We start from the raw sequence: 57,671 nt of genomic DNA, 5'->3' as shown, positions 1-57,671 counted from the left end.
GAGGACTGTGCCATGCACCGGGTTCTTTTTACTGCATCGACATACTCCCATATTGTAAACTTCCACCGTCCTTATTTGCAGGAGTTCAAACGCCGGGGATGGGGCGTGGATGTTGGATGCGGCGGCCGCCCAATGGAAATCCCGGAAGCAGATCGGGTCATACATATCCCGTTTGAGAAAAAGATGACCTCCTCCCAGAATGTGCGGGCTACCCGTTTGCTCCGCGGCCTTATCCGGGCGAACCGGTATACGCTAGTCAGTTGCCATACCGCTCTGGCCTCCTTTTTTACGCGTGCGGCAATTCTGGGGCTTCGCCGACGGCCAGCTGTGGCCTGTACGGTTCATGGATACCTCTTTGGTGAGCATAGCACTCCGAAGGAGGAACTTCTGCTGGGGACGGCAGAGAGACTCACTGCCCCGGTGACCGACCTTTTGATGACAATGAATCACTGGGATACCGCTTATGCCAAAGCCCACCGTTACGGTAGACGGATCATCGAAATTCCAGGAATGGGGGTAGATCCCAGCCATCTTCCGCAGGTATCTCTCCAGGAGGCCGCTTTCTTCCGAACACAGCTTGGATTCCGCCAGGATCAATTTCTCCTTCTCTTCGGCGCGGAGTTTTCTCCACGAAAAAACCAAGCGGAGTTACTCCGGGCCCTCAGCTTTCTGCCCGAGCAGGTTGGGCTATTGTTGCCCGGCGATGGAGCCCTCCGGGATACGTGCATTCAACTGGCCAGGACATTGGGTGTAGAACAGCGGGTCGCCTTTCCAGGTCATGTGGACGATATGCCCCTGTGGTACGCTATGGCAGACTGCGTTGTGTCCCCCAGCCAGAGCGAGGGACTACCATTCCATTTGATGGAGGCGATGTATTATGGTCTCCCCATCGTCGCCAGCGATATTAAGGGCCATGCCGATTTGCTGGGCAGTAGTCATGCCGGTCTTCTCTTTTCACCTCACAGGATGGCAGAGGGGTGCGCTGCACAGGTGCAGCGCCTGCTGGCCGAGCCGGGCCTGGCCCGCCGCCTCGGCCAGGCAGGGCAAGAGGCCATCACCCCCTACACTTTGCCTCAGGTGCTACCCCAGATTATGGAGCTCTATCATCAGGTAGTTCCCCTGGATGAGCCGGAGAAGGTATATTCACTGGAACAGATCTCATAATGTAAAATTACTTATTTTGAGAGCATGTACTGGAAGCCGCATATGGTCGGCTCCAGTACATGCTCTTTTTCTACCTTTTCAACCGATTCGGCTAATAACATCGGCCTTACGAAAATTTTTTAGGTGTAACCCCTCAAGATGGAGTTCTTTTACCAAGGGACCACATGAAAAAGACTGTCCGCAGAACCTTCCGCTCCGCAGACAGTCTTTTTCTCTTTTAGGACTCTGCCCACGCAATAAGGGCTGTTTCATCCTCTGTTAGAGTGATCGTTCCCATATTTACCGTATTCCAATCCTGAAGCATTTGAGCCAAGTGAAGTATTCCCTCCCGGTATTCCTGGGTATCCTCCTGATACGTTCGCAACATTTGAAATGCGGAATGCCAGGTTTCCGGGTTGGCCGCCACGTAGGAGACATATTTTTGGAGCATCTGCATCCCGCTCACAGGCTGTTCCATGGTGAAGTAGTAGTCCGCTAAGTAGAGGGGGATGATGTTGGAGTCTACTTGGGATAGCCGTGCGGCGTAAGTCTCCGCCTGCTGGAGGATATCCTCGTTAAAACTATCCAGAGATTGGGCGCTGTAGACGTATGAGAGCATGTAATCCGCCCACTCAAACCGATCTAGCCGGATAGCCTTCTCTAGACTGTCAAATGTAGGCGATCTATTCACAAGCGCCTGGGCGCGCATGTTGCCCCCCAAAAGAACCGCAAAGGCTGCCAGTAGAGCCGCCAATAGCACACTGAACCACTTGCTAACCACCTCACGTGTTGGGTGCAGGCGTAGGGACGCACCACAGCACAAGCTAATGAGGGACAATACCCCTAATGCAATAGGGAGGTAGGCGTGAGCTGAGAATATGACCTCTACAGAGGCGTGGCCTGCCATGAACACCAAGGCTGCCCCCAAGGCCGCTGTCATTGGATGGGACTCGTCCTTGGGGCGCCGCCAGCTTGATAACACCGCCAATCCTGATGTCACTAAAACCGCCAAAAAAAGGAGCAATCCAAGAACTCCTGTCTCTACTAAAGATTGGACATAGTGGTTATGGGCATATTTTGTCTCATAAAAGAAGGACTGCACACTGGCAATACCATTCTCAAAGGCACCCATACCCAAGCCGACCACCGGGCTCCGTCGGAAAAGCTTCATGCCATCCTCAAAGAATACCAACCGCTGAATGGCATTCTGGTTGGCAAAGAGCCCCTGGAGGCGATTCGCTATAAAATCAGGCAGAAGCTTGTACTCCAAGGGCAACTTCCCATTGCCTCCCGTCCCCTCATATGTGACCTCCTCCAAATAGAGCGGTCCGCCTGAGAGGTTAAAATAAACCACCATGCTATCCGCTGTGCTACAGTAAACGATGCCTCCGCTGCTGAACCTTGGTAAAGTATTGTGCTGGTGTGCATCATAGTATCCTGTCGGTTCTGGCTCTCAATGGTGACCTGTGGGTTGCCATTACTGCGAATAGAAAGTGTATAGGTTCCGGCATCAGGATAGGCCGACCGCCGCAGGGTTTCCCCCTCCTGAATCGTTGCCGGTCCAGTCAGCTGAAGTGCCAACAGGACAAATACCGCCATCAATGCAACTAAAGCGCCAATCAATAGCGGAATCATTTTCCCATGTTGTCCCAATAGCTGTCCCACATGCTGTCCTAATAGCTGATCCAGCAGACAAAGCAAACCTGAGCCAGCAACAGCGCAGAGCAATGGAATGGGCTGTATCCCCGTCCATTCGGTCAGGGATGAGTAAGAAACGAGGAAGGCCGCGATCATGGACACTATCAGCGTCTCTACCATTAATACAAGCAACTTCCCCCGACGTTCTCCCCGTTCCAAGAGCAAATATACCAAGAAGGCCAACATAATCATACCGCTGGCACCCATGCTGAAGGCTAAGATAAAGCCCATCGCGTTAAGGAACAGGCAAACCAAATGGAATCGTCGCGATCCGACTCTTTCGCTGGATACTGCTAGTCCGAGCGAAAGAATTACTCCTAGTCCAACACACCCTGCAAAGATGTTCGGGTTTCCCAATAAAGAGTTCATACGGATACCGACCTCCACCGGAATGAGGTTGGCATAGTCGTCCGAAAATAGTTCTAGAAGCCCAAGCACCGGAGTACTTAACAGGCGGGTGGAGAGCAAATCGATGCTAACAAGAGCCACTAGGGCTATACCACCCTCCAGCATAGTAGCTACACCACGCCCCAGAGATTGTCCACTGCCATTTGAGAATGAGAGAATTAGGACAGCACCGCAGAATGAAATCAAGACTTTAAGAAATTCAGAAAGAGCAAATTTACCTGACGTAGCGTAAAGTGTGGAGATTCCATTCATCAAAACCCAGGCGAATAGTATCAAAAATGGGATTGTTATACGACTGCAAAACTGCGAGAAGCGAAAAAAGATTGCAAAAATTGCCGCCACTATCCCTGTTATAGCCACCACTTTGATCGTAGATGGCGCAGTAAAACATAGGCTTAGAAAAAATAAGAGGGCACACATTGCCCCTATCCCCAATCGCTTATAGTCAATCCGTACACTCTGTATCACAGCTACCGATTCCTGTGCAGACACCTCATCCAACTCTGGAAGGATTGGTGTGGATGTCGGTAGGGGCTTTTGCCCCTGCTTCTTATATTTTTTCGACATGGCTTGCCTCCGGTACCATCATTTTCCCGCATTAGCCATCCCAAAGGTCAGGAAGCATCTGCAGATAATATTTGGTGTTATATTTTGTGTAATATTATACCACATTTTAGCGGCTAAGTCCACGCAGAAATCTATACTATTCGACGGAATTAACGTTTTCCTTTTTCATTCCATCTATATCCCAAAGCAAGACTTCAATTGACAGAATTTGTAGTCTAGTATAAAATTATACTATCTTCTGTATATATAAGTTCCGTTCTATTCACCTTAACACCAGCCAAGACACCAACTAGAGCCCCCCGAATATAATCACAAGACCCAATTTGGTGAACCCATTCGTAATGGTGCAACCCCAAGTACGTCCTAGTATCATTGGTTGGATCCTGGTCAACATCCTACAGGGAATGCTCCTATTAAGGCCCTATTGAGCACTGGGTAGATAGGCTAAGATTAGTCCTATCCCTTACTCTAATTAAGAGTATTGCGAATCACAAGCAACTATCTTAAACAAAACATAATATAGATGATGATAATTGCTATGAGTTATCACTATTCCCCTCAATATACCGCGCTCTATCTGCGTCGAGAGAGTTTTGCCCGCTATTCGAGCTGCAATTTGGGGCTTCCGTCCGAATGGAAGCCAAGACTTTTCTCTGGCGCTCTGGTTTTGGCTGGATAACCCCAATGCGCGACTGCTGGATGGTATGGATGCACTCTCGCTGGATTTAATGGATGACCGACTGGTGTTCTGGCTCAAAGGCTACACAGACCTGATCTGTTACGCTGACCGATATCCTATCCTCCGCCATGAATGGAACCATGTAGCCATCACCTACAACAACCAAGGACAGATATTCTTCTATATCAACGGAATGCAGACCCAAGTATATTCTGTCTTTCAAAAAACACCAGCAAAGCTATGGGGAGATATCCTGTTCTGCCCTGGGATGGAGGGCTACTTAAGGGGAGTGCAGTTCTTTGACAAGCAGCTTTCCGAAGTGGAGGTAGATCAGGTTAAGCGAGGCATCGTTGGCGCGCCCACACCCATCCGCTGGTTTGACTTTGAGACTTCCGCTCCAGGAAAATCATTCAACATGACATAATACCATATACAACGCCGCTACCATCTCCAGATCCGCCCCAGGATAGATATCCACCGTTGCCTGCCTTACTCGGACACCTATCTTTGCACCCGAGTCCTCCTCCATTTTCGCTGGGATGAGCTGCGCAAATTCTGCCTTTGCCTCCGGGAGCCTGTTTTCTCCTGCCATCTTCAGCACTTCTCGTTCCCACCGATAATAGGTCTACCGCTCTATCCCCTGCTCCTCACACTACATTGTGACCGACATCCCACTGCTCCGGCACTCCCGTACTCGTTTTGCCCATCCCACCAGCGCCGCCTGCCGTTTCATTTCCCACGCACCCATCCAGATGGCTTCCTTACGACAAAATAGTCTTGAGAAATCCTGAGTTTTCTCAGGATTTCTCAAGACTATTTTATCCTATCTGTATACCCGGCCGCTTGTTTTACGCTTACAATAAGAGATTCTTGGTAATGTTTAGAGCAAGAACAAGGGGGCGGATATTGGGACGAGTTGCACTAAAGATGTTGCGCAAGAAAATTTCTGTGTTTGCATAAAAACACCTTTTATAAATATTTCCATAATATTACAAGATTGGGTGGGTAGACGGCAAGGGACAAAACTTCCTTGGTTTCCCATACCGAGGTACTATGATTCCTATTTACGCAAGTAAAAGCGGACCTGCCATTGGCAAGCCCGCTTGTCCCTGCTCAGGAATCATAGGGCTTCTGGCTCAACTCCTGTTGCACTCAGTTCGACAATCCACTATGCCTGCAACAGTTGCTTGAGGATTACGCATTGATCGCAGCCGTCGTATCCGTCATCCAGCGCCTTTTGATATAGCTCCATGGCCTTGTCAGTCATGGGTAATTGGGCGCCGTAATCGTGGGCAAAGTGCTGGGCCAGGGTCAGGTCCTTGCACATCATCTTCATACCGGTGGGGTTTTCAAAGTTTAGGGGCTGGATGTGGCCTTTGTAGGTTACCTCCAGCACCTTGCTGTAGCCGTAGGAGGTCATGAGGCAGTCGTACAGTTTGTCCTCGTCCAGCCCTGCCCGCTTGGCCAGGGCCGCCGCCTCGCAGATGACGGCGTGATTCACCCAGGTAAGGATCTGGTTGATGAGCTTGAACTGCTGGGCGGATCCGTTGGGCCCCACGTGGACGATGTTGCGGCCCATAACCTGGTACACCGGCAGGATCTCCTCCATTTGGGCCTGGTCACCTCCCACCATGATGGTGAGGGTGCCGTCTCTGGCCCCCTGAGGTCCGCCGCTCACCGGGGAATCAAAATACCACACCCCCCGCTCCAGTAGGTCGTCCCCCAGCTGCCTGGCGGCGGTGACGTCGATGGTGCTGCAATCCACCACCCAGCGGACCCGGGTGTTTCCGGTAAGGGCGCCCCCCTCACCCAGCATCATCTCCCGCACCACCCCGTCGGTGGGTAGGCAGAGTACCAGCACCTCACACTGCTCCCCCACCGCCTTCAGGCTTTTAGCGGGCAGGCCTCCGGCCTGGAGCAGAGGTGCCTCCTTCTCCCGTGTGCGGTTGAAGCCCATCACCTCAAAGCCGGCTTTCCGCAGGTTGAGTGCCATGCTCAGGCCCATGGAGCCCAGGCCGATGAATCCGATCCTCTTCATCCCTTTCCCTCCTCCAGCACGCCGTTGGCGTCGCGGTAGCGGTTGATCTCCTTGATCTCATACACCATGTCCAGCACCGGATCCCTGGCATACAGGCAGCGGCGGTAGCCGTTCTCCTGGTCCTCGTCCTCATAGCCGAAGAACAGGTTGTGACCCAGGGCCCGGAAGTGCTCCTGCCAGTGGTCAAAGTCGTGGACCTTGAAGCAGATGTGGTTGATGCCTCTGCCTCCGGCCTGGATGTAGTCCCAGTGGTAGCCCCCCTCGGTCACCGGCTCCAGAAATTCCAGCTTGCAGGAGTGGTCGGCCAGGGTGACCATGGCGCACTTGCACTGCTGGGGGTGGTACACGCCCCTGGTCCAGGCGTGCTGGAGGTAGGGCGACATGCGCACCACGCTTTTGACGCCGTATTGTTCCTCCACATGGCGCACCGCCTCCTCCAGGTCGGGCACGATGAAGCCCACGTGATCAATGCCGTATTCATTCAGCGGTTTCATGTTCCATTCCTCCTGTCTCTCCGGGGATAAGGATGCCGCCCCGGTCGGCGGAGCTGACCATGGCCGCGTAGCGGGCCAGATAGCCTATCAGCCTGGGAGGCTGATAACGCCACGCCGCCCGGCGGCGGGCCATCTCCTCCTCGCTGACATGGAGCTCCAGGGTCTTCTGTTCCACGTCGATGGTGATCTCGTCTCCGTCCTCCACCAGCGCCAGAGGTCCGCCGGCGGCGGCCTCCGGGGAGATGTGCCCTACAAAGCAGCCGTTGTTGGTGCCCGAGAAGCGTCCGTCGGTGATGACGGCGGTGGACCGGGCCAAGCCCTGGCCGTAGAGGGTCTTCATGGGCTTGTACAGCTCCTTCATGCCCGGTCCTCCCCTGGGGCCCTCGTAGCGGATGACCACCACATGGCCGGGGTGGACCCTCCGGGCCTCAATGGCCTCCACGCAGGCGTCCTCCGAGTCAAAGCAGATGGCCTTGCCGGTAAAGCGGCGCACGTCCGGATGGATGGCGGCAGGCTTGGATACGCCGGTGTCCGGGGCCAGATTGCCCCGGAGGATGGCCAGCCCGCCCAGGGTGCTGTGGGGCCGGTCCAGAGGACGGATCAGCTCATCGTTGGGCAGATAGGGACTGCGATAGGCGTCCACCTCCTCCCCGATGGTGCGCCCGGTAACGGTGAGGGCCTCCCGGTGGAGTTTTTCTCCCAACTGCCGCAGCACCTGGGTCACCCCGCCGGCATAGTAGAAGTCCACCGCGTCGTACCGGTGGGTGGCGGGGTTAATCTTCACCAGCAGGGGGATGGTCTCGCTGAACCGGTCAAAGGCGTCCAGCACGTCCTTTGTGTCAAAGCCCAGCTCGTGGGCTAGGGCGCAGCTGTGGATGACGGTGTTGCTGGAGCCCCCCACCGCCATCATCAGCATGATGGCGTTCTCCAGAGCCTCCCAGGTCATGATCTTCCGGGGTGTGATGCCCCGGTGCACCATGTCCACGATCTGCTGGCCGCTGCGCAGGGCGCAGCGCAGCCGCTCATTGAACACGGCAGGGATCGCCGCTCCGCCCGGCAAGGTCATGCCCAGAGCCTCGGCCAGGCAGCACATGCTGTTGGCGGTGCCCATGAACTGGCAGGAGCCGCAGGTGGGGGCGCACACATGGCCCAACCGCCGCACCCCCGCCTCGTCCATCTCCCCCACCTGGAGCCGTCCCATGGCCTCGCTGACGCTGGTGGTGTCCGAGGTCTCCTGATCGGCGTAGCCGGGGCCGGAGAACATGCTACCACCGGGCACGAAGATGCAGGGCAGGTCCAGCCGGGCGGCGGCCATCAGCATGCCGGGCACGATCTTGTCACAGCTGCCCAGCAGCACCAGGCCGTCCAGCCGGTGGGCCCGGGCAATGATCTCAATGCTGTCGGCGATGCTGTCCCGGGAAGGCAGCACATAGTTGTTGCCGCTGTGGCCGCCCGCCAGTCCGTCGCAACAGGCGATGGTGCCAAACTCCGCCGGCGTGCCTCCCGCCCGGTAGATGCCGTACTTTACCTGCCGGGCCACCTGGTCCAGAACGGTATGGCCGGGCACCATATCGGACATGGCGTTGGCGATGCCGATGATGGGCCGGTCCATGTCGTCATCGCTGTAGCCGCACCCCTTCCAGATCACCTGGTTGGAGATCCGGTCCAGGCTGGTCAGCGGGGGTATGGTGTCTTTCATCGTGATCCCCTCCTTAAACTTAAATGGGCATATTCGCCCATTCATGCAAACACAAATGGGCAGAACTGAATATTTACATCCGGTGTTTTTCTCCGCCGGCCGCAAGACAGGCGGGTTTTCGGGCATGCTGGGAGTTGGCACTGAATTTGCAGTGATACAATAAGAACCTGACAGACGCCACAGAAACAAGGAGGAAGCGCGGTATGGATAAATCCCAATTTGACCGGCTGGTGGAGAGCGGCGTGCTGGACCAGATCCTGGACACCTCCTACGACGGCTTCACATATACCGATGAGACGGGAACCATCGCCTATGTGAATCGGGCCTACTGCGAGATGACCGGATTCTCTGAAGAGAGTATTTTGGGCCGAAACATTTTTGAATTGATCCAAATTGGCCGTCCTCTTGCCCGGATGTCCATCAAAGTGTTCGAGACAAGGCAACCCATCACAGAGCTGGTGCGCTACCAGGCGGACACCAATCAGGAGATCATGGTCACGGTCCTCCCCTTCTACGAAAAGGGGACGGACACCTTCCGGGGCATCGTGGCCAACCTGCGGGACATGACCGACCTGACCGGGTTGCGGCGGGAACTGGAGCTGAGCTACCTGCGCTACGACGAGGTGGTCAAGCAGCACGAGGAGGCCAGCCAGAAGCTCCACCAGCGTCTGGAGGAGCTGCAGGTGATGTTGAAAGATTGCGACATTGTGGGGGAAAGCCGACAGATGCGGGGGCTGGCGGAGCTGGCCTACCGCATCGGCAGCGTCCAGTCCACCGTCCTCATCACCGGTGAGTCGGGGGTGGGCAAGGACGTGTTCTGCCGCATGGTTCACAAGTTCTCCGGCCCGGACAAACCCTTTATAAAGATCTCCTGCGGAGCCACCCCGGACAATCTGCTGGAGTCGGAACTCTTCGGCTACGAGGCGGGAGCCTTCACCGGAGCCAACAAGCACGGCAAGCCGGGCATCTTTGAGCTGGGCGACGGGGGCACCGTGTTCCTGGACGAGATCGGAGAGCTTCCCCTTCAGCTCCAGGTAAAGCTGCTTACCGTGCTCCAGGACCGGACCTTCTTCCGGCTGGGGGGCGTCAAGGCGCTGCCCATGAACGCCCGCATCATCGCCGCCACCAACCGGGATCTGAAGGAGGAGGTGGCCGCTGGCCGCTTCCGTCAGGACCTGTACTACCGGCTCAACGTGATCCCGGTGCACATCCCGCCCCTGCGGGAGCGGAAGGAGGACATCATTCCCCTGGCGGCCCACGCTTTGGAGCGGCTGGCTCACACCAACGGGGGGCGCAAGGTGCTGGACGTACGGGTACAGCGCATCTTTACCAACTACGCCTGGCCGGGCAATGTACGGGAGCTGAACAACGTGGTGGAGCGGATGTATGTCTTTTGTCCCGGAGACGTGCTCACCGTGGACTATCTGCCCCGGGAGCTGGCCGGAGCGTCCGAGCCGACGGTGAACCTGGACAGCGCCCACACCCTGAAGGAGACCATGGAGCGGCTGGAGGCCAGTGTGCTGCTCAGCCATCTGGACGAGGAGCGCACCCTCAGCGAGATCGCCGCCGGGCTGGGCATCAGCGTGTCCACCCTCATCCGCAAGCTGAGCCGGTACCATCTCCCCCGCCGCTACCGCAGGAGCGACCGGGAGGACGGAACCTGAGCGGGGACCTGCCGCCTGCCTTGGCGGCAGGTCCTTTTTTGTCTCTATCAGCCGCCGGTGAGGGCGCAGCCGATGGGATAGCCGATGAATCCGATGACAATGGAGGTAATGACGATCATCAGGATGCCGAACAGGTAGATCTTGTTGCGGCTGCTGTACTCATGGCCGTGGAGCATGGCAATGGTGGCAAAGGAAGGGGGCAGCAGGTAGGCGCAGGAGCCGCACATGGTGGTCACCAGGGCGATACCCACCGGGCTGATGGCCCCGCCGCTGCTCATGGCCAGAGCCACGCCCACGCCGGTCATCACCGTGATGGTGGACACATTGGAGGCAAAGTTGGTCATGATGATGGATACGGCGGCGATGAGGAAGACTACCACGATGGGGGCCACGCTCTGGGTCAGGGGGGTGATGTTCTGCTGGATGGCCGCCACGATACCGGTAGACTCGGCGCTCATGGCGCTGCCCAGATAGACGCCGATGCTGATGAAGAGCAGGATACCCCAGTTGATGCTCTGGTTGACCACGGTCTTCACGTCCAGCAGGGGCTTGCCGTTGATCTGGACCACCGCCATCACCACTACGGAGAGAATGGCCCAGAAGGTGATGCCCAGGCTGTTAAAGGTAGCGATCCAGGCCGCGTCGCTGATCATGGTCAGGATGCCGGGCAGGATCCACATAATGACGGTGACAAAGAAGATGACGGCGGTGGTGCCCTCCCGCAGGCTCATGGGGCCCTGCTTCTTGAGCACGTTCTCCACCTTAAAATCCTTAAATTTGGACATATCGGGATGAGAGAGCAGCCGCACCACAATGCACAGCAGCACAAACAGGATCAGGCCGGTGGGTACGCCGAAGGCCAGATAGCTGAACAGGCTCAGGGTGTTGCCGGTGGCTCCTTCATAGATGCCGATGCCCAGAATGGCCAGGGAGTGGGAGATGGGGGTCATGGCCCCGCCGACGTTGACGCCGAACACCGTGAGGATATTGGCCACATGGGGGTAGGAGTCCTTGCCTGTGTAGCCAAGTTCCTTGTAGATGCGGGAGACAAAGGCCAGCATGAAGGCGGTGGCGGGCACTTGATCCATGAAGCAGCCCAGCAGCATACCCAGCACGCCCAGAGAGATGGTAAAGATCCAGGGGCTTTTACTGACCAGTTTCATACTCATGAACTTGGCCACCAGCCGGTCGGTGAAGCCCGACTCGTTGAGGGCGTGGGTCATGATGAAACTCATGAGCACAAAATAGATGATCCAGTTGCCGATGGAGCCGGAAATGGCCTCATTGATGGTGCATACGCCGCTCTGGCCCAGCAACACCACGGCCAGCATGGCGGGCCACACCGTGTCCACCAGGGAGAGCAATAGGATCACGCCGATAAATACGCCAATGACCCGCATGCCGATTTCGGTCAGGGGGGCCACCGGCGGGGCGAACCAGAAGGCGGCGATGACTGCCGCGCATACCAGGATCTTGATCAATACCGACGGCTGCATGTAAAATCGTTGCTTTTCCATCTGTAGATCCTCCTCTTCAACGTTTGCAGTGAGACCGGTCTGCATATCCCTGTTCACCGGGAACTGCCATTGTCTTATTGCAAACGTGATGCCAGTTTTCCGACAATGGGCTGTAACCCCTGATATCCGGCTCAAAAAAGATTTTCCACCCCTGTGCCCCAGGGTGCTGTATCTCTATTTTAGGTTCAAAATGCGTATTTTCGGGCATTTTATTGAGCAGAATGGGCAGAACCGCCTGTTCCTTGGGACTTAACACTTTCTCCCCAGACCAACCGTTACCACTCCGGATATTTGCGCATAAATGCGCATTTGATCCTTCCCTGCGTTGAGATAAAAAGACTTTCCCATGCTGGGAAGATCCTTGCTGTGATGCGATTTGTCCGATCAGCTCTCCGTGGCGAAGAGGGTTATGAGCAACTGAGCCTATTGTTTAACGAGGCGGAGGCATGGCGGCCCACGGAGAAAAGGGCACAGGCAACAACCACTGTGGCTCTGCCCATACCCGGCAGAAACGTTCCTCTCGGCTGGAGGAGGTCTTGCCGGAAGATGTGCCGGTGGAGGTGGTGGAGCACCGTTTGCCGGCGGAGGAATTGGTATGTCCTACCTGTGGAACGGAAATGAGCGAGATTGGTAAGGAAGTGCGGCGCAGTCTGGTAATGACCCCGGCACAAATAAAGATCCGGGAAGATTGGTACTATACATACGCCTGCAAGCGCTGTAAGGAAGAAGAGATAAAGATGCCGGTAGTGAAAACTGAGAAGGCAACTCCCGTTATCTCCGGCAGTCACGCCTCAGCGGAGGCCATTGCCCATATTATGGTGCAGAAGTTTGTAATGGGCTCCCCTTTGTACCGACAGGAGCAGGAATGGAACCGACAGGGGGTAAAACTCTCTCGACAGACCATGTCTAATTGGATCCTGCGGGCAGCGGAGGACTGACTGCTACCGGTGTATGAGGAGTTGCACCGGAAACTGGTGTAGCGGGATGTACTCCATGCGGATGAGACGGCGCTGCAGGTTCTGCGGGAACCGGGGAAATCCGCTCGGAGTAAGAGTTATATGTGGCTGTACAGAACAGGCTGGGATGCGGAACACCCGATTGTGCTGTATGAGTACAGCCCCAACCGGAAACCGAGGAATGCGGAGACGTTTTTGGAAGGGTTTACCGGGCGGCTCCATGCGGACGGTTACACCGGTTACCACAGCCTGCCGGAGCGGATCCGGGTGGTGGGATGCTGGGCGCATGCGAGGCGAAAATTTGACGAGGCGGTGAAGTCTCTGCCCAAACAGGAGCAAGCGGAGAGTACGGCGCTGGAGGGCCAGCGGTACTGCAATGCCCTGTTCGCCCTGGAGAAAGAATTTTCCAATTTAACTGTGGAAGAGCGGTACCAGCAACGGCATGAACGGGCCAAGCCCCTTCTTGAAGCATTGTTGGCATGGGCGGAAACGAAGAAGGCAGCGCCAAAGTCTGCTCTCGGCAAAGCACTGCACTATCTGCGGGAGCAGTGGCCATACCTGAGGCGGTATCTGGAGGAAGGGAGGCTGGAAATCTCCAATAACCGGGCTGAGCGCAGCATAAAGCCTTTCGTAATGGACCGGAAGAACTTCCAGTTTGCCAATACGCCCAACGGGGCACAGGGCAGCGCTGTGATCTTCAGTATGATTGAGACGGCAAAGGAGAGCAGGCTGGACCCGTACCGTTATCTGGTGTGGGTGCTGCAGAGCTTGCCGACAATGGCGGCCTCCGGACCCGGATGGGCGGAGCAACTGCTGCCGGAGAAAGCGCCGGAGGTGTGCCGGATATCTTGATCTGCCATTTGTTCATACTGAGGATGAGGGGCGCTATGTTCTTCTGTGACCGCTGCGGCCAGCACCTGGGTTGGAAAGGTTGCAAAAAAGCAAGAAAAATCTATCCTGGACAGCGTGACATAGTATGCATCTAAATCCTTTTGAAACACAGAGGCGAGGGTTTCCCTCGCCTCTGTGTTTTTATTTCATTTTTATGCTTACGCTAGACCTGCTTTGGCTGAATAGTTACTATACACTACAGTAAAAGCAAGTGACTGATATTTTGAATCGGTCACTTGCTTTTTTACTGCATTACTTGTTCTCGCGATAAGCAGAATTTTTCATGGGCAGATAGGGATAGATTTCTGGGATGATCGTGTATAACATTTCACTAGTAGAGCAGGGGGCTCCGTCCCTGTGTCCTTCACCGATCAATGTTAATAATTTTGGATACTGCTATAATATCAGGCCAACGCCAAATTTGCCTGTTCCCAATCCGACGGAGGCTCAGGCAAAGCTGCCACAGTTTTAGCCAAATGTTCTTCAATAATTAGCTGGATTGGAGGTTTGACCTCGTCCTTCTTCAGAATCAGTTCGGCGATGGTAAACACAAACGCGAGCAGCATGATTCCCAAGCCAACGCCTGGAATCACGGACGCAATCTGTGCAGAAGCTGTGATAATTCCAATGCGAATCCCCATATCCGCCAACTCCAGCACAAAAGATACAGCCAGCAATATGGTATTGATAACCGAAACCGCACGCAAAGCTTCGGAGTAATCGTACTTAAACAACTCTGCCAGAGACAGGGTTGACATAATAAACGCATACCCCAACAGCAACACATTCATCACCCGAAACGAAATCTCAAGACAAACGAAAACCTTGGAACAGAAGGAGAGCTTTACCTTCACACCCGACGGATCATGGATATCCAGGGAATACTGCTTTGACGCGGAATTCAGCCATTGGGACAGATCATAGGGGTTGGCAGGGTCTTGGGGGATCACGTTCTTGATGGCCTCAAGGTCTGTGCCTCCGTATTTCAGACGGTAGGCCGCCTGGGTCCGTATGTCAGGGGGGGTGCTGGGGTCAACCAGTTGGGAGACCGATCTCCAGGTGACCGCCTCCCGCGCCACACCTACAATGCAAAAGATACAGGAAAGAATGCCTTCAGCTTTCTCAGCATCCGTCAGGCTGTCCCACTGTGTAAAGACTGAACTGAAAGAGGCACCAATCATCGCGTACATGGCACAGAATGTAATCTTGCCGAACACATTTGTTGCCGCACCGTATTTGACAATAGAGCTTACCAGGTCCGCTGTGAGCATGGAGAAGTTCAGATACTCCTCCAACTGGCAAAGCTGATCGACAATAAAGATATCCCGGTCAATCTCAAGGATCTTTTGCAGCTCTTTGAACACATCTTCCGGGATATCGGAGGGCTGGCCGCCAGTGATTTTGTCATACAGGTCACCGAACACGATCTCCATAATTTTAAAAAAATTTGCCTCGCTATCCGGCCCCTGAAAGCTGTTGCCCACCTCAGACAGCGACATATTGAACAGTTGGGCATAAAGAGCCGCGCCATAAGGCATTTCTACATCTTTGCCATCGTCGTCCTTAACCGGATCACCGTGCTGTGACTGCCTTAAAACATGCTTCCGGCTGTCCAGGATCGACAGCATTTTTGCAAGGTGAGTGCCGCGGTTGCTGCCGCCGATGGTTTGTAGCTGAAGCATGACCAGTCGGTCCAGCGCGGCGTAATAGAGATCTTCCGCCCATTGCTCGGACTGTTCCCCATAATAATCCTTGAGACGAGGAACCAGGCTCATATAGACATAGCGGTCGATAATACTCATGGCCACCTGATAGCCCTTTTCATGCTGCATCGCGCCCGGATGATTATTGGCCATATAGTATTGACAGCGTTCTACCGGCTTGGTCACCTTCGCAAACCCTTTTTGGATATATTTGTTGCTGGAACTGGCGTAGGAACTGGACAAGATAATATCTGAAAACATCTTGAGGAATTCTACTACATATTTCCTGCCCTTCTCATCTACTTCTGCTTCAATCTCCGTAATAATGGCAGGACTGACCTGGATGATCTGAGTTTTGGCATAGTCTTTGGTATATCCGTAGAGGTCAGCGTAGGTCAGCTGTTTGTCGCTGCTCTCCACACCGGCAGTATAGTAGGCGGCCAGCCAGCTTAACAGTTCGGTGGACTTTTGATGCACGTGCTGCTGACCATCCACCGTCAGATATTGGCCTGGGTTGTCTGGATCCTCAATCTGCATCTGTGGAGGGGCAGACAGGGTAAATAAATCGTCCACGGAAAGAGGGGCCGTATCAAACCCGTTCGCAAGACAGTTTTCCTTCAGGCGGGCAACAGCCAGCTTGTCCACACAAAAACGCCGGTCCCGATTTTGTAGTGCTTGGGGGAGCCTGATATGGCCTGTGGCGGAGTATTTGACGATCTGCGACACTTTTTCATATACAAAGGCAGGGCGCAGGGAATCCTCCCATACGGTTAGAGAATCGGCGTAGCAGCCGCTTTCAAAAGAGGAAAGGCCTTTCGCGGAGAGCTTCCATTTCCCCGCAAGTATTTCGCAGGAAAAGATATCCTGAGCCAGTTTTGCCTCGTCGGTAGAGGGGATGGCAACAATCTGGGTCTGCCCATAATCTACACTGCCGTAGTAGTGATCACCGCCATTCTTCTTCAGGCTGTCAACCGTAATAGTAATGGTGTGCTCCCCCAAGTCGAACTTGCTGTTGTATTTCATCCGCAGTTTGCCCTTCAGGGTAGGAGAAACCTGCTGCATCTCCCACAGGTCCAAGTTGGCCTGGCACTGTTCCACCTTGATCTCGCCCTCTGTGACCGTGGTATTGCAGGTGTTATAGGTGGCGTCAAACACCATGTCCAACTGGGAAATTGGGAACCCGGCTGTCATATCCTTGTAGCCGCTGGAGTCAATCACAATATGGAGCAGGCCTTGCTCGGTGACATCCACCGACATAATGCGCTGGTTGATCTTCTCCCTGTCCGTTTTGGGTACGCAAATGATTTCCTTACCATTATAGATTACTCCACAGTAGTAATGGGACCTTTGGCTGGTATCGAAACAAATGCCAAAGCAGACCTCCACCACAGCATCGGCGGACTTTCCCTGCTGACGGTAGCTGATGGTGTAATGCTGCTCGGTGGAGGCGTTATGTATTTCCCGTACTCCGTCTTTTTGGAGAACTACTTGGGCCATCAGCCCATGATGGTACAGATAGAGAGCTCCACGCTCCTTTTCTGCCTCCCAATAGAACATATTTTTGGAAAAATAGCTCTGTACCGGAGTGCCGTCCAGATAGAGCAGCCCTCCGTAGAGGGAAAATTCCCGGTTGGCCGTGTGAATTTTAAAGCAGTTCATCGAAATCGTCTTTAAACTTTTCATATGCACACTCCTCAAAATAAGCTGTTAATCCGTTTGGAAGCAACTCGTCAAAAAGGTCCCGTTCTGTTTGAAACAGCGTGAGAAAGCGGCGGCGGCGCCCGGCCTCCATCCCCTCAAGGGCCCGCATCAGCCGCGCCAGTGTAATGTCGGGATAATTCAGCAGCACCAACAGTCCGTTGGCGTAGTAGGATTTCTCTCCACTGATAAAATGCAGGTCATATCCCGTAAAATTTTCCTCTGGTTTCGCTTGTGCCACTGTAATTTTCTCTACCCGCACAGTCCCCTCCAGGGTAAATACCTGGTCGCCCCGACGCAGCAGAGTTACATTATAATAGGAGTTGATCTGGTTGGATTGTTCGGGGGCAAGACTTTTCCAGCCCTCAGTAGTCATCACCGCATGCTCTGGCGACATAAATGGCTCTAACTCGTTGATCCCGTACAGGGTTCTCAGCCGGCGGTTTACAATAAACTCATCCGAAAGCACAGAAATACCACCTGCGCTGCGTACTTTCATACCCGAGCGCAGACTGATGATGGGCTTCGTCATGCCATCGGACATCGTAATCAGAGTTTGGGCAGTTACACAGCCTGTTCCGGTATTTTCCCTTTGGCTCTCACAGTTATGGATGTGGTTATTCAAGGTATATTCACTGCGCAGATTGTACTGACACACAATATTACTGTTCAGCCACTTCAGCACAGCTTCGCCCACATCGTATTCGTGATGTGTTTCAGTAATGGCAGGTACGGTGTAGGCCTCTCCGGCGCAAAAATACCCATGGGACTCCTGTCGGATAGTATAGTCTCGAATGTTAGTTTGCCGTTTGATCGCAGTGGACACATCGTCCTTAATATCAAGATAAAGCCTGTCATCGCTGGCGTAGCTGTTAAAATAGGGAGTTTGAGCGAGTGCCTCAATCAGGTTTTGTTTTTCGGAAGGGAATGCAGAATAGAATTCCTTATATCTTGACGGCATGTAGGTTTTTACAAATCTAAACAACAGGACTGCCTTTTCCCGGCTACCTGATTCGATTTCAAGGATAGTCCCTAACACATAATGACTTGTTGTAATGATGGTAAAAATTTCAGCTTTAAAGTCGTCTGTCAAATCACTGGGGCTTATCATTTTGTCGATAAAGCGTCTCAGTACCCATTTACCCAGCGCATCGTTTCCGCAAAGCAGCGTTCCGATTACAGTGGGATAGGATATCCCGTTGATGCACTTGTTAAAGCCATAGTCTGTAATCTTTGTGATGGTATAGCAGACAAGCTTGACCGCAAGTTCACTGCAGCTATCAGGACAGGGGAGCGTTTCATTTTTGGGGAAAAATGTGCTTTTCAATGCTTCGTCGCATCCCTTGACCGCTTTTATCAGTTCGTGGTGTTCAAAGATGTTGTAGCTCTTGCTTTCTTCCGCAAATGCGGCTATAAACTCTGCCGCGGTCATACTTTCACCTCCAGAATTACTCGCTTTTTGTTGTTTCCATGGTAACATGACCCTTTTATGATTTCAATTATTTTTCTGAAACGATGGTACTCTGAAATACGAATATACCTGTAAAAGGCGGTGAGGCGATGGAGCGGGAACAGACATGGATCAGGGCTATCCAGCGGCGAAACTCCCGGGAGGCAGCGGAACAGCTGATTCAATCCTACTATGCCGAGATCTACCGCTTTGTCTACCGCCAGATCGGAAGCAAGGAAGACGCTATGGACCTGCCCCAGTCCATCTTCATCGCAGTCCTGCACTCTCTGCCTAGCTATCAGGCGGAGCGGGCATCTTTCCGTACCTGGCTATACCGCATTGCCGCCAACAAGGTAATCTATCCGGGCAACTGAGAAGTGCAGAGCTAAATTAAAACACAAGGGCGGAACAATACCAGCCCTTGTGTTTTTTCCTTTATTTTACGCTTACAAAGAAAAGGCGAGGCCCTCAAACTCCAAACGGAATACTAAGGGGCATACTTTTATTGGCGAACACCAGCGAGGTGCTGCATGTGTTGAATAAAGGTCATATTCTGGTCTACCAGGGTAATCTGTTCCATTCTTCCATCATTGTATTGCTGGAGCATATCATAAAACATAAGCACTTGCTGGGCATACCATGCGGCATTTTCCGCTTCCTCGCCAGGGAAGAAGCCCTCATAGAGGAAGAAGATCTCCTGCCAGGCACTTGCACGAGAGGCCGCCTGGGAGATCCCCTCACGGGTGGCCGCAAAGAACTGATCCCATTGACCCAAGGTGCTGTAGAAATAAGCAGATAGGCTATAATTGATCGAATAGATTCCCAATTCCCGAACTTGGATGGCATATGTGGCAGCAGTCTCAGCAAACTCCGGGACTTCAGAGTCACAGGCGTTTACGGCCATGTCCAGCTTGTATTGGGCCCAATTATAGTGATCCTTGCGTGCCAGCTGCGTCATGGTGTACGGCGTTTGCTGACGGGTACCCGCCTTCACTTGGCTGTATTCCAACTCCGCGGAGAGATTGCCGCCCAAAAACCAAGCGAATATGAGTGTAACGCCCCAGAGCAGCAGGGAGAAGATCCACGCAATTCCCTTTCCGGTCAGCTTGGCGACAGGCTGACCATAGACGACACACAGGAGCGCCAGGACGGATAGGGCAAAGGTTTGATAGACGCTGATTGACCAGACCGCCTCAGCCGCCGCGTGGAGGGACATCATGGCCAGACAGGCGGCCAGAGCGGCGAGGAGGGGGTCGCCCTCACCCTCCCGACGGCGTTTGAGCAGCGTTACTGCCGCTGCGCCGATGACAGCGAGGAAACAGAGCAGCCCAGGAAGCCCCATCTCAGCCAGGAGCTGAATATAGTGATTGTGGACGTAGCGGCTTTCATAGTAGAACTGCTGGACACTGGTCACCAGTCCTTCTACGCTGCCCAGGCCATTGCCAATGACGGGACTCTTCTGCCAAATGCGCAGACCGTCTCGGAAAAATTCCGTGCGCTGGATGGCGTTTTGATTCGCCCAAAGGCCCTGAATCCGGTTTGCAGCAAAGCCGGGAAGGAAACGGTATCCCAGCTTCACCTGCTCGCCGCCTGACAGTGACACCTGATCCAGAACTGCCCCCTGCGGACTGATAAAATTCAGGTAGACCACTTTGCTGTCCTCTGGAACGGTAAACACCGCCTCGGCCAGCCCCCCCTGATAGAGCATGGTGCTGGTATGCATGATGGTTTGCGAATCATTCTGGCTTTCCACAGTCACCATGACCTCGCCGGACCAGTCACCTTCCAGGCGGTACTCGCCGCCGCTGGGATAGACCGAGCGGCGCAGGATCTCACCAGGCTGGAGCTGATAGGGGCCGGTTACATTGAAGGCCAGGAGAACGTAACCCACTGCCAGGAGTACAACGCCAACGGCGGCACCCAGGGCGAGGCGGGGCCGCTGGTTCAGCGCCTCGCCGAGCCGCACTCCGAGCCAGCCATGAAGCAGCCAAAGAAGGACGCCGCCCAGCGGTCCGGCCAGGACGGGAAGCCAAGCCGCTCCGCCGCTGCTACCCAGCCCCGCGAAAGAGGGAAAGGCTATCACCACGCCGATTATTGCGGTCTCAAGCATCAAAACTAGCAGGGGTAACCGGCGATCACGTGCCTCAAAAATCAAGTAGATGGCCACGGAGACGAGGAACATGCCGATTGCACCCATGCTGAAGGCCAGCAGGAAACCTAGCGCGTTGACCTCCAACAGCAGGGCGCAACCCAGAAGTCCGCGTCGGCTTTTGGCCGTCAGGACCAGATAGAGGCCCAGGAATACACCGAAGGCCAAAATCCCGGCCAGCACATTGGGGTTTCCAAATATACCAGTAATGCGGATGCCCGCCTCGTAGCCGGTGCTCATGGAGCCATAGCTACAGCCCAACGCGTCCAGAATACGGATATAGACACCGCTCAACAGCTTGAGGGAGGCAGCATCAATACTGATCAGGGAGAAGGCGGCAGTGAGGGTGGCTAGGACCGCGGCGACTTGACGGCCACAGCCCTGCTTTACCCGAAACAAAAGAATGGCGAAGATGCAGAAGGAGGCCAAGATCTTGCCGAACTCGGGGGCCGCAAAGCTTCCAAATTTGCTGTACAGACCAGCGGCGGCGTTCAGCAGTAGGTAGGCGCACACCACCAGCGCGGGGATGGAAAGTCGTTGGGCGATATTGGCGATGGGAGTTTTCCCCACAGAGCAGGCTACGAGAGCTATCGCAGCCACGATTGCCAGCACACGGTCATCCCCTCCCCCCTGGAAGGCCAGGAAAAGGAAGAGCAGAACGGCTGGGATGAGGAACCACAACAGGGCCTTGCGGTCAAGCGCGGGAGATGGGGCTTGAGGCGACTGGCGCACTGGGATGGTCGGCTGCGGAGCGGCAGCCTCCGAAATCGGCCGCTGCTCCGCACCGCCCTGGCGGCCAACGGCTGCCTGCCCTTTTCTGCGGGCGGCTTTGCTTTGCTTCTTACTCATGTCGTTCCACCTTTACGTCAATCTTTCGCTGTTGATCAGTGCTTTGAACAGGGTCATAAACAAAATTCGGATATCGAACCCCAGTGTCCAATGCTCAATATAGAAAATATCGTGCTCGACACGCGCCTTAATTGAGGTGTCCCCGCGCAGCCCATTGACCTGTGCCCAGCCAGTGATGCCAGGGCGCACCTGGTGCTTCACCATGTAAAGGGGAATCTCATCCTTGAACTGCTCCACATAGTAGGGTACCTCCGGGCGCGGCCCCACGAGACTCATGTCGCCCTTAAGTACATTGAAAAACTGCGGAAGCTCGTCGATGGAGCACTTTCGGATAAAGGCACCGAATTTGGTTTTGCGGTCATCCCGGTCGCGGCTCCAGCCGGTATCTTGCCGGTCATTGACCCTCATGGAGCGGAATTTATACATTCGGAAGGGCTTCTTATTCCGACCAATCCGCTCCTGAGTGAAGATCACCGGTCCGGGCGAGGAGAGCTTGACTCCGACCGCGGCGATGAGCATCAGTGGGGAGGAGAAGATGATCAGTACCAGCGAACCCGCAACATCCAAAAGACGCTTCAAAAACGCGTTCACCCAGTTGTCCAGCGGAATGCGGCGGATATTCATCAGAGGAATTCCGTCCAGATCGTCAAACTGTGGATTGGAGGGCATATATTCCGCATAGAAGGGAATTATGGAGAGCTTTACACCGGCCTTCTCACAGGCCTCGATGAGGACGGGGGTATAGCGGAAGTCCTCAGCCGACAGCGCACCCACCACCTCGTCCGGCTGGCACCGCTCCAGCACCCGCTCCAGAGCGCCGATACCGCCGTAGTACTTAATCCCGTGAAGCGAGGCGCGGTTGGCCACATATCCGTCCACCAGATAGCCCAGCTCCCGGTCGCTCTGCACGGTCTCCAGATATCGCTTGGCCATGACGCTGTCTCCCACCAGAACGACGTGCTTCTGGTTGAAGCCGCGCTGGCGGTAGTATCGCAAAAGCGTCCGGAGCACATACCTCTTCCCAGAAAGCCCCACAAAGGACAGGACAAAGAAGATTGCCAGCGTACCGCGGGAGAAGTGAACTCCCTTCGCCAGAAACAGGGCGGTCTGAAGCAGCACCATATCCAGCGTACAGGCCCAGAAGAGCCGTCCAAGCTCCTGATAAAGGCGCTTCTTTCGGAAGGACTCGTACAGGCCGAAGGCGGCAAAGGTAAACAGATAGACCGGGGTCAGAATTGCGGCGAGCCAGAGATAGGAGGCAAACGGGACTGTAATTACGCCTCCGCGCAACACGAAGAACCGAATGACAAACGATACTGGCATGGCAAAAAACAGAATCAGGCCGTCCAGCAATACATTGAGGTAGTTCAGCATCCGCTGATTCTCTTTGATCATGCCTCTTGGCACCCTTTCCGATAATATAACGCTTTATTTTACTCCCAGACGGCCTGTTCTGTCAAACAAAGGATTCCTCCCTGGGCGTGCTGCGGCGGATTCGCCTCAATAGTACGTTCCGGAAGGCGTGAACCGGGAAACCGGTGGCCGATGCGAAGTCCGACGCCAGTGCTTGAAGCTGGGGAATCAACTCATCCGGGAGCGCTTCAGCCTCTTCCGGATTCAGCAAATTAATGAATTCAAAAAGATTGCGCAAATCCTCCGGGAGGTAGCCATCCTGCGCTGCGTTTGAGGCGCGGACACGTTCGCTAAGACTGCGGATGACCTTGGGCAGGGACTCAAGGCTGAGGTCACCTATGAGAAAGCCGCGTTCAGCCTCCTTGAGGGTAGCTTCAAGCTCGTCGAGCAGGCGGAGGAGCGTTTTGATTTCTGCGACGGTTGTCCACATACACGCCAATTCACACCGGACATCATCATAGCCAGAAAACCCGTTCTCCGCAAGAATCGCCTCCGCACTGTGAGCAAGACGTTCCAGCCCGTCTGCCCCATGGAGCGGCTCTGGTATACGCTCAAGCCATGGCTCAATCAACCGGGTATTCTGCAGAAAGCGATCTAGGATCTTGTAGAAATCCTTCTCTGCGGAGACGATCTCTATCATGCGGAAAAAGCGTTTTGAGTCCTTTTCCTCCATTCCGTAATCCAGCACCCGAGTGAACGGGGTGCCGAACTGGTAGAGATAATTCTGCGCAAAAGAGACGGCAAGCTGATGAGATCTTTGAGGCAGCCCCGTCAGTAGCTCAATTCCACCAGCGCTGTCGTAGGTAGATGTGAATGCGTCGACAAAGGGGACTACCCCAGAGGCGCTTACCAGATAGTGCCTGCTCAAGACGGAGAAGTCAAAAAGCTGGAAGAGCATATCGGCGCCCCAGCGCTCCTCCCGCACCTGCTCCCATCCGAATTGAAGCAGAGTATCCAGCAGATTTCTGCCATCAAAAAGTTTAGGGTAGGACTCCACCACAGCGTTTATGATTTCAACCCATTGCGCCGCTATAACGTCCATGTTGCGTTCCCGTACGGCATTGAACCACGCCTCCTCCTGCGAGGTGAATCCATCCATGATTTCGGGCAGGCTCTGTGGACTGCGGAGCAGGATGCGGAGGAAGCGGCGTCCTTTTTCTTGGCGGTAATCGCGGTAAGGCAGTAACCCCTCCTTCGGGAGTAAGCTTTCACGCATCAGTTCAGCAAGGAAGGGCCTCGGCTCCTCATCACTGCACTCGGAAAGCTCATCCAGATAGATGCTGGCATCCCCTTGCACCAGTGTGTCGAACTCTTGTGGGAAACACGCCTCAAGATAGGACAGGAAAAAGAGGCTCTCCCCCAGCGGGATTGTGATAAAATAGCAGTCCAATTGATCAGCCGGAACCCTATGATAGATCTCCTGAAGCTGTGTCGCCCAATTTCGATAGGCTTCACAGACTTTTATTACCGGACGCGGCCGGGACATGGATTCATCAAGCTTTTCCACACATTTAGATAAATATGTGCTTTTCTTGCTTTGCTCTGCCCACCCCGCCCCCTCTGCTACGTCCTCTGCATGTTTTAGGCACTCCTCTGAACGACGGGTCAATATACTCCTAATTCGCTGGTAAATAACAGATAAAGGCTCAACCTTCTCCCAGTGGCTTTTGGCATCCTGGCCGCTTTCCTGGACGCGTATTACATCAAGTGGGGAAATCGGCGCAAGATTGAGCCGGTAATTGAAGAACTTGTCATAAAAGTCCGGTGATGCGTCGGAAGCCGCCCCCCCGGTCGGGTTTGGAAGATGCTCATAATCCGTCAGAAAGACCGCGATACAGCAGCGCATGACCGCAAACTCTTTGATAAAGAAGAGAAATTCCAGTGCCTTTTTCGGCGCACACCGCTCAATATCGTCCACCACGATGATGAGCTTGTCATCTTTAAAGACCTCGCATATCAGCTGCTCTAGCTGGTCATGCTGGCTGCGGTAATCCTCTGCAGTGTGGAAAAGCTTCCATTCAAGCAGAGAGGTGATGCGCTCATTTGTAATCAAGCCACCCGCCGAGGCCAGTAGCTTTTGACACTCACTCCCGGCTCCGACATAGGCTCCGCGCTCTTTCAGCATAGCCTTAATCCGACCGAACACATAGGTAAACAGGGCAGTCAGCGTATCCAACTCCAGCGCACGGATAAAGAGGACTTCATTACTTCGCGAGTCTCCCTCACAGCGCAGCTTGTCCAACGCGCCCAACATCAACGAAGTCTTTCCGCACCCCCACGGCCCGGAGACGCAAATTGAGGTGCCACTGGAATTTTGGCTACGGATAATATTGACCAATTTGTCGGCCTGCGCCTGCCGAAGCGGCAAAAGCCCGTCATAAGCGGCAACAGGGTCAAACAGATTCTTCGTTGTTGGCAAGCCGACGGGGGGCGGACGCAGTGCGGCCAGCTCCAACCAAGCAAAAATCACGCCCACCAGCAGAAACCACAGAACATTGTACCAAACGAGCGGAATCTGACCGACCAGGAGAGTCGAGAACACAGAGAGAAAAATAGGAAGCCGTGTCACGAAGTTGATGGTTTGGAGATATTCGTACCGACTTCCATGAAGTACCCTGGCATACAGTGCCGCCAGTAGTACTCCGATAGCCTGCAACGGCTCCAGTCTCAAATAGAAGTCTGCGGCCCAATCCAGGAAGTCCAGCGATTGCAGTAGGCCTGTCTGCGGTATGCCAGCCAGAAGCAGCAATGCATAGGCAGCCACTGTAGCCGACACGCGGATTCGCTTCCCGTACGGAAGTCTTTTCCACACCCCCTTCATTTGCACAACTCCGCTGCTCTCAAACGCATCCCAATAGAAGCAATAAAGGAGCGGGAATGCCAGCAACAGTAAGAGGAGTGATAGTTTTATTCCGGGCAGATGTCCCCAGGTAAAGAATACACTTTGCGTGTAACTTGTCATATGCAGGCACCTCCTGAGATAAAATTCCATATTCTCTTTCTATTATATCAGATCGTAGGTGTAGCTGCATAGGTACAATAAGGGATAAAAACACACCCCCGCGCCGAAGCGCGGGGGTGAAATCAGAGCTAGCCTCTAGTTACGTCTATGTATCTTGCCGGATTAGCCGCGCTCAATGAAGACGTACTGAGCGGTGGTGGTGTTATCCTCATCCACCAGGATGGAGATGGTATCCTGAGCGCCACCCTCGGTGATGATGCTGTCCACGCTAGCGGAGGTATTTACATCATCCTTACCGTTACCGGTGATCAGGATAAACACGGTGTTCTCATCGTAGAAGTAGCCAGTACCGTTATTGATGGCCAGCACGCCATCGCCAGCGGTGGTAGCTTTACCGGAGGCAACAATGAGAGCGCCGGTGGTGCTCGCGCTGTTGGCCTTGTCGCCCTTCAGAGTGACCTTGTTCAGGCCAGCGGCGCTAAACACGGAGGCAGAAGTACCCTCAATGGTGGTCACCTCGCCGTTGCGAATGACAGTATAGTTGTAAACGTCGTTCTTGCCGTCACTGGTGACATAGGGGGTCTTGTTCAGGACGTACATGTAGTTGTCTGCGTTCTCGGCACCAGTACCGCCGTAGGCAAAGAGGACTTTAGCGACCTTATTGGTACCCACGACTGCAAACACGGAGGTGTCCTCCTTGCTGGACACGTTGTTGATGCCAGTGTAGGCGCTGTAACCATCCGCGTCACCCAGGATAAACTTGGTAGCGTTGTTGGCGGTAATCTGACCAGACACAACGGTGGGGTTGCCCTTAGTAATGTCAACGGCAGCCTGAGTTCCAACAGCAGTAGTCTCGGTGGTCAGGTTATAGGTATTGTCGGAGGTCTTGGTGTAGGAGTAAACTTTAGCAGTGGTGTTGGCATCGATCTTCTGGCTTTCCAGCGTGTTCCGGACAGTGGAAGCAGTAGTGCCATTCACAGTGGTGGTGTCCAGCTTGTTGACCTCGATCTCGCCGGTGGTGCCATCCTCAAAGACAACGCGGGCGGTCACGCTATCGCTGTAACTGCTCAGGGCGGTGGCAGTAACCATCAGGTAAGAGCTGCTGGTCTCGGCATCGGTCACGTAGACCACGCTGTTGGCCGCATCCAGATAGAGGACAGCCTCCTCGCCCAGAGTCACGGCACTAACCAGGGTGGCCTGAGCGCCGGTCTCAGCAGAGAGGTCGGTAGTGCTGGCCAGGTCGGAGGTGCCGTACTCAGTATCGCCGGCATAGATGCTGTCACCCTTGGTCGCGGTAATGTCCTCGGTTACAGACTTGGCGGCCTCGACGTAGCACATGCCACCGTTGACCTCATAGTAGAAGACATAGTCATTCTTGGCCACGCCCAGGTTGGCAAAGTCATAGACATCCTCGTTGGCGTCGGTGGTGGACAGACCAGCACCGCTAGTGAGGCCGTCAGCACCGTACTTACCCAGCTTGGAGATGCTCAGGCTACCGTCCTTAGCGTCGGAGTAGACAGTGACCTTACCAAAAGCCTTGATGACCTTCACAACCACATCTACAATGCCGTCACCGTTGTTGTCAATGTACTGGGCCTCAACACCCTTGGTGTTCAACAGGGATGCCAGATCGCTAGTAGCAGGGTTGCTCAGAGTGCTGTCAGCATAGTTGGTATACAGAGTGACATCGTTGCTGTTATCAAACTTCAGGCCCTCGGCCTTCAGGGTCTTGGTAATGTCGTTGGACTTACTGGAGTTGTCAACCAGAGCCTTGGCAGTGGTATAGACCGTATTGTTGCTGTTGATGATGGCGGAGCCCACAACAGTCGCCTTGGAGGCGGCATTGGTGTTCTTGGCGGGCTTCACATACAGGGTCACGCTCTTGCCGACCACATCGGCGCCAGAGGTGACAGCAAAGGTCTGAGTGCCGTTGGCAAAGACGCTCTGCTCACCCTTCGTGCTGCCAACATCGCCGTTGGTGACGGTCATTGTGGTCTTGCCCTTCAGCGCAGAGCCCTCGGTGAACTCATTCTCAGTGACAACACCCTCGACCTTGACCACACCGAACTTCTCGCTCATCATGGTCTTGGTCTCGGACAGCTTGTAGCTGTAGGAGATCTCGCCGTTGGACAGAACCTTGTCAAAGGTCTTCTCCATGATGTAGGCGTCCAGAGTATTGTAGAGCATCTGGGCGGCGTTGTCACGGGTCAGAGCATCGGAGGTGGTAACGCTGGCAGGCAGGCCCTCATACAGCTTGGCGTTGTTGGCCTGTACGTCGGTGTTCACCTGCCAGTCGGAACCGGTCAGGCCGAACACGGCAGCATCGTACCCCAGGGCAGTCAGCAGCATCTTGGCCGCCTCGGCCACAGTCACAGTGGCAGCCGGGTCAAACTTGCCGTTGCCGCGGCCGGAAATGATGCCCACGCTGGTGCAGTACTCGATGTAGGACTCAGCCCAGTGGCCCTTGATGTCGGAGTAGCTCGGGTTGGTCTTGGTGCCCAGAACGGGCTCCTCGCCGCCGTGCAGAGCCACGGTGATCATCTTCGCCATCTCGGCGCGGGTCACGATCCCGGTGGGATCAAAGTAGCTGCCGTCTTCCTTGCCGTTGATGACGTTCAGAGTCGTCAGAACGGAGACGGCCTCGGTGTTGACGATCTCATCCGCGTCGGTGAAATCGCTGGCGCTCACAGCACTGGCACCGATGGTCATCATGCCGATCAGCATGGCCATGGCCATTACCAGGCTGAGAGCCCTCTTGAGGTTTCTCATTTTGGATTTCCTCCTCATTTTTATTAGTTCGTGAGAGGAGGAAACCTCCCCTTCGCGAACTTACGTGTATAATATACACGAGCCTGGGCCCCCCGTCAAGGGATGCTCTCTCTTTGTAACGAAAGCGTAATATTGCAACCGATTCTTTTCTTTCATTGGAAATTCGTGATATAATAATATAAAATTGATTGGCACTATGTAGCACTGGAGGAATACTATGCCCTCGTTTTCGGATGCAGCACCCAATCTGCCGGGCTCCCTAAGCTCCGATGCCCTGTCTTCCCTGCTGTCTTTGGCCGGCCATTACCGAATTGACCGTCTTCAGCAGCCGGTCGTGGGGGATTTGCGTCAACGTCTGTCCCGACGTGGCGTCAGCCTTGCGGCGTTTCGCCGGGACTATCTCCCCATTCTCCACGCATTTGTAGCCTACGGTGTCTCCTTGGGTAGCCCAAAGGTCGCCCCAGATTTATTTGGATATCAGCTTCCTCCTCTGCAATTGGCGGAAGTTGTTCCACAATGGCTCTCTTCGTTTTCCGAGCAAAACGAACCAGCCACCGTCCGCCGTTACTACTCCATTTTGGAGCGGTCGCTTCTCCCCTATTTCGGACAGACAGATCTTCAGCTTCTGGATGGGGTTATGCTGGAGCAATACCGGGTATACTATTTAGAGAAGGGTGGGGCTCCCTCCAGCTTTCAGTTTCATCCCCGTATTCTTTATGGTATTTTAGACTTTTACGTCAGCAGGGCGATTGATGCCTCCGGCCTGTTTGAAGATCTACCCAAGCCTCTCCTGCTAAAAGAGCTCGCTCCCCTCTGGCTATCCAGTATAGAAGGCCATACCCCTCCGGATCAGATGGAGCGTTATCGCTCCTACCTTATAAAAGATCTCTTGCCTCAGCTTGGCTTTTCCGATGTGCGTAAATTCAATCAGCGCCGTGTACAAGACTATCAGCGCGCGCTGCGGCACAGTCACCGTAGCCTCAAGAACTTTCCAGAACACATTGCCCTTCTAAACCAAATACGCCAATTTGCTGTTAGTTCCGGTTTCATGGAATCCGCTCCGCCCCTTATGCTGCCTGAAAAATTCCGCCCAATCGCCGCCAGTCGTCCCACTCCGGAGCTTATGTCTCACTTGCTCCATATGGAGCGCTATCCAGATGTGTTGATTATTCGCTTGGCGTGGCAACTCGGCCTGCATTATAAGGAAATCCGCTTACTACAATGGAAGCATGTCGACCTCGTCTCCAGGACAGCGCATGTCTCCGGCCGTTCGATTCCTATTCCCGAAGATCTGGCCGCTTACCTGTCAGAGCGGGTCGAATTCCCGGATGCCTATGTCGTACACACCACTCAGAAACAGGGTCCACTCTCTGTTCCCTATTTGTTTTATTTGACCCGGAACCTCTTGCGGCCGCTTCACATGAACCATCTGAGCTTGACTGACTTCCGGCACGACTATGCAATCCGCCTGTTGGAGGCAGGACATCCCGCCGAAGAGGTGGCTGGCCTCTGCGGTTATCAAGACCTTTCCGAGGTACTATGCCTCTATGCGGATTTTATTGCTCATGAGCCATAAAATATTTATATGCACAGAAAGGATCTGTTGACAAAGCCAAATTCTCAACGCGGAACTCTGTCAACAGATCCTAAAATATTATGACGTTGGCTTCTATTTCTACAAATAGATCACCTTTTGTGACACTCAGACATCCAAACATTCAAAACAATAACAGTAGCTCTTCGCTGCTACCCCGACCGTTAGAAAACACTATAGCGCCTAGCACCGTGTCGTTCTCGTTAATATCTACATCATATGACGAAATCTTTGGTTCAAATTTTCTGTCATAGTTTCCTCATGCTTCTTTACAGAACATAACTCCGTTAGATTTCCTACGCACTCTTCTTATCCACTCATTCACTCCGCCACGCAAAGAAAGAGTCGCTGCTCTTTCTGTAGAAGCGACTCCTCAGGGATATCGTTATCTGACGACCTCATTATCCAATACAAGCTGAAGATTGTGTAATATGAAGGGATTGAATTTCTTCTCCATTAGTAATACAATTGGAAAAAGTGCAAAAGGGTACAAACTGTGTATAGCTGGAGAATGTGAATTGTGAAAAAGAAAATATGCCTTTTTTGTGAAACTTGGGAATCCGGAGGAATAGAATCCTTTCTCACAAATGTATTAAGTCACATGGATTTATCTAGATTTGAAGTCGATCTAGTGGCAGAAAAAATAAAAGATAGTGTGTTTACACCTAAACTTGAAAAACTAAATATAAATTTTCATGAGCTTTCAGGACATCAGCATTCTTTGGTAAATGAACGTAGATTCCGCTCAATACTTTTAGCACGGCGGTACGATGTTTTACATTTAAATCTTTTTCATGCAGTTGCACTAAGGTATGCTTTCATCGCAAAAAATGCAGGTGTGCCTCGGAGAATTGCCCATAGCCACAATACAAATTTACGCAGAAGTGTTACAAAGGAACTTAAACTTGTTGCACATACAATTTCCAAAAACTATTATTCAGAATTTGTCACAGATTTTTGGGCATGTTCAAGTAAAGCTGCTAAGTTTCTATTTTCAGAAAGTAGCCTACAGAAAAAACCGTTTCGCTTTATTCCAAACGGTATTGATACTGAACGATTTCGTTTTAGCGAAGGAATCCGTGAGAAAGTTAGAAAAGAAATGGGTCTATCAGATGCGTTTATTATCGGAAATGTTGGCCGCTTGTGTTATCAAAAAAACCAGATATTTCTTGTAAAACTTTTGCCTGAAATTTTAAAACAGTATCCCAACGCAGTTCTTATGCTGATAGGTGAGGGCCCAGATAAAGACCGTCTGCTTGCCGAAGCTCAAAAGAACGGTGTTGAAAGAAATATCTTATTGTTAGGGACAACCAGCATGCCTGAAAAATACTATTGTGCAATGGATGTATTCATGTTTCCAAGCCATTTTGAGGGACTGGGCATTGCTGCTGTGGAGGCCCAGTGTGCAGGGTTGCCTGTCTTATGTGCGGAGGGGGTGCCCCCCGAAGTCCAGTGCTCTCAAAATATAAAATTTTTACCTATCAATGGCGGATATAAACCATGGCTGACTGGCTTGAAAGTAAAGACTTCCTTAGAAAGAAGGCGTGGAATAGAGAGCGTCAGAGCAAAAGGGTTTGATATCCACAATGTTTCTTTTGCCTTTGAAGAGGCATGGGAAGCCAGAAATTGAAAACTTAAGCAGGGGCTTCTATGAAAAAAAACATTTTGATTAAGTTTGTTGACATGCCATCTGAGTTTAATTGCCGAGAAAATTACATTACAAAAGCACTCCAAAAAGATTATAATATTATTTTTTCAGATAAGCCTGAGTTTTTATTTTATGGTAACTTTGGAACATCATTTACAACCTATCTGGATGCAGTGAAAATTTGCATCAGTGGTGAGCCTGTTTTGCCTAATTTTAACGATTGTGATTATGCTATTGACTACCATACTTTAAGTTATGGAGATAGGCACTTCCGAGCTGGAGAGATTATAGGGAATGTCGGAAAGCCAGTATCGCCCAGAATTCAGGATAGAAGTGGTGCTCTTTCGAGCATGACACAACGAAAATTTTGTAACTTTGTTTATTTTAATGAAAATTCCGGCGAAGGCGCCCGATTGCGTACAAAGTTCTGCCGACTATTGTCACGCTATAAACAGGTGGATTGTCCTGGTAGCGTATTACACAATATTGATGTAGGATTAGAAGATCGATATACACGTAACCTTACAGGCGAACGTAGGGTGGCAAACGAAAATTGGGTTATAACAAAATTAAAATTTTTGCAACTATATAAGTTTACTATAGCTTTTGAGAATACTTCTTTGAGCGGGTACACTACAGAAAAGCTTTATCATCCCTTTCAGGCATATTCCATTCCGATATATTGGGGAAATCCGGATGTTTGCGAGCAGTTTAATCCTAAAGCATTTATTAATGCCAATGATTATGGGGAAGATTTTGAAGGCTTGATTGAGAAAATTATTGAGTTGGATAGGGATGATGAAAAGTATCTTGCTATGCTTCGAGAGCCACCCTTTCGATCTGATTATGTCTTTGATGAAGAACAACGGCTGGCCCATTTTTTGGCGCATATAATAGAAAAGGGTCCTCATCCCTATGAAAAAAATGCGTTAGGTTTTCCAAACGTATCAACAATGTCATTTGAGCAACATTGCCGTTTGGGCCATGTGGGAATGCGAACAATTATAAAATATGGAGCCGGTTGGCTACATTATAAAATACAAGGAAAAGGATAATGTCGTATGCATTTAGTGCTTCTTTCTGGCGGTTCTGGCAAACGCCTGTGGCCACTTTCAAATGAGGCCCGATCCAAGCAGTTTTTAAGACTTCTTCCTAGCGATGATGGACGCAAAGAATCAATGGTGCAGCGTGTATATCGTCAAATACGCAAGGCCGGTATTGATGCGCCGATTATAGTTACGACTAGCGAAATACAAGTGAGCCCTATTCGTAGTCAGCTTGGTGATGATGTAGAGGTTGTAGCTGAACCAGTTCGTCGTGACACATATCCAGCAATTGTTCTGGCAGCATATTATTTGAAGTATAAAAAGCAATGTGACCGGGATGAGATCGTAATTGTTCTCCCTGTGGATCCCTATGCCGAATTGGGCTATTTCGAGGCTTTAAATAAAATGGGGAGAAATGTAGAAAAGGGTATTTCCGATTTGGTTTTAATGGGAATCCAGCCCACCTATCCATCTGAAAAATACGGATATATTTTGCCTGGAGGATTTGCTAGCGAGGATAGCCGCTTTGTTTCACGTTTTGTAGAAAAGCCTACCGAATCCCAGGCAGCCAAATTAATTTCAGAAGGCGCAGTCTGGAATGGCGGAGTTTTTGCATTTAAATTGGGATATCTGTTAGATATTGCATATCACAATGGAAATTTCAATTCGTATGAAGATGTATATAACCACTATGGAGATTTACCCAAGATTAGCTTTGACTATCAAGTGGTAGAAAAGGCATCTTCTATTTCAATGATTTCCTATCACGGAATATGGAAAGATTTGGGAACGTGGAATACTTTGACAGAAGAAGTGAAGGAAAATCAGGGACTAGTAATAACTGGAGAAGGAACAGAAAATACACAGGTTATTAATGAACTTGATATGCCTCTTTTGGTATTGGGTGCCAAAGACATGGTGATTGTTTCGTCTCCAGATGGTATATTGGTAGCCGATAAACGGAAGAGTTCCTTTATGAAACCGTATGTCGAAAAATTCGAAAAACGTCCGATGTACGAAGAAAGATCGTGGGGAACCTATAAAGTTTTGGACTATAACATACATGAAGATAATATGAAGTCCTTAACAAAGCATTTACACATATCTGCAGGGCAAAAAATTAGCTATCAATTTCATCACTACCGCGATGAAATATGGACCATTATTTCTGGAACTGCGATCCTTTTGCTGGACGGGCATCAGCGAAATGTGACTCAGGGAGATGTTGCATATATTACAGCAGGGATGAAGCACTCCATTAAAGCAGTGACAGATCTCCACATTGTAGAGGTGCAGATTGGGACGGATCTGGCTGAGGATGATATTGAACGAATCGCGTTTGATTGGTAAGAGCAAGCTAAAACCCACTTATTTTAAAGGAAATTGAGGAAGGGCATATGGATAAGATTGCGTTGATTACAGGTGTGACTGGTCAGGATGGCAGTTATCTTTCTGAGTTTTTGCTGGAGAAGGGATATGACGTACACGGCTTAATCCGCCGTAGTTCTACAGAGAAAAAAGAGAGGATTGACCATCTGCTTGGACACCCCCATTTTTATGTCCATTATGGGGATATGACAGACTCTTTAAGTATAATCAAACTTTTACAAAAGGTGAGGCCGAATGAAATTTACAATTTAGCCGCCCAAAGCCATGTAGCAGTATCCTTTGATGTCCCAGAATATACTGCAAATGCTGATGCGATTGGAACTTTGCGTGTTTTAGAGGCAGTCAGGATGCTTGGCATGGAACAGAGTTGCCGTATTTACCAGGCTTCTACTTCTGAGCTATATGGTAAAGTAGAGGCCGTGCCGCAGAATGAAAGCACACCATTTCATCCTTTTTCGCCCTATGCTGTTGCAAAACTGTATGGTTACTGGATTGTGAAAGAGTACCGTGAGGCCTATAACATGTTTGCTTGTAACGGGATACTATTTAATCATGAGTCTGAGCGTCGTGGAGAGACTTTTGTAACGCGAAAGATCACGTTGGCTGCGGCTAGAATTTCGATGGGATTGCAGGAAAAATTGTATTTGGGTAATCTGGACTCTCTTCGCGATTGGGGATATGCTAAAGATTATGTAGAATGTATGTGGCTTATGCTACAGAATGAAAAGCCTGAAGACTTTGTGATAGCGACAGGAGAGCAGCATTCTGTGCGTGAATTTACAACACTTGCATTTGGATTTGCTGGGATTGAATTGGAGTGGAAAGGGAGCGGTGTAGAAGAAAAAGGAATTGATAAGGCGACGGGAAAAGTTATTGTGGAGGTAAGCGCGGACTTTTACCGCCCGACAGATGTTGTAAATCTCCTTGGTGACCCGACTAAGGCGCGTAAAGAATTAGGTTGGAACCCGGTAAAGACAAGTTATTACGATTTGGTGCGGATCATGACAGAGCATGACTTAAAACTTGTGCAAAAAGAGGCTTTAGCAGAATGACGGGTTATTTAGCACACCCAAATTATACAAATCGAGTCGACCCGTTAAATTTATTGCGGGTGTATGCAACCATGCTTGTGTTTATTGCGCACACAAACATATTTTCAAACGGCTTGGTTTGGCTGGGAAAATCGGTCTTTTATTTTAACACTCCGGCCTGGGCGGCAATGTGGGTTTTTTATACTCTTTCCGGGTTTTTGGCAGGTAAAAGTTTTGCAAGTAAGAGATATACATTCACACCATCCCATATTGGAAAGTATTATTATAAAAAAATACTTCGGATTTGGTTGCCCACTATGTTGTTTATTTTTATTACTTGTATACTTGTCTACCCAGATTTTTTGCCAACCTATCCTTTTGTTATTAAAAATTTTTTTCTATGCATTTATGGTTCAACCTGGAACAATCCAGCGGTTGATGGTATAGGGGCTACTTGGTTTGTGTTTACCTTGATGTGGCTCTATATTTCAGCTCCTCTTGTAAGCTTTTTTGCCAATATGATTAAAAAGGCAAAGAGACTTGAAGAAAGGCCAGCACTCAAAACGCTATGCTATTTATTTGCAATCCTATTATGCCTATTTGTAGGCGAGGTATGGCGTCAGTATGTAAAGTTTGCAGAGTTAGATTGGTTTCATTATGTCTACACTCCGCCCTATGCAAATATCAGCATTTTTGCAGCAGGTGTATTCTTTGCATTTTTGCTAGAGGATAAGAGCAGAGAGAAGAGAACGGTAGGCATATGGATAAAAGTAGTGGCAAGTATAGGCCTCTGTGGAATCATGCTATTGTTTAGCTATATGTTTTATGCATATGGTGTCGCAGGTCAGACAGATGGATTTTGGGGGAGTTTTTACTCCTTTTATCAGTATTCAGCGCCGGGCACTGTCTGCATCTTGACATTGCTATATATTTATGCCTTCCAGCAAAATGGGATGACTCACTATTCATCACCCACACTTGCTGCAATAATGCGGAACCCCTTTCGGCTTATTGATGCTTTTTCAATGATATCTTTTGAGTTTTATTTGATGCATTCATTAGTTTTGAGCCGAATTTGTAACTATTTGAGACGTGACAGCCAGATCCAGGAGTGGCTGCTAATTGCCATTATAGCTTTTCTAATTTCCGTATTTTTTGCCTATCTATTTTCCTTAGGCTATAGAGAATTTTATGCTGTGTGTCATCTGCATCACATGCTTGCATGGGCAAAGGAGTATAAGTATCAAGCGGTATTTTTAAGCCTTTTATTAGTCATAGTAGTGGGAACCATCTATTTGGTTATTATTCTCCCGATCTAGGTTAATAAAATACCGCAGATGTACCTTAAAAGAGAGGGATCCGTGTGAAAACAATTAATGTTAAATTTACAGATTTGCCATCTGAGCTGGACATAGAAAATAATTATATCGTTAGGCTACTGAAAAAGCATTATAACTTGAATTTTACTGATGAGCCGGATTTTTTATTTTATGCCGCGTTTGGATATGACTACCAAAACTATAAAGACAAACAGTGTGTTCGTATTTTCCTGGGTGGCGAGCCACTGGTCCCTAATTTCAATGACTGTGACTATGCCATGGGACATGCTCCAATTCAATTCGCAGATCGCTATATGCAGATCTCTACAATTCTTGCCAGCCCTTTTGAGCGTGGGTTATCTAGAGATATGCAGGATACTAGTGCAGTAACCGATGATATGTTTGATCGAAAGTTCTGCAATTTTGTATATTCGAATGATCTTCCCCATAGCGGATGGAAGGTTCGTAAGGAATTCTGCCAGAAACTTATGACCGAATATAAGCATGTGGATTGCCCGGGAAGGGTCTTAAATAATATGCCAAGCGATTCCATTGCGCCTCGATGGGTAAAAGGCAAAGATGGCAAAGAGACTGTTCCCCCTACAGAAGCGTGGATTGTTGGAAAACTTGACTTTTTAAAAAATTATAAATTTACGATTGCCTTTGAAAATGCTTTTATGCCGGGCTATACCACAGAAAAACTTGTAGATCCGTTTTTATCACATTCTATCCCGATCTACTGGGGGAATCCAGAGGTCACAAAATACTATAATCCTAAGGCATTTATCAATTGCAATGACTATGATAATGACTTTGACGCAGTTATCAAACGTGTAATTGAATTAGATAACGATAAGGAACAGTATCTCCAAATGCTTCGGGAGCCACCAATGAATGAAGATTTTGCCTTTGATGAAGTAGATCGATTTGAGAAATGGCTTTGCCATATTATTGAAAAAGGACCACATCCACTGTCTAAAAATCCTGCTGGGTTTGTGCCGGTCTCTTGCCCGCAGCAGTTTGAGTTTATTTTTAATGAATATTGCTCTAGAGGCGAAGCATTAAAAATATACCAAAATTCTAATATATGGAACATTGCTATGGGGATTAAAAAATTTGGTGACTCCAAATGGGGTGTTGTTCCTAAAAAGGTGTATCACTTTTATCTAAAACACAAAAAAAAATAGAAAGATATGTGGTAGGGTGAGTCTGATATGGGTGCTTTTTCTGAAAAAAATAGAGAGGATTGTGTATTTCTCAGCGTAATCATACCTGCATATAACATGAGCCATCAAATCGAAAAATGTTTGGACTCTATTTTAAAACAAAAAGTTAGCAACTATGAAATCGTTGTTGTAGATGACGCCAGCAGCGATAATTTAGCTGCGGTACTGGACCCTTATATCCAAAATGGTGCGCCAATTAAACCGATTTATTTGACTCAAAACGGCGGTGTTTCTAACGCCAGAAATGTAGGCACACAGGCTGCGCAGGGAGTGTATATCCATTATGTGGATGCTGATGATGTGGTAGTTGATGATGCATATCAGCATATGATGAAACGTGTGCAAGAGAATCCCTGCGACATTATTGTAGCAAACTATATTTTTCATTCATCTACGGTACGCGATGAGGTCCGTTATTATGCAAGTGAGGGCTTGGCCCGGTGCCTAGAGAGCAATAATTTGTCATTGTGGAATAAGTGGTTTAAGCGTTCTTTTATTTTGGAAAACGGCTTGTCACTGGCCACTGGAATGAAGACTGCGGAAGACGCTTTGTTTTGTTTTCAGGCATACCGCAGACACCCCACTATTTGCTGTGTAAACCATTTTTTATATCAATACGAATACGACGATTTGGATAGGGTTCGACATAGAGAACGGGATTTGCATATTGATAGCTGCCAAAATTCCCTGAGGGTGATCAAAGAAGCTTTTGCCGAACCTGTGCCGGAAGAAACGGTAGAATTATGGGCTACAGCTTATCGAAACTATATTGCATTTATTTACAATAATATTTGGACTAAAATGCAAGATCCAGCCTCAAAAGAAGAGGCTTTTGTTCAGATGCAGGATACTTTTCGCTATATCAGTGAATGCAATGAAGACTTCCATCTGGGTTATGGGGAAAATGCGGCTAGCTTTGAGATTTTGGTTGGCTGCGATTATATGACATTTGTAACGATAGACTATAAGCAATACACCTTGATCCGTTTTTTGCAACACAGAAATGGGCATCAAACACTTGCGTCAGGCTCTGCCGCAACAGCTCAACTCTTTCTGGAAGAGTGTCGACAGGGGCATGTTGGAATGAAAACAATTCTAAAATCTATCAAGAACTGGCTTCTATATAAATTGAAGAAATAAATGCTAAAGAACTGTTGACTAATATTTGAGCTATGAGACGAAGGGAGAAGCAACATGAAGTACAGTTTATCTAATGATACATGGGGGCAGGAAGAACTGACGGCCATTTCCAAAGTCATAGAGTCAAATAGATTTTCTATGGGTGCATTTGTTACACAGGCCGAACAGGACTTTGCTGCAAAAGTGGGCTCCAATTATGCGGTGATGTGTAGCTCAGGGTCTGCAGCCAACCTTTTGGCTATTGCCGCCATGGTTTATTCAGGAAGGCTCCAAAAAGGAGATGAAATTTTAGCGCCTGCTATTTCGTGGAGCACAACTTATTTTCCCTTGGAGCAACTTGGCTTAAAAACTCGCCTTGTTGATGTGGATGCGCATACCTTAAATATGGATTTGATAAAACTTGAGGAAGCAATTACAGAAAAAACAAAAGGTGTATTTGCGGTCAATCTACTTGGAAACCCAAATGATTTTGAGAAATTGGTTGTATTGTGCAAGAAACATGGACTTGTTTTGATGGAAGACAATTGCGAATCTATGGGTGCATCTTATCAAGGAAAATTTGCAGGAACATTTGGCGTGTTTGGCACTTTTTCAACCTTTTATTCACACCACCTTTGCACCATGGAAGGCGGATTTGTTGTTACAGATGACGAAGAATTGTATCACTATATGCTGTCTATTCGCGCGCATGGCTGGACGCGCAATCTCCCGGCTCAGAGCAAGCTTCACCAAAAAAATGAAAATGAATTTTATGAAAGTTTTTGCTTTGTTGTTCCCGGTTTTAACCTTCGGCCGTTAGAAATGGAGGGGGCTTTGGCCGTTGAACAAATAAAAAAGTTAGATCGATTTGTTGAGCAGCGCAGAGCAAATGCGGAATATTTTAAGTTGCGTATGAGTGAGTTTAGTAAGTTCTATACACAGCAGGCTATTGGGGATGCTTCTTGGTTTGGTTTTGCAATTATTCTGAGGCCACAATATGCTGGTGATAGAGATAAAATTATTAGTATGTTGCATGAATCTGAAATTGAAGTGCGACCTATTGTAGCAGGAAATTTTGCTAGGCAACCCGTGTTTAAATATATGGATGCAACGATTTCCGGCGAACTCGTAAATGCAGATTATGTCCACGATAATGGATTTTTTGTAGGAAATCATTCGGTAAATATGAAAAAAGAGATTGACTACCTTTGCAAGGTGTTGAAGGAATATGAACAAGGAGAATAAGATATATGTTGCTGGCCATACTGGGTTGGTTGGTTCAGCCATTGTTCGGCGACTTTTAGAGGGAGGCTACACCAATCTGCTGTTAAAATCTCATGGTGAACTGGACTTGACTAACCAGTTAGCAGTTAATGAATTTTTTCAGCGAGAGCGGCCAGAGTATGTGTTTATAGCCGCAGGTTTAGTAGGCGGAATAAAGGCCAATTCAGAAGCTCCGGCAGATTTTTTCTTTGTCAACATGCAGATTGCCAATAATTTGCTGTGGGCGGCTAAAAACTGCGCTGTAAAGAAGGTGCTCTACTTGGGTAGCGCTTGTATGTATCCTAAAGAGTGTGAGCAGCCTATGAAAGAAGAGTTCCTCTTAGCAGGAAGACCTGAGCTTACAAATGAAGGTTACGCACTTGCAAAAATCTGTGGAAGCCGACTTTGTAGCTATATGAAAACACAATATGGGCTTGACTTTATTAGTGCGATTCCTGCAAATGCCTATGGAAAAGGAGATCACTTTGACTTAGAAAAATCTCATGTGATTCCAGCTTTGATTATGAAGTACCATCAGGCTAAGGAGAAGGGCCTTAAGCAGATTGATTTGTGGGGATCCGGCGCAGCACTCCGGGAATTTATTCATACAGATGATTTAGCGGATGCATGCTTGTTTCTTATGGAACATTATTCAGGTGTTCAGCCAATCAATATTGGAGTTGGCAGCGAAGTTAGTATCCTGGAATTAGCTTCATTAATTAAAGAAATTGTGGGATTTGAGGGAGATATTGTTTGTGATGCAACAAAACCTGATGGCATGATGCGCCGCATGGTGGATTCTACAAACATTAATCAACTTGGTTGGAGCAGTAGGATTGATCTGAAACACGGACTCGAACTGGTATATCGAGAATATTTGCAACAATTGGAAAGGGGTATATAAAATGAATAAAACCGAAAAAAGAATGCTTGATATTCTGAAAGAATTAAAAAATGAGTACGGTGTTCTTGCAGTAAAAGCAGAGTTTGAGGCAGAGGGCTCTCGAACTGACGAACTCGTTAAACTAAACGAGATTGTATTCCGTGCTGATATGGATATTTTTATTAAGATTGGCGGATGCGAAGCAGTCCGTGACATGGACCAATGCCGTATTTTAGGTGCAGCTGGCATTATGGCGCCCATGATTGAGACTCCTTTTGCAATGAGTAAATTTGTTTCAGCTGCTAAGAAAGTATATGAGGATGAAGTTTCTGATATCGAGTGGATTATTAATACGGAAACAAAGACGTGCCATGAAAATATAGAGCCGATTTTGGACGCCGGAGAGGGCTTCCTAAATACGATTGCCATTGGCCGGGTGGATTTGTCTGGCTCTCTGGGACTGTCAAGGAAGTATATTAATTCTGAAGAACTGTTCACGCTTACTAAGGACCTGGCGCTTCATGCAAGAAACCGTGGCATCAAAGTGGGAATGGGTGGAGGTATTTCCTTTGAGGCAATTCCATTCTTGATTGATATGTATCCGTATATTGACAAATTTGAAACTCGTAAGGTTGTCTTTAAAGCGTGTGATAATGCTACTCAACTTCGCAAAGGCATTTTACTGGCAGTTGAATTTGAAACTCTTTATTTAAAAAACAAGTGTGAGTTCTATGAACGCATGGCGAATGAAGATCGTGAGCGGCTTAAAATGCTCAATGATAGATTGAAAGCAGAACAGGGTAAGTAATATGGTGGCTTTTATAACGGGGGGAAGCCGTGGGATTGGAAAAGCTACGGCTGAATATTTCAAAAATAAAGGATATCAGGTAATTGCACCTACTCGTGCTGAATTGGATTTATCAGATAAGCAATCAGTCAAAGCCTATCTTACAAGGGTAGAGAATACCCCAATTGATACCATTATAAATAATGCAGGAATTAATGACATAAATTGCTTGGAAGATGTAAGTGATGACGAGATGGAGCGAATGCTTCAGATTGATCTTATTGCTCCTATTCTTTTGCTGCGGGGTTTGATACCCAATTTAAAAATGAGCCAGATAGGTAGGATTGTTAATATTGGTTCAATTTGGGCGGTAGTTTCAAAAAAAGGACGTGCTATGTACTCTGCCGCGAAAAATGGAATGCATGGGATCACAAATTCGCTGGCGCTGGAATTGGGAGAGTACGGAATATTGGTTAATACTGTATGTCCGGGATTTACTTTAACCGAACTTACCCGCCAAAATAATACCCCTAAGCAGATTGATGAAATCTCTCAGCAGATACCATTAAAGCGAATGGCCCAACCAGAAGAGATCGCTAGATTTATCTACTTTTTGGGTTCATACGAAAACACGTATATAACTGGGCAGAAAATTAGTATTGATGGAGGCTTCTGCGCACAATGAACACCTTGCTGACAATTAAATCTGCTACCAAAACATATGGGGTTCAGACTGAGGATACGCTTAATTTTATATCTAAATATGCTGCGGCAGAAACATCTTTTTTTGTGATCGATCAAACGGTTTATGACTTATATACATCTGCATTTTCAGAGATTCCGCCTGCAAGACTGTTTTTATTGGAGGCGAAAGAAGAAAATAAAACCATTGAAACTGCGCTTACCATTTGTGAAAAGATTATTGAATTGAATAGTAAGCGCAACACGCGTCTGTTCTCTTTTGGCGGAGGAATTATTCAGGATATAACTGGATTTTTGGCAAATATTTTATACCGCGGCATACATTGGACGTTTGTTCCGACTACTCTTTTGGCAGCCTGTGATAGCTGTATTGGAGGGAAATCATCTCTAAATTATAAGAATTATAAAAACTTACTAGGAACCTTTTTTCCGCCGGATGAAATTATTATTTATGCAGACTTTTTTAAGACGCTTTCTCGTAAAGACTTATTGAGTGGTTTAGGTGAAGTAGTAAAATTCAATATCATTGCTGGCGAAGATACCATGTGCAGTGTTCAGAGAAGCTTGGACAGTTTAATTAACTGCGACATGGCTGAGATTAAAAAATTTATCCAATCCTCGCTGATGTTTAAAAAAACATTTATTGAAGCAGATGAATTTGACAGAAATGAGCGAATTAAGTTAAATTTTGCACACACTTTTGGACACGCAATTGAAGTTTCAAGCCATTATGAAATTCCGCATGGGACAGCAGTCGCTATGGGTGTCATTGTAGCCAATGCGATTTCTGTTAAACGTGGCTTGATGTCCGAAACATTTGCCAAGAAAGTCGAAACAATCATTGCACCTATTCTTGACGAAGATATGAGCGATGCTATATTAAACCCGGAAATTTTAATAGCTGCTATCCGTAAGGATAAGAAACAGGTAAATGCACAAATTACGGCTATATTGTTAGATAGTGATTATAAACTTCATTTATTTTCTGACGTGCAGGCTGATGAAGTTACGGAGGGGTTCCTGCATTTGGCATCGTTTATTAAAAACAAATGAAGGTATGTATTATGGAAAAGCAGTCCAATGTATTAGTTATTGGAAAAGGATTGATCGGCAACAAAATTTATGAGCAGCTGCTTGAACACGGATACCTCAATGTAACCGTGACAACGCATTCGGATCTGGAGCTTTTGAGCCAGGCGGAAGTAAATGCATATTTTGAAAAACATAGGCCTGAGTATGTATTTTTCTGCGCCGTAAAGTCTATTACTGACTTTGAAAGCGGACAGGTAGGCGACGCGGATGAGCTGTATATGAATGTCTTGATGCAGTGCAATATAATTGAGGCTGCACGTGTATATGGCGTAAAGAAGATGATTCTGTTGGGTAGTGCAATGCTTTATCCCTGGAATCTGGGCCAAGAAGAGCCGATGGAAGAGACTTGTCTGGAGAAGTTTAATCTTCCTGGATATAGGCCGCCAATGCACGCAGCAGTTATTGGAAAGTTTGTTGCAATGAAATTGTGCCAATATTATAACAAACAGTATGGTATAGAATTTATTTACTGCCTGCCTTCTCATATTTATGGTGGATTTGCAGGGAGAAAGAATCTTTACCTGTTAGAACGACTCGTTATGGATATATGTGATGCCAAAAGTGAAGGAAAGCATGACCTGTTTCTAGATATTTTTGGAGAAGGAATTTCACAAAAACAGTTTTTGCACGTAGACGATTGTGCGAGTGCTATTATTTGTATAATGGAGCGCTATCATCCTGACGAACTATGTACCATTAATGTAGGTAGCTTCGAAACCTGCTGTTGGAAAAGTATAGTAGAAAATATTCAGGAATTGGTCCATTATGATGGTACAATTCGTTTTAATTCTGATCGAAAAGAAAATATGGCAAATAGGATTTCTTCTGTGGAAAAACTACGGGTACTTGGTTGGACACCTAAGATTTCCATAAAAGATGGCCTGCGACAATTATGCAGTGAGTACCAAAATATTAAAAGAGGAAATTTGGAATGAATGAAATAGATTACAGGAATTTTAATATAATTCCTAATGCAATAGATGAGTTTAGCAAAGAGACACAACTTTCAGTTTATCAAAAAATGGCTGAAGCAAGAATTTTCGAGCAGTTTATTGTGAAAGCCTCCTCCAGTGGGAAATTTAGCATTAAAATACACATGTCGTCGGGACAAGAAGGTGTAGGTGCGGCAATTGGAGAAACAGCGTGGATGTATCAAATTTTTGCCCAGCACCGTGCCATGGACCTATATCTCTCCCTAGGCGGCCCAGTTGATAAACTTAGAGATGAAATTATGTGTCTTGACAGTGGCTGTTGCGGTGGTAAAATTGGTGGTGCGTTTCAATACTTCGGAAATGGACGTAGGCTATATGCTCATACTGGATTTATTGGTGAAAATATTTCTGTAGGGGTTGGCGCCGCGCTTGGCAATGGAGAAAAAACACTGTGCTTCTTTGGAGATGGTGCAGCAGAGGAAGATTATGCACTAACGGCATATGGATTTGCAGCTACACATAAATTACCGGTTTTGTTTATTTGTACAGACAATAATCTATCTGTGCTTTCTCCCAAGAGTAAAAGAAGAAGCTGGAATTTGGTAGAGGTTGCAAAAGGATTTGGGCTACAGGCGCTGGAACTTAGTGATGATCCGTTTACCTTGATGCACTATATCAAACAGTTTGACAACAATCTTCCTGCTTTAATCAACTGCCATGTCTGCCGAAACTATTGGCATGCAGGCGTTGGGGTAGACGGAGCAGCTCCTTGGGATCGCTTTGCAATGATTCGTGAGGAATTGATCAAACGAGGATTTGAGGACGAACTAACAATTATAGATGCGCAAGCAACGAAAAAAATGGAGGAAGCATGGAAACCCTATCTTTGAAAGAAACGATTATGCAGATTACAGAGCAGCACCTTACAAAGAATAACGGCATCTTGCTTGGCGAGTGTGTTTCTGATCCTGGTGGTGTTGCAGGAACAATTCCGAATCATCCTAATGTTATTGATCTTCCCATGACAGAAACTGCTGGTGCAGACTTTGCCGTTGGCTGTGCCATAGTGGGACGGAGACCTATTTTTGTTGTGCGTTTTCAGGATTTTATGCTGATGAATGGTAGCCCATTTATTGCATTTGCCGCTGTATATAAACAGGTAAATCAAATCTCTGCCCCTGTATTTATCAGAGCTCTAGCGAATGACCATTTTGATGCAACTCATTCTAATGTATTGCACAGTATGTTTATGCATTTTCCAGGCTTTCGAGTATGTGCACCAATTACGCCGGGTGAATATCGAGAAGCATGGCAGACATTTATGTCTGATGATATTCCAATGTATGTAAGTGAATACCGCGACACATATGGAGTCACAGAAGAGTTCGAAGATGATTGTGATGAGGAAGCGGATATCAATATTTTCGCTATTTCTGTATGCCGTCTTCATGCAATAAAGGCCAAAGAACTTCTTGCTAAGAGGGGCATTCGAGCAAATGTTATTCATATAATGTGGTTAAAGCCATTTCATGCAATTCAATATACGCATATTATAGAGAAGATCCCATACGGAGTTGTAGTGGAGCCAGGCCGTGAAATTTGCGGTGCAGCCGAACACATTGCATATGAATTGATGACAAAAAATCCTGGGTCAAATATTGCTAGGATTGGTCTGGAAGATGTGGCAAAAACAACCAACCCTAACTATTATAACGAGGTACCGCAGTCTGACAAAATAGTGAAAAAAGTTCTAGATGTGCTTGGCCGCTAAATCCATGGTATTACAAGGGGTTTCGAAATGGAAGAACATTTAAGCTACATTAAAACTGCGAAAGAGCGATATGAGAAATGGTGTAGTTGGGATGGGTTTGACAGGGAAACCAAAGAGGAAGTTCGTTCTCTGGTATCCTGGGATGAAATTTATGACCGCTTTCGTTCAGATCTAACTTTTGGCACAGGTGGCCTAAGGGGAACCATGGGAGCGGGTACAAATCGTATAAATGTTTATACTGTGCGAAAAGCAACAATGGGACTCGCAAATTATTTGCTAAAGCATGCTGATGCTTACAGTGAAGCGAGTGTTGTGATTGCTTATGATTCGCGTAATAATTCTCGGTTTTTTGCTGAGAATACAGCACAAATTTTAAGCAAGAAGGGGATCAAAAGTTACCTTTTTGAAAAAATAACCCCAACACCAGTATTGTCGTATGCAGTGCGGAGACTAAAATGCAGGGCAGGTATTGTTATTACTGCCAGCCATAACCCCAAAGAGTATAATGGCTACAAAGTATACGATGAAACCGGGTGTCAAATAACACAAAAAGCGGCAGACGAAATCTATGCTGAGATTCAACACGTAAATCTTTACAAAGATATTGTTTTAAGTCCGAAGGACACCATTACTGAATTAATAACTTATTTGGATGATGAGGTGTTAGAGGGTTTTTTGGAAGAAGTAAAAAAACAATCAGTATTTGTAAACAGCGAAGCAAAAGCTGATTTGAAGATCTCCTACACGCCACTCCATGGCACAGGATTTTTGCCCGTAACAAAAATATTAAACCGAGATGGATTTAAAAATGTACATGTTGTAGAGTTACAAGCCACCGAGGATGGTAATTTTCCAACAGTTAAATCTCCAAACCCGGAAGAGCGTGGGGCCCTTGAGATGGCAATTCAGCAGGCTGCTGTCAGGAATGATGATATTGTTTTAGGGACGGACCCTGACTGTGACCGAGTGGGGGTTGCCGTATGGCACCGTGGTAAATATCAGCTAATATCGGGAAATCAAATTGGAGCGTTATTGATCGATTTTCTTTTGCAAGTGCATAAACCGACAGAGCGAAACCATGCTATTGTAAAGACAATTGTTACGAATGATTTAGGTGCGGAGATTGCAAAAAAAAATGGCCTTGTGGTAATCAATACGTTAACTGGGTTTAAATATATTGGGGAGCAGATTAATCACTTTCTAGAAACCGGGGCATACAGCTTTTTTATGGGCTATGAAGAGAGCTTCGGCTATTTGATTGGAACTCATGCGCGTGATAAAGATGCAGTTGTTTCGTCCATGCTGATTTGTGAGATGGCTGCGTACGCTAAAAATATAGGAATTACTTTAATAGACTGGATTGAGCGTATTTATTTTGATTATGGATATTATCTGGATGATCTGGAAACATTTACATTAAAAGGCGAGGTGGGAGAAGAAAAAATCCTGGAGATTATGAATGGTCTACGCCAAAACCCGTATAAATGCTTTCCTCGTGCATCATGTGTGATAGACTATAAAAATGGAATTGATGGGCTACCGAGTTCCAATGTTATTAAATTGTATTTTCCAGACCGGTCCTGGGTTGCGGTAAGACCCTCTGGCACAGAACCAAAAGTAAAGTTTTATTATTCGGCATATGGTCAAAACAAGAATCAGGCAGAAAGTAGGTTGGCTGAACTTAAAGATAGAGTTCAAGAAGTCTTAAGGTTATCCAAATTCTGAAAGGACGATCAGATACATTGAGAAATGAATTTCTTTTATATATAATATTTCCGGTAATAAGCATTGCATTGGCTGTTTTAGTATTACACAAGAGAGTTAAGCGCATTTTGCTGTGGTTTTCGATTGCGCTTATTTGGGGCGCATTTTTTTCTGCCGCAGTGGCCAGCACCATTGTTCCACACACAGAACTTTTAACCCTTACTGCACTAGGAACACACAATGAGCAGTCATCTGGTGATCATGTTTTGACAACGGGTTTGTCGGTAAACGGAATATATACACCATTCACTGAGGTCGTAGATGGAAAGTGGGTCTCATACGAAGGAGATTCTAATACGCACGCACTTCACTTTGGGTGGTTTCCTGGAGATGAGAGGCAAGATGAGAGCATTACTCAAAGTATTACTTTCCGTATTCCTGTAGATGAAAACCGGCAGATCCTATTTAATTCCTATCCTTGGAGCGGAATGGTAAGGATTGAAACCGAAACATGGTCACAAGATGTTGACACTTATGGGAAGAGTATGCAAACGGCTATTTCGATACCGAATACTTCTTCTATCAGCACCATGATATCCCGCGAAGCATTTCCACACTATACTCTTATTTTTACTATTATTACTGTGATGATGTTTGCTGCCATATTATTAATTACAGAACAGAAAAGCCTTGAAAAAATAACGAAGTATAAATTTTTGTTTTCTCAGCTTGTAAACCGAGACTTTGTGCTTAAATACAAGCGAACCGTACTAGGCATGCTATGGAGCATGCTTTCTCCTTTTTTTAATTTGATTATTATGTGGTTGGTATTTGGTCAATTGCTCGGCAGTAATATCAACCACTATGCGGTTTATTTGTTTATTGGACAGATAGTATTTTCGTATTTTTCAGAATCCACGAATTTGGGAATGACCGCACTGTTGGATAACTCATCAATTTTTACAAAAGTAAATGTACCCAAATATATGTTCATTTTTTCCAAAAGTGTATCCTCTCTCATTAACTTTCTGATTAATACATGTATCCTTTTTGTGTTTACCCTTTGTGATGGAATACCCATCACATGGAATTGGATTATGCTGATATACCCTGTTGTGATGTTAGTTATATTTAATTTAGGACTTTCTCTCATTTTGTCTGCCTGTTTTGTTTTTTTCAGGGATATGCAATATCTGTGGGGCATTGCGTGCCAGCTCATAATGTGGCTTTCTGCGATCTTTTATTCGATTGATTCCTTTTCACAAATTTCCAGAAATCTTTTTTTGCTTAACCCTATGTATTTGTTTATTCGATATGTCAGAAAAATTTTATTGGAAAATGCGGTACCTTCTATATGGTTTCACTTGCTAATGGCCGGATATGCTGCAGTGGCGATTATACTTGGGTTTGTAATTTACAAGAAAAAGAATCACGAATTTCTGTACTATGTATGAGGAATACCTATGAGTGTAATATTAAAAGTGGAGAATGTGTCTATTCAATACAAGACAGGAGATTTTAAAGACATTGGATTAAAAGAATGGGTCATTAAGCATATTAAAAGGCAGTATAAAGTTGTCAATTTTATGGCAGTAAACCATGTGACGTTTGAACTTGAAGAGGGGGATATGCTCGGCATTATTGGGACCAATGGCTCTGGAAAGTCCACATTGTTAAAGGCGGTTTCTGGAATTATGGCCCCATCCGAGGGAACTGTGTTTGTACAAGGGAATGTTGCTGCATTGCTGGAACTTGGCTCAGGATTTGATGGAAACCTGACTGTGAAGGAGAATGCATATTTACGAGGGGCTCTTTTGGGATATACAAAACAACTGTTAGATGCGGAGTATGAAAAAGTCATTGAGTTTGCTGAATTGAAGGATTTTGAAGGTCGTCCGTTTAATCAGCTATCCTCAGGAATGCAAGCACGCTTGGCTTTTTCCATTGCATCAGCCATTGATCCGGATGTGTTGATTTTGGACGAAGTGCTATCTGTCGGAGATGGAGCATTTCAAACCAAAAGTGCGGAAAAAATGAAGTCTATTATTAATGGTGGAGCTACTACAATATTGGTATCTCATTCTATCGAACAGATCCGGAGTCTTTGCAATAAGATTTTATGGTTGCATAAAGGTCAGCAGATCGTCTTTGACACTAATGTGAAAGGGGTTTGTGATACTTACCAGGCTTTTTTGGATGGGACCCTTTCGCTTGATGAGGTGATTACCATATATGGGACACCTGTATAGCCATATAGGTGAATCGAAGCTAAATGATAGTTAGACTTATAAATATAGTAAGACATCTTTATGATTATTGGTTCTAAGTTGTTATTTGGACTGGTAATAGGGTTTAAGGTGAATCACGGAATGGTCGAAAACGAGTTAGAGTTATGTGAATCGGTGGTCAACCGGCAACGGCGGAGGTGTCCTCCAAGGCAGCCTCCAGGCGCTTCATATTCATGTACTTCTTGTTGCCTCATTGGGTGCCGACCACATGGCGCAGCCGGACACAGACCAACATGAGGGCAGAGTTACCGTCCGGGAAACTGCGCCACCAGCTTCACTTTGGAGTGAGGCGTCACCGAGAACACATTGCGGTAAAGGTGGATCGTACACCGCTGGTACTTGGCTCCAGGGAACACTTCTCCCACGGCTTCCAACATACCCAGGCACCTGTCCCCTATAATAAGTTTTACTCCATCCAGACCGCAGCTGCGGAACCACTGGAAGAAGCTGCCCAGTTGGGCTTGTCCTCTTTCATGCCCTCGGTTGCACCTAAAATTTCCCGGTACCCATCCTCATTAACCACAATTGCCACCTGAATAGCCACATTCTCAAACTCTCCGCTCCAGTTGCGGCGCAGGTAGATCCTGTCCACGTAGACATACGGGTAAAGGCCGCCTTGCAAGGGGCAGTTACACCAATCCTCAATGTGGACATATGCTTTCTTGTTTAGCTCACCTTTGGTTACCGGAGACACCTTGCTGCCCCATAGGGCCTCAGTAATATCCTCTATGCGCCGGACGGATACTCCGGTCAGGTACATCTGGATGAGGGCCTCCTCCACACTGCTCTCCCGGCAGCGATGTCTCTCAATGATGGCGGTCTCAAAGGAGATCCCCTTGAGCTTGGGCACCTTCAGGGTAACGTCTCCGGATGTAGTGGTGAGATTCCGGTTGTAGTGGCCGCTCCGGTACCCCTGGCGCTGCTCATTACGCTCGTACCGGGCAGCCTGAGTCAGCTTCTCTGCCCCGGCCTCCAGCAGCTCGTTGAGTGTCTCCTCTACGCTGCCACGCACAAGTTCCTTGAGCTGCCCCTTGATTACTTCCTCATTCAGCTGTACAATCTTTTCAGGCATGGTTTGCTCGCTCCTTTCAGAATGGTGTGTCGCGACTTCATTCTACCAGACATCTGCAAACCATGTCTTTTTATTTTTGCGAAACTTATTCTACCTGACCCTACCTTATCCAATAACAATTAGAGGTGCGCCCCCCATTCTTGCGAAACCGCACATGCTTCTTCACCCGGCCCCGGCGGATCAGCTCCGCCAGGGCCCGTTTTATTGTCGAGCGGGAGATGCTCAGGTCTTTGGCCATGGTGGCGATGGCGTACCAACTCTCGCCGTCCTTATTTGCCCGGTCGTGGAGGTAAAGTAGCACCAGTTTGGCCTTGGCGCTCAACTCCGGGTCGCCGTAGATCTCACTAAAATAGCTCATGGCGTGGTTTCCCCCTTTTTGGGTGTGCGGTAGTTGTTCTGGCGGGCTGGTACGGGGAATGCCCGGTATATGGCATCGGTCAACTCCGTCTTGCTGGCGTAGTAGACCTTCCGGGCGGCCTGCTGGGGTATCTGGTATGGTTCTCCAAAGGTAATTCCCCATTCCAGGAACAGCCGCAGACGGGCCTGCATGGGATGGGTTCCGGTTTTCATGACGATGAAGTGCCCTTTTGAGATGGACTTGAGCTCGTCCGGGGTCATGAGGGGGCGCTCTATCATCTGGAGGCTCTGGCTGGGGTCGTTCTTTCCCCTGGAGATGGAGCCGCTCAACACGGTGCGGCTACCCAGAGCCTTGGACAGCACTTCGGCGGTCTGGCTGTTGGGGGCGAAGCCGCCGAAGATGGTGTCCTGGCAGTTATCCGTCAGGATCTCCGCCCCCTCCTTGCCGTAGTTCTTCTCCAACTGGGCCAGGGATTGGATGATGGGCACCAGAGTCAGCCGCCGGGAGCGGCCGGCGGAGAACAGGGGCAGAATGTCGAAGGCGGGCATGGTGCCCAGCTCGTCACAGAAAAACACCACCCGGCTGGGCAGCTTCCCGTCGTGTTCATCCGCCACAGAGAACAGCTCCCGACTCAGGGTCTGGATCATCAGCCCAGCCATGAAGTTTTTGGTCTGATCTTCCTCCGGAAGTATCAGGAAGATGGCGGATTTCTTTGCGGCAAAGCTCTCGGCGTCTATGGTGCTGTCGAAGCACAGCACCTGCTCCAGCTCCGAGTCCAGGAAGGTGTTCAGCCGGGAGAGGACGGTGGACATGACGGAGGCCATGGACTGCTCAGCGGCGGTGAGGGCAGAGCCGGAGAACCACTTTGCCTTATGCGTCTCTGGAAGCCGGTCCATGAGAAGCTGGAACTCATTCTTGCCGGGCAGGATGCTGGGGGCCAGGAGCTCCTGCACCAGCTTGAATACGGACACGATATGCCGCCGTTCCCGCAGTTCCCCGTGGATCCTTTTGGGCGGCAAGTACTCTGCCAGCAGCAGGATCACGGCGGTGAGCACGCCCTCCGCCGCGTCGTAAAAATATTGATTTTGTGCAAAGTTCTCCCCATCCGGGTTGATGACGGTCTTGGACAGGATTTTGGCGTACTTCTCCGCCTTGGCCCGGGCGGCCAGGTTGGTGGGCTCCTTCCGGCATACGTCCATGTAGTGGTTGATCAGGGTGAGCAGGTTATAGCCATCTGAGCGGGTGGGGTTCCGAAGATCCACCACCGCCACCTGGTAGCCATAGCAGTCCCGGGCGATGGCCCCATAGTTCCGGGCCAGATCTCCCTTGGTGTCACTGGCAAAGAAGCTCATTCCGCTGGCACAGGCGTATTCCAAATTGGGGTATAGGAAGAAGGCGGTCTTGCCCACGCCGGAGGCGCCGATCATGAGGCAGTGGATGTCATCCGAATCCACCAGGGCCGTGAGCTGCCCCTTCTTTCCGCTACAGCCCAACACCAGCCCCTGTGCGCCTGGGAGGCATTCCCCCCTCCGCCACAGCGCGGTCTGGAAGGGGACGGAGCGGAAGGTCTTCTTGATTTCCCCCGGTGTGGCCCAGCGGGCGGTGCCGTGCTGCCCGTCGCCCACGGTTTTACTCTTGATGCTGTCCAGGCTGCCCCGGCCGGAAAAGGTGGTGGTGGCGACCAGGGCGCCGAATACCACCGCCAGCAGGAGGATCAGCATCCAGGTGTCGTTGTTCACTGCAATCATCCCTTTGTTGTCTGCTCTCTGTGTTTAAATCTACTTCCAGTGTGACCTTCTGGGCGGGCCAAAATGAACCGGCCCCCGGTCCAGCGGTACGGCGTACCCTCCCCCTGGCGGGCGGTACGCCTCTGCGGTCTACATACTCTGCCCCATGGTCATTTCAGGGCCGGTCACAGTCTGCCCTTGCACCAGGTCGTCGTTCCAGTCTTTATGCACAGGGAGCAGGATGCCGCTGTGGTATCCTGCTCCCTGCAATTCTTCTTGGAGACGCCTGGCCGCCGTCTGCCCGGGCTCGTCGTGGTCCAGGCAGAGCACCACATCATGGAGGCGGGTGTTCTGCTCCAGCATCCAGTGCATGACCTGGCCGCCGGTGCCGCACAGGGCCACATAGCTGTGCCCCTGCCAGCCGTCCGGGTACAGCGTCAGAAAGGACAGCATGTCCACGGGCGCCTCGAACACATAGAGCAGGCCGTCCTGTCCCACGTGGTGGAAGCTGTACTGGGGCCTGCTGCCCTCCACGTTGACCTTGAAGGATTTGCCCTGGCTGTTGGTGCTCCGCTTATGGGCGTGGCGGGGGACGCCCTGCTCATCCATGCCCACAAAGACGCAGTTGTGGTATTGGGCGTCCTCATATATCAGTCCGGCCCGGGCGAAGTGGGTGATCACCTCCCGGCTGATGTGGCGCTGCTTCATCAGGTAGGCGTACACCCGGCGCATATCGGTGTGGGGAGGAGGAAGGGCGAAGGGATTGGTCGGCTCCTCCTGCTTTGGCTGCGCGGCGGGATATGCCGCACCCAACTTCTTTCCCAGCAGGAGCTCCATGGCCTCCTGATAGGTTGTCCCGTAGTAGTGCTGAACGAAGCTGACCGCGTGGCCGCCCCGCCGGGCAATATGGTCGTACCATTCGCTGCCCCGGACGGTGATATGGTGCACCCTGGCCAGCCGGGACTCCCGCCCGGAGCGGAGCAGCTTCTCGCCTTGCCGCCGCAGGAATTCCTCCAGATCAACAGAGTTCGCCCGCTCCTTCTGCTCGTCGGTAAAGTGGATATAGGTTCCCATGTGGATTTCACCTCGGATCAAACGGTTGACTTTGGTTTATACTTCGTATATACTCTCAGTAGAGGAGGTGCTGTCCATGTACGCGACAATCCAAAAGTGGGGCAACAGCCAGGGGCTGCGGATCCCCAAGGCGCTCCTGGATGCGGTTGGCCTGAAGGAGCACGACCGGGTGGAGCTGGTGCAGATGGATGATGGCATCAACATCCGGCGTGCCTCTGCCACCCCGCACCGTACCCTGGAAGAGCGTCTCACCGCGTTCTACGGAAAGCACATTGACCAGATCGGCCGAATTGAGGCCGAAGAGCTGGACTGGGGGAAGGCGGAGGGCTCTGAGGCATGGTGACGATTTTTGAACAGGGTGACATCGTCTATCTGGACTTTGATCCCCAGTCCGGCCATGAACAGAAAGGCCGCCGTCCTGCCCTTGTGGTCAGCAACAACCTGTTTAACCGGGTCAGCAACCTGACCATGGTGTGCCCCATCACTCACACAGACCGGGGCCACCCATTCCACCTCTGGCTGGATGAGCGCACCAGGACGGACGGGGTCATCCTGTGTGACCAGGCCCGGATGCTGGATCTGAACAGCCGCCATGCCTCCTTTGTGGAGCGTGCTCCGGAGGACATCTCCGCCGAGGCGGTAGATATGGTCATCAGTTTTCTGGAACCGAAACCGTGATACGAACCGCAAGGGGCTGCCAAGTGAACGGCAGCCCCTTGCTTCACCGCTGATGCTGCTGAGGGGAGCCCTCGTGGTCATCCGCCTTGTGACCCAGGGCCATGCGCTTCTCCCGGAGCATCCGGCGGCGCTTCTTGTCAATGTGCAGGCCGGCTTGGATGGTGTCCGCGGCGGACTGTTCCTGGAAGATGCGGCCCATGTTGTGGAAGAGTTGGAGGACACAGCGGGCAGTATCCGCATGAGATGCCGCCCGCTGTCTCTGTGCTTGCTGATGAGGTATAGCTTTTGGCTGAGAGCTATGCGTCTCCGGCTGTGTGCCGGACGACGCGGGAGGAGTATCCTGCGGTATAGAAGCAGGTTCCTCCGCGCCCGAGCTACGGATTTCATTCTGCCCAAGCTTGAACACCTCCCGGATGACCATGTTGCGCACGGACTTGAACTCCTTCTGCCGGGAGAGGGGCAGGCACTCCGGCACCTGCTCAGAGTAGGTGCGGCAGAGCTCCTCCCGCATCTGGTTCCACAGGTCATAGGCGGCCGCCACACGCTCGTCCTTTGCCAGCTCATCCACGATTGCGTCCACCATTGCCTTGGCTACGGGCGGCAGGTAGCCGTACACCTTTTTGCCCTTGGTGTTCTGCAAGCGACGGGATAGTTCCAGAATCAGCCGCTCCAAATTTTCGTTTTGGAGCTGACCCTGTTCCATCTGCGCAATCAGCTCTGCCATGGTGCGCTCCGCATCCCGGCTCAGGGTATTCCGGTACTCGGTTTTCTGTTCGTAGATGTGGAGCAGATCCTGTTGGAAGATCCGCCGGCCGAAGGCGGACTTCACCTGCTGGATACCCTGCCTGGTGAGGTAGCCCTCCTTGGGATCGGAGGAGAACACCACCATGTGGATGTGGACGCTGCCCTCCTTGCGGTGAAAGGCAGCATACCACCGGAGATGCTCCAGCGGGATTTTGTACCCCCTGGCGATCTCCGGTGCGCAGGCACACACCAGCTCCCGCCAGCTGTCCGCGTCGTTGTAGCCCAGCCGCTCTGCGTCCTCCCGGCGGATGGCCACTACCGGCGTCCACACGCTGCCGGTGTACTTCGCCACCTCCCGGACAGCCTGGGAGAGGTTGCGCACCTTACCATCGGCGCACCACAGGCCGTGCTCGCCGTCCATCTGCACGCCGGGGCGGTGGGACACGTAGTCCAGGTAGTTCTCCATCCGGCTCATGGGCTCCGCGAAGTCCTCCTGCACCTGACGGATGAAGGCATTGGCGTGTTGCATGGTGGGACTTGCTTGGTAGTCCTCGTATTCCAGCAGCTCCTCCGCACCGGGGAAGTCACAGAGGAGGCGCTGAATATAAGCCTGCTGCTTTTTCGTAGCAGGCTGGTCTTGTTGTTCACCCCTGAGCACCTCCACACCGGGGCGGGTGGCGATGTAGCTGGCCCGGTTGGACAGCTTGGCTGTGTCCCTTCCGCCCTTCAGGTAGGGGGACATGAACCGGACGCGGCTCATTTGCCATCAGGAAAGATCTGGCGCTGGAGGTCTAGAGCGTCGTCAAAGCTGATCTTCCCGTTGGTGCGCAGTACCTCATCCACTGCGTAGGCCCGCAGCTCCCGGCGGTTCACCGGGTCCGCCCGGAAGTGGGCGGCCACGGTGTGGCCCATCATATTGACCTCCACGCATAGCTTGAACAGCAAAGTACGCAACCGGTTCTCGTTGTCCGCTAGGGTTCCCCGCAGGGTGTCCACCAAAGCACGGGAGAGGTACTCTGAGGTGTCCTCCGTGGCCAGGTAACCCATGTAGAACCGCAGGGCCTTTTCAATAAATTCACTGCGTGTTTTGCAGTTGTCCTCCTCCAGCCAGCCGTCCATCCGGCGGATCACGCCGGGTGTCAGCCAGACGGCGGTGCGCTTTTTGTTGTCGTGCTCCTCCATTTTCTTCACCTCTGCTTTTTTGCCTGCGACACAGCGGAATTCGCTGGCGCAGTAAGTGTTTATCTGAACCCGACCACCCCAAACGGCCGGAACCTCCCATTCCGACCACCTGGGCTGAAACCCGGGAAAGCCCCGCACTGCGGGGCTTTGTGGCCGGGAGGCGGGCGCTTGCGACCACCTCCCTTTATCCTCGTACTAAAATCAAACGCCCCAAACTGGGGCGAAACCGGCCCCAACGGGGCGGTTTCCCGTCTGGGCGGGGCCCTGGCCCGCCCGCCACCTGAAACCGGCCCAC

The 57,671-nt window shown here is 49.8% G+C and carries 44 protein-coding genes and 2 pseudogenes; 27 read left to right on the top strand and 19 right to left on the bottom strand.

Going from position 1 to position 57,671, the window contains the following annotated elements; genetic code table 11:
• The first annotated feature begins 12 nt into the window (after positions 1-12).
• Positions 13-1,164, top strand: coding sequence for a glycosyltransferase (locus ACESY8_RS08990; protein ID WP_196011417.1), 1,152 nt, complete (start codon positions 13-15; stop codon positions 1,162-1,164).
• Positions 1,165-1,381: 217 nt separating this feature from the next.
• Here the strand turns inward: ACESY8_RS08990 and ACESY8_RS08985 are convergent, their stop codons facing one another.
• Both ACESY8_RS08985 and ACESY8_RS08980 read right to left on the bottom strand, forming a co-directional pair.
• On the bottom strand, positions 1,382-2,413 hold the full coding sequence (locus tag ACESY8_RS08985) for an O-antigen ligase family protein (protein ID WP_498794712.1): 1,032 nt from the start codon (positions 2,411-2,413) through the stop codon (positions 1,382-1,384).
• Positions 2,383-3,816, bottom strand: coding sequence for an O-antigen ligase family protein (locus tag ACESY8_RS08980; RefSeq protein WP_498794711.1), 1,434 nt, complete (start codon positions 3,814-3,816; stop codon positions 2,383-2,385). The genes ACESY8_RS08985 and ACESY8_RS08980 overlap by 31 nt, the downstream gene beginning before the upstream one ends.
• Before the next feature lie 593 nt (positions 3,817-4,409).
• On the opposite strand from ACESY8_RS08980, the gene ACESY8_RS08975 reads away from it, so the two are divergent.
• On the top strand, positions 4,410-4,919 hold the full coding sequence (locus ACESY8_RS08975; protein WP_196011414.1) for a LamG-like jellyroll fold domain-containing protein: 510 nt from the start codon (positions 4,410-4,412) through the stop codon (positions 4,917-4,919).
• Here the strand turns inward: ACESY8_RS08975 and ACESY8_RS08970 are convergent.
• The 4 genes from ACESY8_RS08970 to ilvD all read right to left on the bottom strand — a co-directional run bounded on the left by ACESY8_RS08970 (position 4,902) and on the right by ilvD (position 8,726).
• Positions 4,902-5,096 (bottom strand): hypothetical protein, encoded by a 195-nt coding sequence (locus tag ACESY8_RS08970; RefSeq protein WP_195307380.1) that lies wholly within the window; start codon positions 5,094-5,096, stop codon positions 4,902-4,904. The genes ACESY8_RS08975 and ACESY8_RS08970 overlap by 18 nt on opposite strands.
• Positions 5,097-5,663: 567 nt before the next feature.
• Positions 5,664-6,533 carry an NAD(P)-dependent oxidoreductase gene (locus ACESY8_RS08965; RefSeq protein ID WP_196011928.1) on the bottom strand — a complete coding sequence of 290 codons (870 nt, stop codon included), beginning with the start codon at positions 6,531-6,533 and terminating at the stop codon, positions 5,664-5,666.
• Positions 6,530-7,027, bottom strand: coding sequence for a VOC family protein (locus tag ACESY8_RS08960; RefSeq protein WP_196011926.1), 498 nt, complete (start codon positions 7,025-7,027; stop codon positions 6,530-6,532). Before ACESY8_RS08960 ends, ACESY8_RS08965 begins: the two co-directional genes overlap by 4 nt.
• Positions 7,011-8,726: a dihydroxy-acid dehydratase gene (gene ilvD, locus ACESY8_RS08955; protein WP_196011924.1), complete on the bottom strand. Its 1,716-nt coding sequence runs from the start codon at positions 8,724-8,726 to the stop codon at positions 7,011-7,013. The genes ACESY8_RS08960 and ilvD overlap by 17 nt, the downstream gene beginning before the upstream one ends.
• A gap of 203 nt (positions 8,727-8,929) precedes the next feature.
• Here ilvD and ACESY8_RS08950 point away from each other — a divergent pair, with 203 nt between their 5' ends.
• A complete protein-coding gene (locus ACESY8_RS08950) occupies positions 8,930-10,390 on the top strand; it encodes a sigma-54 interaction domain-containing protein (protein WP_196011922.1) in 1,461 nt (486 codons plus the stop codon).
• Positions 10,391-10,437: 47 nt separating this feature from the next.
• On the opposite strand, the gene ACESY8_RS08945 is transcribed toward ACESY8_RS08950, so the two are convergent.
• Positions 10,438-11,907 (bottom strand): SLC13 family permease, encoded by a 1,470-nt coding sequence (locus tag ACESY8_RS08945; protein ID WP_196011920.1) that lies wholly within the window; start codon positions 11,905-11,907, stop codon positions 10,438-10,440.
• A 446-nt stretch (positions 11,908-12,353) separates the two neighbouring features.
• On the opposite strand from ACESY8_RS08945, the pseudogene tnpC reads away from it, so the two are divergent.
• Both tnpC and ACESY8_RS08935 read left to right on the top strand, forming a co-directional pair.
• Positions 12,354-13,571, top strand: a pseudogene (gene tnpC, locus ACESY8_RS08940) (IS66 family transposase); the annotation flags it as partial.
• Entirely contained in the window at positions 13,566-13,715 is a 150-nt protein-coding gene (locus ACESY8_RS08935; protein ID WP_243270848.1) for a transposase domain-containing protein, read from the top strand. The pseudogene tnpC and the gene ACESY8_RS08935, both read left to right, overlap by 6 nt.
• Positions 13,716-14,158: 443 nt before the next feature.
• Here the strand turns inward: ACESY8_RS08935 and ACESY8_RS08930 are convergent, their stop codons facing one another.
• Positions 14,159-17,140 carry a hypothetical protein gene (locus ACESY8_RS08930; protein WP_196011557.1) on the bottom strand — a complete coding sequence of 994 codons (2,982 nt, stop codon included), beginning with the start codon at positions 17,138-17,140 and terminating at the stop codon, positions 14,159-14,161.
• Complete coding sequence (locus tag ACESY8_RS08925) at positions 17,103-18,587, bottom strand: Hint domain-containing protein (protein WP_196011558.1); 1,485 nt, start codon at positions 18,585-18,587, stop codon at positions 17,103-17,105. Before ACESY8_RS08925 ends, ACESY8_RS08930 begins: the two co-directional genes overlap by 38 nt.
• A 128-nt stretch (positions 18,588-18,715) precedes the next feature.
• Here ACESY8_RS08925 and ACESY8_RS08920 point away from each other — a divergent pair, with 128 nt between their 5' ends.
• Positions 18,716-18,979 carry an RNA polymerase sigma factor gene (locus ACESY8_RS08920; protein WP_196011560.1) on the top strand — a complete coding sequence of 88 codons (264 nt, stop codon included), beginning with the start codon at positions 18,716-18,718 and terminating at the stop codon, positions 18,977-18,979.
• A 128-nt stretch (positions 18,980-19,107) separates the two neighbouring features.
• Here the strand turns inward: ACESY8_RS08920 and ACESY8_RS08915 are convergent, their stop codons facing one another.
• From ACESY8_RS08915 to ACESY8_RS08900, 4 genes are all read right to left on the bottom strand, one after another.
• Positions 19,108-21,603: an O-antigen ligase family protein gene (locus ACESY8_RS08915; RefSeq protein ID WP_196011562.1), complete on the bottom strand. Its 2,496-nt coding sequence runs from the start codon at positions 21,601-21,603 to the stop codon at positions 19,108-19,110.
• A gap of 12 nt (positions 21,604-21,615) precedes the next feature.
• Positions 21,616-22,998 (bottom strand): undecaprenyl-phosphate glucose phosphotransferase, encoded by a 1,383-nt coding sequence (locus ACESY8_RS08910; protein WP_196011564.1) that lies wholly within the window; start codon positions 22,996-22,998, stop codon positions 21,616-21,618.
• A 61-nt stretch (positions 22,999-23,059) separates the two neighbouring features.
• Positions 23,060-25,978, bottom strand: a complete 2,919-nt coding sequence (locus tag ACESY8_RS08905; protein WP_196011566.1) for a P-loop NTPase fold protein — start codon at positions 25,976-25,978, stop codon at positions 23,060-23,062.
• A 162-nt stretch (positions 25,979-26,140) separates the two neighbouring features.
• Complete coding sequence (locus ACESY8_RS08900) at positions 26,141-28,747, bottom strand: S-layer homology domain-containing protein (protein WP_498794710.1); 2,607 nt, start codon at positions 28,745-28,747, stop codon at positions 26,141-26,143.
• A gap of 217 nt (positions 28,748-28,964) precedes the next feature.
• Here ACESY8_RS08900 and ACESY8_RS08895 point away from each other — a divergent pair, with 217 nt between their 5' ends.
• The 19 genes from ACESY8_RS08895 to ACESY8_RS08805 all read left to right on the top strand — a co-directional run bounded on the left by ACESY8_RS08895 (position 28,965) and on the right by ACESY8_RS08805 (position 50,502).
• Positions 28,965-30,323 (top strand): tyrosine-type recombinase/integrase, encoded by a 1,359-nt coding sequence (locus ACESY8_RS08895; RefSeq protein WP_498794709.1) that lies wholly within the window; start codon positions 28,965-28,967, stop codon positions 30,321-30,323.
• Positions 30,324-30,861: 538 nt separating this feature from the next.
• A complete protein-coding gene (locus ACESY8_RS08890; RefSeq protein WP_196011572.1) occupies positions 30,862-31,971 on the top strand; it encodes a glycosyltransferase in 1,110 nt (369 codons plus the stop codon).
• A gap of 20 nt (positions 31,972-31,991) precedes the next feature.
• A complete protein-coding gene (locus tag ACESY8_RS08885; RefSeq protein WP_412242501.1) occupies positions 31,992-33,044 on the top strand; it encodes a glycosyltransferase family 10 domain-containing protein in 1,053 nt (350 codons plus the stop codon).
• Between the two features lie 6 nt (positions 33,045-33,050).
• Entirely contained in the window at positions 33,051-34,385 is a 1,335-nt protein-coding gene (locus ACESY8_RS08880; protein ID WP_195306859.1) for a sugar phosphate nucleotidyltransferase, read from the top strand.
• A gap of 47 nt (positions 34,386-34,432) precedes the next feature.
• Entirely contained in the window at positions 34,433-35,476 is a 1,044-nt protein-coding gene (gene gmd, locus ACESY8_RS08875; protein ID WP_195306860.1) for a GDP-mannose 4,6-dehydratase, read from the top strand.
• Positions 35,473-36,774, top strand: coding sequence for an acyltransferase family protein (locus ACESY8_RS08870; RefSeq protein WP_412242498.1), 1,302 nt, complete (start codon positions 35,473-35,475; stop codon positions 36,772-36,774). The genes gmd and ACESY8_RS08870 overlap by 4 nt, the downstream gene beginning before the upstream one ends.
• A gap of 44 nt (positions 36,775-36,818) precedes the next feature.
• On the top strand, positions 36,819-37,961 hold the full coding sequence (locus ACESY8_RS08865; protein WP_195306862.1) for a glycosyltransferase family 10 domain-containing protein: 1,143 nt from the start codon (positions 36,819-36,821) through the stop codon (positions 37,959-37,961).
• 27 nt (positions 37,962-37,988) lie between these two features.
• Positions 37,989-39,140 carry a glycosyltransferase family 2 protein gene (locus ACESY8_RS08860; RefSeq protein ID WP_195306863.1) on the top strand — a complete coding sequence of 384 codons (1,152 nt, stop codon included), beginning with the start codon at positions 37,989-37,991 and terminating at the stop codon, positions 39,138-39,140.
• Positions 39,141-39,194: 54 nt separating this feature from the next.
• Complete coding sequence (locus tag ACESY8_RS08855) at positions 39,195-40,364, top strand: DegT/DnrJ/EryC1/StrS family aminotransferase (RefSeq protein WP_195306864.1); 1,170 nt, start codon at positions 39,195-39,197, stop codon at positions 40,362-40,364.
• Positions 40,348-41,286 (top strand): GDP-L-fucose synthase family protein, encoded by a 939-nt coding sequence (locus ACESY8_RS08850; RefSeq protein WP_196012036.1) that lies wholly within the window; start codon positions 40,348-40,350, stop codon positions 41,284-41,286. Before ACESY8_RS08855 ends, ACESY8_RS08850 begins: the two co-directional genes overlap by 17 nt.
• Before the next feature lies 1 nt (position 41,287).
• Positions 41,288-42,073 (top strand): aldolase/citrate lyase family protein, encoded by a 786-nt coding sequence (locus ACESY8_RS08845; protein ID WP_195306866.1) that lies wholly within the window; start codon positions 41,288-41,290, stop codon positions 42,071-42,073.
• 1 nt (position 42,074) lies between these two features.
• Positions 42,075-42,737 carry an SDR family NAD(P)-dependent oxidoreductase gene (locus ACESY8_RS08840; protein ID WP_196012038.1) on the top strand — a complete coding sequence of 221 codons (663 nt, stop codon included), beginning with the start codon at positions 42,075-42,077 and terminating at the stop codon, positions 42,735-42,737.
• Complete coding sequence (locus ACESY8_RS08835; RefSeq protein ID WP_498794708.1) at positions 42,734-43,807, top strand: AroB-related putative sugar phosphate phospholyase (cyclizing); 1,074 nt, start codon at positions 42,734-42,736, stop codon at positions 43,805-43,807. Before ACESY8_RS08840 ends, ACESY8_RS08835 begins: the two co-directional genes overlap by 4 nt.
• Before the next feature lie 11 nt (positions 43,808-43,818).
• Positions 43,819-44,781 carry an NAD-dependent epimerase/dehydratase family protein gene (locus ACESY8_RS08830; protein ID WP_195306868.1) on the top strand — a complete coding sequence of 321 codons (963 nt, stop codon included), beginning with the start codon at positions 43,819-43,821 and terminating at the stop codon, positions 44,779-44,781.
• On the top strand, positions 44,778-45,668 hold the full coding sequence (locus ACESY8_RS08825; protein WP_195306869.1) for a thiamine pyrophosphate-dependent enzyme: 891 nt from the start codon (positions 44,778-44,780) through the stop codon (positions 45,666-45,668). The genes ACESY8_RS08830 and ACESY8_RS08825 overlap by 4 nt, the downstream gene beginning before the upstream one ends.
• Positions 45,665-46,549: a transketolase C-terminal domain-containing protein gene (locus ACESY8_RS08820; protein WP_196012073.1), complete on the top strand. Its 885-nt coding sequence runs from the start codon at positions 45,665-45,667 to the stop codon at positions 46,547-46,549. The genes ACESY8_RS08825 and ACESY8_RS08820 overlap by 4 nt, the downstream gene beginning before the upstream one ends.
• Before the next feature lie 27 nt (positions 46,550-46,576).
• Positions 46,577-48,274 carry a phospho-sugar mutase gene (locus ACESY8_RS08815; RefSeq protein WP_412242542.1) on the top strand — a complete coding sequence of 566 codons (1,698 nt, stop codon included), beginning with the start codon at positions 46,577-46,579 and terminating at the stop codon, positions 48,272-48,274.
• A gap of 17 nt (positions 48,275-48,291) precedes the next feature.
• Positions 48,292-49,707, top strand: coding sequence for an ABC transporter permease (locus tag ACESY8_RS08810; protein WP_412242540.1), 1,416 nt, complete (start codon positions 48,292-48,294; stop codon positions 49,705-49,707).
• 9 nt (positions 49,708-49,716) lie between these two features.
• On the top strand, positions 49,717-50,502 hold the full coding sequence (locus ACESY8_RS08805; RefSeq protein ID WP_196012114.1) for an ABC transporter ATP-binding protein: 786 nt from the start codon (positions 49,717-49,719) through the stop codon (positions 50,500-50,502).
• 157 nt (positions 50,503-50,659) lie between these two features.
• On the opposite strand, the pseudogene ACESY8_RS08800 reads toward ACESY8_RS08805, so the two are convergent.
• The 4 genes and pseudogenes from ACESY8_RS08800 to ACESY8_RS08785 form a co-directional block, all read right to left on the bottom strand.
• Positions 50,660-51,613 (bottom strand): annotated as a pseudogene (locus ACESY8_RS08800) (IS256 family transposase).
• A gap of 100 nt (positions 51,614-51,713) precedes the next feature.
• Positions 51,714-51,971, bottom strand: a complete 258-nt coding sequence (locus ACESY8_RS08795) for a helix-turn-helix domain-containing protein (protein ID WP_195307382.1) — start codon at positions 51,969-51,971, stop codon at positions 51,714-51,716.
• Entirely contained in the window at positions 51,968-53,719 is a 1,752-nt protein-coding gene (locus ACESY8_RS08790; protein ID WP_498794707.1) for a type IV secretory system conjugative DNA transfer family protein, read from the bottom strand. The genes ACESY8_RS08795 and ACESY8_RS08790 overlap by 4 nt, the downstream gene beginning before the upstream one ends.
• Before the next feature lie 129 nt (positions 53,720-53,848).
• The gene (locus ACESY8_RS08785; RefSeq protein ID WP_196011257.1) at positions 53,849-54,772 is read right to left on the bottom strand and encodes a DUF3991 and toprim domain-containing protein; all 924 of its coding nucleotides are present in this window, start codon (positions 54,770-54,772) and stop codon (positions 53,849-53,851) included.
• Positions 54,773-54,848: 76 nt separating this feature from the next.
• Between ACESY8_RS08785 and ACESY8_RS08780 the strand changes: the two genes are divergently transcribed.
• Positions 54,849-55,115 carry an AbrB/MazE/SpoVT family DNA-binding domain-containing protein gene (locus tag ACESY8_RS08780; protein ID WP_196011255.1) on the top strand — a complete coding sequence of 89 codons (267 nt, stop codon included), beginning with the start codon at positions 54,849-54,851 and terminating at the stop codon, positions 55,113-55,115.
• Positions 55,109-55,450 (top strand): type II toxin-antitoxin system PemK/MazF family toxin, encoded by a 342-nt coding sequence (locus ACESY8_RS08775; protein ID WP_196011253.1) that lies wholly within the window; start codon positions 55,109-55,111, stop codon positions 55,448-55,450. The genes ACESY8_RS08780 and ACESY8_RS08775 overlap by 7 nt, the downstream gene beginning before the upstream one ends.
• Before the next feature lie 43 nt (positions 55,451-55,493).
• On the opposite strand, the gene mobP3 is transcribed toward ACESY8_RS08775, so the two are convergent.
• Together mobP3 and ACESY8_RS08765 are read right to left on the bottom strand one after the other, a co-directional pair.
• Positions 55,494-56,936, bottom strand: coding sequence for a MobP3 family relaxase (gene mobP3 / locus ACESY8_RS08770; RefSeq protein WP_243283834.1), 1,443 nt, complete (start codon positions 56,934-56,936; stop codon positions 55,494-55,496).
• Positions 56,937-56,950: 14 nt separating this feature from the next.
• Positions 56,951-57,376, bottom strand: coding sequence for a hypothetical protein (locus ACESY8_RS08765; RefSeq protein ID WP_196011249.1), 426 nt, complete (start codon positions 57,374-57,376; stop codon positions 56,951-56,953).
• Positions 57,377-57,671 lie beyond the last annotated feature (295 nt).

This window comes from Clostridium sp. ATCC BAA-442 (genome assembly GCF_964239415.1).
Taxonomy (GTDB): Bacteria; Bacillota; Clostridia; order Oscillospirales; family Oscillospiraceae; genus Flavonifractor; species Flavonifractor plautii.
This window is presented reverse-complemented; position numbering and strand designations above follow the sequence as displayed.

What these genes read in the sequence shown, in the direction of transcription:
- ACESY8_RS08990 (WP_196011417.1), top strand. Translation starts at nt 13, where the DNA reads ATGCACCGGGTTCTTTTTACTGCATCGACATACTCCCATATTGTAAAC.
- ACESY8_RS08980 (WP_498794711.1), bottom strand. Translation starts at nt 3,816, where the DNA reads ATGTCGAAAAAATATAAGAAGCAGGGGCAAAAGCCCCTACCGACATCC.
- ACESY8_RS08965 (WP_196011928.1), bottom strand. Translation starts at nt 6,533, where the DNA reads ATGAAGAGGATCGGATTCATCGGCCTGGGCTCCATGGGCCTGAGCATG.
- ACESY8_RS08960 (WP_196011926.1), bottom strand. Translation starts at nt 7,027, where the DNA reads ATGAAACCGCTGAATGAATACGGCATTGATCACGTGGGCTTCATCGTG.
- ilvD (WP_196011924.1), bottom strand. Translation starts at nt 8,726, where the DNA reads ATGAAAGACACCATACCCCCGCTGACCAGCCTGGACCGGATCTCCAAC.
- ACESY8_RS08950 (WP_196011922.1), top strand. Translation starts at nt 8,930, where the DNA reads ATGGATAAATCCCAATTTGACCGGCTGGTGGAGAGCGGCGTGCTGGAC.
- ACESY8_RS08945 (WP_196011920.1), bottom strand. Translation starts at nt 11,907, where the DNA reads ATGGAAAAGCAACGATTTTACATGCAGCCGTCGGTATTGATCAAGATC.
- ACESY8_RS08935 (WP_243270848.1), top strand. Translation starts at nt 13,566, where the DNA reads ATGATTGAGACGGCAAAGGAGAGCAGGCTGGACCCGTACCGTTATCTG.
- ACESY8_RS08930 (WP_196011557.1), bottom strand. Translation starts at nt 17,140, where the DNA reads ATGAAAAGTTTAAAGACGATTTCGATGAACTGCTTTAAAATTCACACG.
- ACESY8_RS08925 (WP_196011558.1), bottom strand. Translation starts at nt 18,587, where the DNA reads ATGACCGCGGCAGAGTTTATAGCCGCATTTGCGGAAGAAAGCAAGAGC.
- ACESY8_RS08920 (WP_196011560.1), top strand. Translation starts at nt 18,716, where the DNA reads ATGGAGCGGGAACAGACATGGATCAGGGCTATCCAGCGGCGAAACTCC.
- ACESY8_RS08915 (WP_196011562.1), bottom strand. Translation starts at nt 21,603, where the DNA reads ATGAGTAAGAAGCAAAGCAAAGCCGCCCGCAGAAAAGGGCAGGCAGCC.
- ACESY8_RS08910 (WP_196011564.1), bottom strand. Translation starts at nt 22,998, where the DNA reads ATGATCAAAGAGAATCAGCGGATGCTGAACTACCTCAATGTATTGCTG.
- ACESY8_RS08905 (WP_196011566.1), bottom strand. Translation starts at nt 25,978, where the DNA reads ATGACAAGTTACACGCAAAGTGTATTCTTTACCTGGGGACATCTGCCC.
- ACESY8_RS08900 (WP_498794710.1), bottom strand. Translation starts at nt 28,747, where the DNA reads ATGAGAAACCTCAAGAGGGCTCTCAGCCTGGTAATGGCCATGGCCATG.
- ACESY8_RS08895 (WP_498794709.1), top strand. Translation starts at nt 28,965, where the DNA reads ATGCCCTCGTTTTCGGATGCAGCACCCAATCTGCCGGGCTCCCTAAGC.
- ACESY8_RS08885 (WP_412242501.1), top strand. Translation starts at nt 31,992, where the DNA reads ATGAAAAAAAACATTTTGATTAAGTTTGTTGACATGCCATCTGAGTTT.
- ACESY8_RS08880 (WP_195306859.1), top strand. Translation starts at nt 33,051, where the DNA reads ATGCATTTAGTGCTTCTTTCTGGCGGTTCTGGCAAACGCCTGTGGCCA.
- gmd (WP_195306860.1), top strand. Translation starts at nt 34,433, where the DNA reads ATGGATAAGATTGCGTTGATTACAGGTGTGACTGGTCAGGATGGCAGT.
- ACESY8_RS08870 (WP_412242498.1), top strand. Translation starts at nt 35,473, where the DNA reads ATGACGGGTTATTTAGCACACCCAAATTATACAAATCGAGTCGACCCG.
- ACESY8_RS08860 (WP_195306863.1), top strand. Translation starts at nt 37,989, where the DNA reads ATGGGTGCTTTTTCTGAAAAAAATAGAGAGGATTGTGTATTTCTCAGC.
- ACESY8_RS08855 (WP_195306864.1), top strand. Translation starts at nt 39,195, where the DNA reads ATGAAGTACAGTTTATCTAATGATACATGGGGGCAGGAAGAACTGACG.
- ACESY8_RS08850 (WP_196012036.1), top strand. Translation starts at nt 40,348, where the DNA reads ATGAACAAGGAGAATAAGATATATGTTGCTGGCCATACTGGGTTGGTT.
- ACESY8_RS08845 (WP_195306866.1), top strand. Translation starts at nt 41,288, where the DNA reads ATGAATAAAACCGAAAAAAGAATGCTTGATATTCTGAAAGAATTAAAA.
- ACESY8_RS08840 (WP_196012038.1), top strand. Translation starts at nt 42,075, where the DNA reads ATGGTGGCTTTTATAACGGGGGGAAGCCGTGGGATTGGAAAAGCTACG.
- ACESY8_RS08835 (WP_498794708.1), top strand. Translation starts at nt 42,734, where the DNA reads ATGAACACCTTGCTGACAATTAAATCTGCTACCAAAACATATGGGGTT.
- ACESY8_RS08830 (WP_195306868.1), top strand. Translation starts at nt 43,819, where the DNA reads ATGGAAAAGCAGTCCAATGTATTAGTTATTGGAAAAGGATTGATCGGC.
- ACESY8_RS08825 (WP_195306869.1), top strand. Translation starts at nt 44,778, where the DNA reads ATGAATGAAATAGATTACAGGAATTTTAATATAATTCCTAATGCAATA.
- ACESY8_RS08815 (WP_412242542.1), top strand. Translation starts at nt 46,577, where the DNA reads ATGGAAGAACATTTAAGCTACATTAAAACTGCGAAAGAGCGATATGAG.
- ACESY8_RS08805 (WP_196012114.1), top strand. Translation starts at nt 49,717, where the DNA reads ATGAGTGTAATATTAAAAGTGGAGAATGTGTCTATTCAATACAAGACA.
- ACESY8_RS08795 (WP_195307382.1), bottom strand. Translation starts at nt 51,971, where the DNA reads ATGAGCTATTTTAGTGAGATCTACGGCGACCCGGAGTTGAGCGCCAAG.
- ACESY8_RS08790 (WP_498794707.1), bottom strand. Translation starts at nt 53,719, where the DNA reads ATGATTGCAGTGAACAACGACACCTGGATGCTGATCCTCCTGCTGGCG.
- ACESY8_RS08785 (WP_196011257.1), bottom strand. Translation starts at nt 54,772, where the DNA reads ATGGGAACCTATATCCACTTTACCGACGAGCAGAAGGAGCGGGCGAAC.
- ACESY8_RS08780 (WP_196011255.1), top strand. Translation starts at nt 54,849, where the DNA reads ATGTACGCGACAATCCAAAAGTGGGGCAACAGCCAGGGGCTGCGGATC.
- ACESY8_RS08775 (WP_196011253.1), top strand. Translation starts at nt 55,109, where the DNA reads ATGGTGACGATTTTTGAACAGGGTGACATCGTCTATCTGGACTTTGAT.
- mobP3 (WP_243283834.1), bottom strand. Translation starts at nt 56,936, where the DNA reads ATGTCCCCCTACCTGAAGGGCGGAAGGGACACAGCCAAGCTGTCCAAC.
- ACESY8_RS08765 (WP_196011249.1), bottom strand. Translation starts at nt 57,376, where the DNA reads ATGGAGGAGCACGACAACAAAAAGCGCACCGCCGTCTGGCTGACACCC.